Source organism: Agrilactobacillus yilanensis, from assembly GCF_003946725.1.
Classification (GTDB): domain Bacteria; phylum Bacillota; class Bacilli; order Lactobacillales; family Lactobacillaceae; genus Agrilactobacillus; species Agrilactobacillus yilanensis.
Map to the genome: position 1 here is coordinate 1 of NZ_RHOY01000020.1, position 57,671 is coordinate 57,671.

General features: G+C 40.1%; 55 protein-coding genes and 2 pseudogenes (1 of these 57 running past the window's edge). 21 read left to right on the forward strand and 36 right to left on the reverse strand.

What is annotated here, in order from left to right:
- The first annotated feature begins 270 nt into the window (after positions 1-270).
- Positions 271-1,674: an FAD-dependent oxidoreductase gene (locus EKM93_RS11535; RefSeq protein ID WP_125715727.1), complete on the forward strand. Its 1,404-nt coding sequence runs from the start codon at positions 271-273 to the stop codon at positions 1,672-1,674.
- Positions 1,675-1,771: 97 nt separating this feature from the next.
- Here EKM93_RS11535 and EKM93_RS11540 read toward each other — a convergent pair whose 3' ends face one another.
- Complete coding sequence (locus tag EKM93_RS11540) at positions 1,772-2,455, reverse strand: EAL domain-containing protein (protein ID WP_125715728.1); 684 nt, start codon at positions 2,453-2,455, stop codon at positions 1,772-1,774.
- Positions 2,456-2,573: 118 nt separating this feature from the next.
- On the opposite strand from EKM93_RS11540, the gene EKM93_RS11545 reads away from it, so the two are divergent.
- From EKM93_RS11545 to EKM93_RS11555, 3 genes are read left to right on the forward strand one after another with little or no spacing between them, the layout of a single operon-like run.
- A complete protein-coding gene (locus EKM93_RS11545) occupies positions 2,574-3,980 on the forward strand; it encodes an FAD-dependent oxidoreductase (RefSeq protein ID WP_125715729.1) in 1,407 nt (468 codons plus the stop codon).
- Positions 3,952-5,118, forward strand: a complete 1,167-nt coding sequence (locus EKM93_RS11550) for a glycosyl hydrolase family 8 (protein ID WP_225423711.1) — start codon at positions 3,952-3,954, stop codon at positions 5,116-5,118. The genes EKM93_RS11545 and EKM93_RS11550 overlap by 29 nt, the downstream gene beginning before the upstream one ends.
- Before the next feature lie 50 nt (positions 5,119-5,168).
- The gene (locus EKM93_RS11555; RefSeq protein ID WP_125715730.1) at positions 5,169-6,338 is read left to right on the forward strand and encodes a GGDEF domain-containing protein; all 1,170 of its coding nucleotides are present in this window, start codon (positions 5,169-5,171) and stop codon (positions 6,336-6,338) included.
- A 70-nt stretch (positions 6,339-6,408) separates the two neighbouring features.
- Here EKM93_RS11555 and EKM93_RS11560 read toward each other — a convergent pair whose 3' ends face one another.
- Entirely contained in the window at positions 6,409-6,711 is a 303-nt protein-coding gene (locus EKM93_RS11560; RefSeq protein WP_125715731.1) for a bacteriocin immunity protein, read from the reverse strand.
- 60 nt (positions 6,712-6,771) lie between these two features.
- Positions 6,772-7,326, reverse strand: a complete 555-nt coding sequence (locus EKM93_RS11565) for a TetR/AcrR family transcriptional regulator (protein WP_125715732.1) — start codon at positions 7,324-7,326, stop codon at positions 6,772-6,774.
- A gap of 150 nt (positions 7,327-7,476) precedes the next feature.
- Here EKM93_RS11565 and EKM93_RS11570 point away from each other — a divergent pair, with 150 nt between their 5' ends.
- Positions 7,477-8,916 (forward strand): MDR family MFS transporter, encoded by a 1,440-nt coding sequence (locus tag EKM93_RS11570; protein ID WP_125715733.1) that lies wholly within the window; start codon positions 7,477-7,479, stop codon positions 8,914-8,916.
- Between the two features lies 1 nt (position 8,917).
- Positions 8,918-9,562 carry a DUF4811 domain-containing protein gene (locus EKM93_RS11575; protein ID WP_164507080.1) on the forward strand — a complete coding sequence of 215 codons (645 nt, stop codon included), beginning with the start codon at positions 8,918-8,920 and terminating at the stop codon, positions 9,560-9,562.
- Positions 9,563-9,873: 311 nt separating this feature from the next.
- Here the strand turns inward: EKM93_RS11575 and EKM93_RS11580 are convergent, their stop codons facing one another.
- Complete coding sequence (locus EKM93_RS11580; protein WP_125715735.1) at positions 9,874-11,034, reverse strand: cation:proton antiporter; 1,161 nt, start codon at positions 11,032-11,034, stop codon at positions 9,874-9,876.
- Positions 11,035-11,188: 154 nt separating this feature from the next.
- Positions 11,189-11,944 carry a DeoR/GlpR family DNA-binding transcription regulator gene (locus tag EKM93_RS11585; RefSeq protein ID WP_125715736.1) on the reverse strand — a complete coding sequence of 252 codons (756 nt, stop codon included), beginning with the start codon at positions 11,942-11,944 and terminating at the stop codon, positions 11,189-11,191.
- Between the two features lie 226 nt (positions 11,945-12,170).
- On the opposite strand from EKM93_RS11585, the gene EKM93_RS11590 reads away from it, so the two are divergent.
- Positions 12,171-12,470 carry a hypothetical protein gene (locus tag EKM93_RS11590; protein WP_125715737.1) on the forward strand — a complete coding sequence of 100 codons (300 nt, stop codon included), beginning with the start codon at positions 12,171-12,173 and terminating at the stop codon, positions 12,468-12,470.
- A 65-nt stretch (positions 12,471-12,535) separates the two neighbouring features.
- On the opposite strand, the gene EKM93_RS11595 is transcribed toward EKM93_RS11590, so the two are convergent.
- The 20 genes and pseudogenes from EKM93_RS11595 to EKM93_RS11690 form a co-directional block, all read right to left on the reverse strand.
- The gene (locus EKM93_RS11595; protein WP_225423712.1) at positions 12,536-14,287 is read right to left on the reverse strand and encodes a 1-deoxy-D-xylulose-5-phosphate synthase; all 1,752 of its coding nucleotides are present in this window, start codon (positions 14,285-14,287) and stop codon (positions 12,536-12,538) included.
- Positions 14,288-14,661: 374 nt separating this feature from the next.
- On the reverse strand, positions 14,662-15,225 hold the full coding sequence (gene efp, locus EKM93_RS11600) for an elongation factor P (protein ID WP_125715738.1): 564 nt from the start codon (positions 15,223-15,225) through the stop codon (positions 14,662-14,664).
- A gap of 111 nt (positions 15,226-15,336) precedes the next feature.
- Positions 15,337-15,861, reverse strand: a complete 525-nt coding sequence (locus EKM93_RS11605; protein WP_125715739.1) for a hypothetical protein — start codon at positions 15,859-15,861, stop codon at positions 15,337-15,339.
- A 494-nt stretch (positions 15,862-16,355) separates the two neighbouring features.
- Positions 16,356-17,177: a glycosyltransferase family 8 protein gene (locus tag EKM93_RS11610; protein ID WP_125715740.1), complete on the reverse strand. Its 822-nt coding sequence runs from the start codon at positions 17,175-17,177 to the stop codon at positions 16,356-16,358.
- A gap of 27 nt (positions 17,178-17,204) precedes the next feature.
- Positions 17,205-17,762 carry a TetR/AcrR family transcriptional regulator gene (locus EKM93_RS11615; protein ID WP_164507081.1) on the reverse strand — a complete coding sequence of 186 codons (558 nt, stop codon included), beginning with the start codon at positions 17,760-17,762 and terminating at the stop codon, positions 17,205-17,207.
- Positions 17,725-19,092, reverse strand: a complete 1,368-nt coding sequence (locus EKM93_RS11620; protein ID WP_125715742.1) for an MATE family efflux transporter — start codon at positions 19,090-19,092, stop codon at positions 17,725-17,727. Before EKM93_RS11620 ends, EKM93_RS11615 begins: the two co-directional genes overlap by 38 nt.
- A 187-nt stretch (positions 19,093-19,279) precedes the next feature.
- The gene (locus EKM93_RS11625; RefSeq protein ID WP_125715743.1) at positions 19,280-21,055 is read right to left on the reverse strand and encodes an ABC transporter ATP-binding protein; all 1,776 of its coding nucleotides are present in this window, start codon (positions 21,053-21,055) and stop codon (positions 19,280-19,282) included.
- Between the two features lie 30 nt (positions 21,056-21,085).
- Complete coding sequence (locus EKM93_RS11630) at positions 21,086-21,685, reverse strand: MarR family winged helix-turn-helix transcriptional regulator (RefSeq protein ID WP_125715744.1); 600 nt, start codon at positions 21,683-21,685, stop codon at positions 21,086-21,088.
- A 164-nt stretch (positions 21,686-21,849) separates the two neighbouring features.
- Positions 21,850-22,122: pseudogene (locus tag EKM93_RS11635) on the reverse strand (cyclophilin-like fold protein); the annotation flags it as partial.
- 10 nt (positions 22,123-22,132) lie between these two features.
- Positions 22,133-23,416 carry an FAD-binding oxidoreductase gene (locus EKM93_RS11640; protein WP_125715746.1) on the reverse strand — a complete coding sequence of 428 codons (1,284 nt, stop codon included), beginning with the start codon at positions 23,414-23,416 and terminating at the stop codon, positions 22,133-22,135.
- Positions 23,417-23,430: 14 nt separating this feature from the next.
- On the reverse strand, positions 23,431-24,111 hold the full coding sequence (locus tag EKM93_RS11645) for a flavodoxin (protein WP_125715747.1): 681 nt from the start codon (positions 24,109-24,111) through the stop codon (positions 23,431-23,433).
- A 25-nt stretch (positions 24,112-24,136) separates the two neighbouring features.
- On the reverse strand, positions 24,137-24,673 hold the full coding sequence (locus EKM93_RS11650) for a cyclophilin-like fold protein (RefSeq protein ID WP_125715748.1): 537 nt from the start codon (positions 24,671-24,673) through the stop codon (positions 24,137-24,139).
- A 202-nt stretch (positions 24,674-24,875) separates the two neighbouring features.
- Positions 24,876-25,922 (reverse strand): NAD(P)-dependent alcohol dehydrogenase, encoded by a 1,047-nt coding sequence (locus tag EKM93_RS11655; RefSeq protein WP_125715749.1) that lies wholly within the window; start codon positions 25,920-25,922, stop codon positions 24,876-24,878.
- Positions 25,923-26,038: 116 nt separating this feature from the next.
- Positions 26,039-26,902: an alpha/beta hydrolase gene (locus tag EKM93_RS11660; protein ID WP_125715750.1), complete on the reverse strand. Its 864-nt coding sequence runs from the start codon at positions 26,900-26,902 to the stop codon at positions 26,039-26,041.
- A gap of 177 nt (positions 26,903-27,079) precedes the next feature.
- Positions 27,080-27,712, reverse strand: a complete 633-nt coding sequence (locus EKM93_RS11665) for a matrixin family metalloprotease (RefSeq protein WP_125715751.1) — start codon at positions 27,710-27,712, stop codon at positions 27,080-27,082.
- 138 nt (positions 27,713-27,850) lie between these two features.
- Positions 27,851-29,032 carry an alkaline phosphatase family protein gene (locus EKM93_RS11670; protein ID WP_125715752.1) on the reverse strand — a complete coding sequence of 394 codons (1,182 nt, stop codon included), beginning with the start codon at positions 29,030-29,032 and terminating at the stop codon, positions 27,851-27,853.
- Positions 29,033-29,053: 21 nt separating this feature from the next.
- On the reverse strand, positions 29,054-29,842 hold the full coding sequence (locus EKM93_RS11675; protein WP_164507082.1) for a cohesin domain-containing protein: 789 nt from the start codon (positions 29,840-29,842) through the stop codon (positions 29,054-29,056).
- Positions 29,843-29,941: 99 nt separating this feature from the next.
- On the reverse strand, positions 29,942-30,793 hold the full coding sequence (locus EKM93_RS11680) for an alpha/beta fold hydrolase (RefSeq protein ID WP_125715754.1): 852 nt from the start codon (positions 30,791-30,793) through the stop codon (positions 29,942-29,944).
- Positions 30,794-31,219: a MarR family winged helix-turn-helix transcriptional regulator gene (locus tag EKM93_RS11685; RefSeq protein WP_125715755.1), complete on the reverse strand. Its 426-nt coding sequence runs from the start codon at positions 31,217-31,219 to the stop codon at positions 30,794-30,796.
- Between the two features lie 70 nt (positions 31,220-31,289).
- Complete coding sequence (locus EKM93_RS11690) at positions 31,290-32,063, reverse strand: DUF4931 domain-containing protein (RefSeq protein ID WP_125715756.1); 774 nt, start codon at positions 32,061-32,063, stop codon at positions 31,290-31,292.
- A 136-nt stretch (positions 32,064-32,199) separates the two neighbouring features.
- On the opposite strand from EKM93_RS11690, the gene EKM93_RS11695 reads away from it, so the two are divergent.
- Together EKM93_RS11695 and EKM93_RS11700 are read left to right on the forward strand one after the other, a co-directional pair.
- On the forward strand, positions 32,200-32,937 hold the full coding sequence (locus EKM93_RS11695) for a MerR family transcriptional regulator (protein WP_125715757.1): 738 nt from the start codon (positions 32,200-32,202) through the stop codon (positions 32,935-32,937).
- Positions 32,934-33,515 (forward strand): GNAT family N-acetyltransferase, encoded by a 582-nt coding sequence (locus tag EKM93_RS11700; RefSeq protein ID WP_125715758.1) that lies wholly within the window; start codon positions 32,934-32,936, stop codon positions 33,513-33,515. Before EKM93_RS11695 ends, EKM93_RS11700 begins: the two co-directional genes overlap by 4 nt.
- 214 nt (positions 33,516-33,729) lie before the next feature.
- On the opposite strand, the gene EKM93_RS11705 is transcribed toward EKM93_RS11700, so the two are convergent.
- Both EKM93_RS11705 and EKM93_RS11710 read right to left on the reverse strand, forming a co-directional pair.
- Positions 33,730-34,380, reverse strand: coding sequence for an MIP/aquaporin family protein (locus tag EKM93_RS11705; protein WP_125715759.1), 651 nt, complete (start codon positions 34,378-34,380; stop codon positions 33,730-33,732).
- A 138-nt stretch (positions 34,381-34,518) separates the two neighbouring features.
- Positions 34,519-34,953, reverse strand: coding sequence for a MarR family winged helix-turn-helix transcriptional regulator (locus tag EKM93_RS11710; RefSeq protein ID WP_125715760.1), 435 nt, complete (start codon positions 34,951-34,953; stop codon positions 34,519-34,521).
- A 157-nt stretch (positions 34,954-35,110) separates the two neighbouring features.
- On the opposite strand from EKM93_RS11710, the gene EKM93_RS11715 reads away from it, so the two are divergent.
- The 3 genes from EKM93_RS11715 (at position 35,111) to EKM93_RS11725 (ending at position 40,295) form a co-directional block, all read left to right on the forward strand.
- The gene (locus tag EKM93_RS11715) at positions 35,111-36,499 is read left to right on the forward strand and encodes a DHA2 family efflux MFS transporter permease subunit (protein WP_125715761.1); all 1,389 of its coding nucleotides are present in this window, start codon (positions 35,111-35,113) and stop codon (positions 36,497-36,499) included.
- Positions 36,500-36,569: 70 nt separating this feature from the next.
- A complete protein-coding gene (locus EKM93_RS11720) occupies positions 36,570-37,304 on the forward strand; it encodes a DUF1003 domain-containing protein (protein WP_125715762.1) in 735 nt (244 codons plus the stop codon).
- Between the two features lie 390 nt (positions 37,305-37,694).
- Positions 37,695-40,295 carry a BspA family leucine-rich repeat surface protein gene (locus EKM93_RS11725; protein ID WP_125715763.1) on the forward strand — a complete coding sequence of 867 codons (2,601 nt, stop codon included), beginning with the start codon at positions 37,695-37,697 and terminating at the stop codon, positions 40,293-40,295.
- A gap of 54 nt (positions 40,296-40,349) precedes the next feature.
- On the opposite strand, the pseudogene EKM93_RS11730 reads toward EKM93_RS11725, so the two are convergent.
- Together EKM93_RS11730 and EKM93_RS11735 are read right to left on the reverse strand one after the other, a co-directional pair.
- A pseudogene (locus EKM93_RS11730) lies at positions 40,350-40,796 on the reverse strand (transposase); the annotation flags it as partial.
- A gap of 323 nt (positions 40,797-41,119) precedes the next feature.
- Positions 41,120-43,771, reverse strand: a complete 2,652-nt coding sequence (locus EKM93_RS11735; RefSeq protein WP_164507083.1) for a bacterial Ig-like domain-containing protein — start codon at positions 43,769-43,771, stop codon at positions 41,120-41,122.
- A gap of 459 nt (positions 43,772-44,230) precedes the next feature.
- Between EKM93_RS11735 and EKM93_RS11740 the strand changes: the two genes are divergently transcribed.
- The 4 genes from EKM93_RS11740 to EKM93_RS11755 are packed head-to-tail and all read left to right on the forward strand — an operon-like array spanning position 44,231 to position 45,747.
- The gene (locus EKM93_RS11740; RefSeq protein ID WP_125715765.1) at positions 44,231-44,563 is read left to right on the forward strand and encodes a DMT family transporter; all 333 of its coding nucleotides are present in this window, start codon (positions 44,231-44,233) and stop codon (positions 44,561-44,563) included.
- A complete protein-coding gene (locus EKM93_RS11745) occupies positions 44,563-44,880 on the forward strand; it encodes a DMT family transporter (protein ID WP_225423713.1) in 318 nt (105 codons plus the stop codon). Before EKM93_RS11740 ends, EKM93_RS11745 begins: the two co-directional genes overlap by 1 nt.
- Positions 44,881-44,926: 46 nt before the next feature.
- Positions 44,927-45,418 (forward strand): GNAT family N-acetyltransferase, encoded by a 492-nt coding sequence (locus EKM93_RS11750; RefSeq protein ID WP_125715766.1) that lies wholly within the window; start codon positions 44,927-44,929, stop codon positions 45,416-45,418.
- A 32-nt stretch (positions 45,419-45,450) separates the two neighbouring features.
- Complete coding sequence (locus tag EKM93_RS11755; RefSeq protein ID WP_125715767.1) at positions 45,451-45,747, forward strand: putative quinol monooxygenase; 297 nt, start codon at positions 45,451-45,453, stop codon at positions 45,745-45,747.
- Positions 45,748-46,046: 299 nt separating this feature from the next.
- Here the strand turns inward: EKM93_RS11755 and EKM93_RS11760 are convergent, their stop codons facing one another.
- Genes EKM93_RS11760 through EKM93_RS11770 form a run of 3 tightly spaced genes read right to left on the reverse strand, consistent with a single transcriptional unit; the run spans position 46,047 to position 48,905 of the window.
- Positions 46,047-46,382, reverse strand: a complete 336-nt coding sequence (locus tag EKM93_RS11760; protein WP_125715768.1) for a winged helix-turn-helix transcriptional regulator — start codon at positions 46,380-46,382, stop codon at positions 46,047-46,049.
- A gap of 18 nt (positions 46,383-46,400) precedes the next feature.
- Positions 46,401-47,378, reverse strand: a complete 978-nt coding sequence (locus EKM93_RS11765) for an ABC transporter ATP-binding protein (protein ID WP_125715769.1) — start codon at positions 47,376-47,378, stop codon at positions 46,401-46,403.
- A complete protein-coding gene (locus EKM93_RS11770; RefSeq protein ID WP_125715770.1) occupies positions 47,379-48,905 on the reverse strand; it encodes an ABC transporter permease/substrate-binding protein in 1,527 nt (508 codons plus the stop codon).
- Between the two features lie 328 nt (positions 48,906-49,233).
- Between EKM93_RS11770 and EKM93_RS11775 the strand changes: the two genes are divergently transcribed.
- Positions 49,234-49,959: an SDR family oxidoreductase gene (locus EKM93_RS11775; protein ID WP_125715771.1), complete on the forward strand. Its 726-nt coding sequence runs from the start codon at positions 49,234-49,236 to the stop codon at positions 49,957-49,959.
- A gap of 88 nt (positions 49,960-50,047) precedes the next feature.
- On the opposite strand, the gene EKM93_RS11780 is transcribed toward EKM93_RS11775, so the two are convergent.
- A complete protein-coding gene (locus tag EKM93_RS11780; protein ID WP_125715772.1) occupies positions 50,048-51,541 on the reverse strand; it encodes a hypothetical protein in 1,494 nt (497 codons plus the stop codon).
- Between the two features lie 271 nt (positions 51,542-51,812).
- Here EKM93_RS11780 and EKM93_RS11785 point away from each other — a divergent pair, with 271 nt between their 5' ends.
- From EKM93_RS11785 to EKM93_RS11795, 3 genes are all read left to right on the forward strand, one after another.
- Positions 51,813-52,127: a methylated-DNA--[protein]-cysteine S-methyltransferase gene (locus tag EKM93_RS11785; protein WP_125715773.1), complete on the forward strand. Its 315-nt coding sequence runs from the start codon at positions 51,813-51,815 to the stop codon at positions 52,125-52,127.
- Between the two features lie 161 nt (positions 52,128-52,288).
- On the forward strand, positions 52,289-52,783 hold the full coding sequence (locus tag EKM93_RS11790) for a methylated-DNA--[protein]-cysteine S-methyltransferase (protein WP_125715774.1): 495 nt from the start codon (positions 52,289-52,291) through the stop codon (positions 52,781-52,783).
- Complete coding sequence (locus EKM93_RS11795) at positions 52,776-53,321, forward strand: bifunctional transcriptional activator/DNA repair enzyme AdaA (RefSeq protein WP_125715775.1); 546 nt, start codon at positions 52,776-52,778, stop codon at positions 53,319-53,321. The genes EKM93_RS11790 and EKM93_RS11795 overlap by 8 nt, the downstream gene beginning before the upstream one ends.
- Positions 53,322-53,452: 131 nt before the next feature.
- Here EKM93_RS11795 and EKM93_RS11800 read toward each other — a convergent pair whose 3' ends face one another.
- Complete coding sequence (locus tag EKM93_RS11800) at positions 53,453-54,118, reverse strand: TetR/AcrR family transcriptional regulator (protein WP_125715776.1); 666 nt, start codon at positions 54,116-54,118, stop codon at positions 53,453-53,455.
- Between the two features lie 160 nt (positions 54,119-54,278).
- Between EKM93_RS11800 and EKM93_RS11805 the strand changes: the two genes are divergently transcribed.
- Positions 54,279-55,310, forward strand: a complete 1,032-nt coding sequence (locus EKM93_RS11805) for an NAD-dependent epimerase/dehydratase family protein (RefSeq protein ID WP_125715777.1) — start codon at positions 54,279-54,281, stop codon at positions 55,308-55,310.
- A gap of 75 nt (positions 55,311-55,385) precedes the next feature.
- Here the strand turns inward: EKM93_RS11805 and EKM93_RS11810 are convergent, their stop codons facing one another.
- Together EKM93_RS11810 and map are read right to left on the reverse strand one after the other, a co-directional pair.
- The gene (locus tag EKM93_RS11810) at positions 55,386-56,861 is read right to left on the reverse strand and encodes an MFS transporter (protein ID WP_125715778.1); all 1,476 of its coding nucleotides are present in this window, start codon (positions 56,859-56,861) and stop codon (positions 55,386-55,388) included.
- A 146-nt stretch (positions 56,862-57,007) separates the two neighbouring features.
- Positions 57,008-57,671: the 3' portion of a type I methionyl aminopeptidase gene (gene map / locus EKM93_RS11815; protein WP_125715779.1), read on the reverse strand. Its footprint extends 173 nt past the window's final position; only the last 664 of its 837 coding nucleotides appear in the window; its start codon lies off the right edge, out of view; its stop codon occupies positions 57,008-57,010.

Here is a 57,671-nt window from a genome sequence, read left to right on the forward strand (position 1 = left end):
ACTTGGCAGGTAGTCGCCTGCGACTAGCAACAAGGCGTAGTTATATGTAGAAATCAGTGTTGGTGAGCGCGTTTCAAAAAGCGAATATAGAATAAAACCGCCATAAGCCCACATTTCACCTACAACCTAGCCCAACCCAAGCACCAAAAATTACACTTAAAAACAGACATAGCCTAATATTTTTTAAAATAATCTACTCATCACAGTTTAAAGTGGCATAATAATACTATATGATAGAGATACAAACAAATATTCAGGAGGCCTGCCTAGATGAAAGTTGTGATCATTGGTGCCACTCATGCTGGCACATTGGCAGCACAAGAAATTTTAAAGTACCACCCAGAAACAGAAATCACCATCTACGAACGCTACGACAATTTCTCATTTTATTCTTGTGGCATTTCATTATATTTAGACGGCGAAGTCAATCAGCTTGAAGACTTTGTTTACGCCACACCTGGTGAACTCCGAGAAATGGGGGCAGATGTCAAAGATAAACATGACGTCATGCAAGTTGATGCAAAAGCTAAAACAGTTTTAGTCGCCAATATGAAAACCGGGGATGTCTTCACCGATCACTATGACAAACTCGTGATGGCAACCGGTTCTTCCATTGATATGCCCGCCATGTTTGATATTGACCGCTCACAAGTCCTGCTTTGTAAAAATTATCAAGAAGCCAAAGAAATTTATAATGCTTCAAAAAATAAAAAGCATATCGCCATTATTGGCGGTGGTTATGCCGGCACTGAATTTGCAGAAAGCTTTGCAAAGATCGGGCATGACGTCCACTTATTCCAAAGTCACGATCGTATTTTAAATAACTATTTAGATAAAGATGCCTCAGATCGAGCCACCGCTTTACTAGAAGAACATGGCATCCATGTCCACTTAAATCAAAAAGTAACCGCACTCATCGGTAACACTGACGGCTCGGTTACCTTACGCACACCTACAGATGAGTTCACTTTAGATATTGCGATTACCAGTACCGGTTTTATTCCAAATACAAACCTACTCAAAGATCAAGTAACCCTCAGCAGTAATGGTGCCTTAGTCATTAACGATCATATGCAGACCTCAGATCCCGACATTTATGCCGCCGGAGATTGCGCGATCGTCCGCTTTAATCCCACTGGACAACAAGATTACACGCCACTCGCTAGTAACGCTTTAAGACAAGGCTTTTTAGTCGCCCACAATATTTTCGGTGATAATTACCCTTACATGGGCACTCAAGCCACTTCCGCGATAAAACTCTTCGACCACTGTTTAGCCACCACCGGCCTAACTTTAGATCGGGCATTATCAAAGGGCCTAAATGCTAAAAAGGCTGTCTATGAAGGTACCTGGCGGCCGACCTATATGCCGACAACGGATGCGTTAACCATTAATTTAATTTACGACCAAGATTCTCGGCGCATTTTAGGCGCTCAATTTTGGAGCAAACATGAAATCACCCAATCGGCAAATGCCGTTTCCATCGCCATTCAAAATAATAATACAATTGACGACTTAGCTTTAGTGGACATGTTGTTCCAGCCAAACTTTGACTTTCCATTTAATTATTTGAATCTTGTGGCACAAAACGCCGTTGAACAAGAGCGACAAGCTGGCCACAAAACGCCCCGATTCACCGCCCTTGGCTACAAAGCTGACGAAGAAAATAACTAAATTCTCATCAAAAAAAGCGACGGCTGCAGTTTAATCTTCTGCAGCCGTCGCTAAACATCAAAAAATCAGTACGCCAAAGAAACTAGGGCCTACTGATCTAGTGTTTTTTTCGGTCTTCTTTTAGTTTAAATAAGTGCGGTTTGCCATAATAATACCCTTGGCGAAAAGGGATCTTCAAATTATCCAGCAAACGGTCTTCTTCTTCGCTTTCCATGCCTTCAATAATCAGCCGTAAATTATAATTTTTAGCAACTTGATTCCAAAAAACAACTTGTTCTGGAATTTCGTATTCTCGCTTTTCCTGACGGAAGTTTTGCATAGCTAACTTGATTTCGCTGGCACCATCTAACAACGGTTCAATATTAATGAAAGTATTTTCCCCAGTACCTACATCATCTAAGCTTAGTTGGATCCCGTGTTGCTGATAAAGATCAATTTGTTTTAACATCTGTTCTTCACTGATATCTTTATCGACAGATTCTTCTGTCACTTCAACAATTAAAGAAACCGGATAAATATGATGTTGTGCATCTAGCAGAGCCGCTGCCATCTCTTGATCCACAAATTGGGAACGATTTAAATTAATAGATACCGAGCCAATTTTTAATGATAATTCAACAGCCGTTTGTTTTAATAATTCGACTTGTGTATGAATTGGAATAGATGCAAAATTCTTCGGTAATTGCCAATGACCATCTTCAAATTTACGAATTAACATCTCATAACCAATGAGTGATTTTGTAAATTTGTTAAGTTGTGGTTGAATAAAGTATCGATACATTCAACGGTCCCCCAAATAAATCTTTCGTTATCAACAATTATATCATTAACTAGCGTAAAATATAGAGTATAATGTTCCACAAAAAAATTGGTATATATTTTAGGAGGCAATTTTAACTATGAAAATCATCGTTATTGGCGCAACACATGCAGGAACCCTTGCCGCTCAGGAAATTTTAAAAATACACCCTGAGGCAGAAGTTACGATCTATGAACGTCACAACAACTTTTCATTTTTATCTTGTGGTATTTCTTTATACTTAGATGGTCAAGTTAAAAGACTAGAAGACATGTTTTATGCCTCACCTGATGATTTGCGGGAATTGGGCGCTACTGTAAAAGATAGCCATGATGTTGTAAAAATTGATGCCAAACGTAAAACCGTTCAAGTTGCCAACATGACTAACGGGGAAGTCTTTACCGACCACTATGACAAACTTGTCATGACGACCGGTTCTTCCGTCATTGTACCACCAATGTATGGCATTGATGAATCTAAGGTCTTACTGTGCAAAAACTATCAACAGGCCATCGAAGTTTATGAAGCCGCTAAAGAAAATAAACGCATTGCCATTATTGGTGCGGGTTATGCAGGTACTGAATTTGCTGAAAGTTTTGCTAAAACCGGCCATGAAGTGCAAGTTTTCCAAGGTCGCGGTCAAATTCTAAATAACTACATGGGTAGAACCGCATCCACTTGGGCGGTTAATTTATTAACAGATTTTGGGATTGATGTGCACTTAAATCACCATGTTGAAGCCTTTGATGATGATTCAATCACTATCGAAACAAACCAGGGGGATTATACTGCAGATTTAGCTGTCATCAGCACTGGTTTTGTCCCTAACTCTGAATTATTAATGGGTCAAGTCAAAACAGCGCAAAATGGTGCCTTTTTGATTGACGATTATATGCAGACTTCCGATCCAGATATTTATGCTGGGGGGGACTGTGCGGTGGTACGCTTCAATCCAACGGGTAAGTCTGCTTATACCCCACTGGCCACTAATGCCATTCGTCAAGCCTTTTTAATTGCCCATAATATTTTTGATCATAACTATCCTTATATGGGCACTCAGGCTACTTCTGCCATGAAACTGTTCGGTTATTCTTTAGCTACAACTGGTTTAACGTTAGAACATGCTCAAGAAAAAGGCTTTAATGCCGATGAAGTCATCTATAGAGGGACTTGGCGACCAGAATATATGCCGGATACAGACGACTTATCCATTGTCCTGATCTACGATAAAGATAATCGTAAAATTTTAGGGGCGCAGTTGTGGAGCAAACATGAAATTACTCAGTCCGCCAATGCGTTATCTATTGCGATTCAAAATAACAACACTATTGACGACCTATCTCTTGTGGATATGCTCTTCCAGCCAAACTTTGATTTTCCATTTAACTACTTGAACTTAGTGGCACAAATGGCTGTTGAAAAAGAACGTCAAGCTGGCAATACTACCCCTCGATTCACGGCACTAGGACACAAAGTAGATGAAGATGATCCAGAAGTTAATGCCTAAGTCTATGCCTTTAAAATTTACCTGGTTAATGCTGAGTCTCTTAATTTTACTCAGCATTACCGGCTGTCAAAAAAAAGACGTTGCCCCTGTGACCCCTAAAGCCGCTGCCAGTGATGTCTTATCCACCAGTAAAATTAATCAAGATAACCGTTATGCCAGCCAACAAAAAGCATTGGTTTCTTTTTTGAATCGAAAAATGGTTCAAAAACAAGGGATTTATACAAACGTTCAAGCGACTGCCAATAGCAGCGAAGTGGCGACTGGCCATGAAATGCTCAGTGAATCTTCTGGTTTTTGGTTAGAGTATTTAGCGGTTAACGGTCGAAAAAAAGAATTTGCGGCTTTTTACAAAGCAACTAAAAAAACATTTGACCAAAACGGTCAGCAGTTCAGCTATCGCTATAATCCCAATACTCAAAAGAAGTATTCTGTAAATGCTACTTTAGATGATCTCCGAATTTTACGGGCATTAGTCATCTATGATGCGGTTAATCAGACGGATAAATATAAAAAAGAAGCCAACCAGCGCTTTGCTTATTTGCGTCAAAACTGCATCCTCGATGGCCATTTAATCGATTATTATGATGTCAAAGAAAAACAGGGTAACCACAGTGGTGCCTTAGCTTACTTTGATTTACGAACACTAAAATATTTTGAAAGTTCAAAAGTCTATCAAAGGCAGCTTAAAGTTGTCAAAGGCGGCTACTTAGGGGATGTTTTTCCCTTATATGCTGCCAGCTTCAACTGGAAAACCAATCAATACGCTCAAAAGAATTTAAACACTTCTGAAGCTTTAGAAACATTGTTACATCTATCTGAAGTGGGTGCATTGAAAAAAACCAGTCGTCACTGGCTGGCGCAGCAAATCCAGCATCAATCACTGACAAACGGCTATACAATCAATGGCGTTAGTGTTAATAACAATCAGTCCTCTGCCAACTATGCCTTAGCAGCTATGATTTTTGCCAACGTTAATGATGAAAAGCATTACCATCAAGCAATGAAAATTGTTTGGTCTAGTCAGATTAAAAATAATTCCTCTGGCTTCAACGGCGGTTTATCACAAGCCGCCAATAAAAGTTATTCATTTAATAACTTAACAGCTCTAACCGCGGCGCAATTCTCTGTCAGTCCTTAATTTAACGCTGTCAAATCCGATTGCCACTCAGAAAGGAAAATACGTTTAACATGACATGGCATTCATGGCTGATCCCCCCTCTAATCACAAGCATTTTTTTCGAACTCGGAATACTATTGCTCTACGAGTTAATTGTCAAAATTATTATTGATCATCAAGTCGACTACGATCATGCCAACCGTTTGATCGGTCGATTCACAGCTGGCTATCTTTTTATCCTCTATTTACTCTTGGACATTGCAGCGGTAACTGGTGGTGACCAAGTCGCTTTTGCAAATTTCAGATTAATTATTCTATTTACCATGGTCCTTTTTCTTGAGAGTTTACCAAGTCGTATCTCCATTGGTTTAGCTCTGATTTTAGAACTTTTGGTCTATCATCCGATTGCCAAAATGATCTCTCAAATAACGGCGATCTTCTTACTCCTCGGTTTATCCGCCTATATTCATCGGCGCCTACCTCGACGCAGTTTTTTAACACGGACGATTCTATCCATTATTGCCGGTGCTATCTTCTGGGGGGTTATCGAACGTTCCAGCAATTTGTCTTGGTCTCAGACGCTCACGCAATTTCTATTTTTTACCATCCAAGTTACGATTTTAATTTGGGCGATCGTCGTCTTAGAACGGACAAACAAGTTGGCCCTATTGAATTCCAGGTATGCCAAATACGACGCCCTAACTGGGGTACGAAACTTGCGCTTTTTCAGGGATGAGTTTGACAAAGAAATTATTCGTTCCCGACGCAGTGAAACACCTTTAGTTCTAATCGCGGTGGATATTGACCACTTTAAACATATCAATGACACCTATGGCCATTTGGCAGGGGATGCCGTCTTAAAGCAAGTCACCACCCGCCTAATTGAAATTACTTCAAAATTCAATCGAGACATTACGATTTATCGTGTTGGCGGCGAGGAATTTAATATCCTTGTACCAAATGCGGATACTTACCAAGGTGCTCAAATTGCCACGCAATGTCGACAAGAATTATCTGCGGCGCCAGTTCAATTTGGCGACAAAATTATCCCGGTAACGCTCTCATTAGGTGTGGCAGATTTAATAGATGAGGATACAAGTTTGACCCTTTATAATCGTGCCGACCAAAATCTTTATCTTTCCAAAGGCCGCGGCAGAAACTTAGTCACTGTGAATTTTAAAACTTTAACAAATGAAACCGATCCGGTTACACCTCCGGAAACACAGCATAAAACCAATTAACTTAAAAGAGGCCCAGTCAAAAAATAATTTTTGATCAGGCCTCTTTAATTTGTTTTAAAATTTACTTATTTTACTGTTTACTGAACCAATTATTAATCGTTTTGGGCATAAAACTCCCTTGTTGCCGACTAACTTGAACCAAAACTTTATATAGCGTATCTATCGCTCTTGGTGGTTGGAAATGATGTACTGCCCGATATTGGGCAATGGCGATGCTTAGCTTCGTTGCAATCTCTTGATAATCCGTTCCCGCTTCTAGCGCGTCAGAAAAGTGCTGCAACATTGTAGAAAGTTCATTATCTTTACGAACTGCTTTATCTTTAGCAGCTTTTTCAATCTGATCAAAGACAAAAATCGCTTTTTGATCCATCATTAATGCCCCCTACATAAATAATTTAGTTCTGCCTAAATATAACAAAGCTTGTAAACCCTGTCAAGGCGCCATCGTACTGATCGCCAGTTTAATCGTTGCTTCAAACCGCTCATCCACTTGTGCCGGGTTTAACCGGAAGAAGCCACCAATCTCTTGCATAATAAAACCGAATAGCGTAGAGCGATACAAAGTAGATTCAATCCGACCGTTAGAATCTTTTAAATGTAACGGTTCAAAAATTCCGTTATAAAGTTCTATTAATGCTTCATGGGTTCGGACACTATTTTGCTTATTTAAATTCAATAAAACTGGGGCAATATTTCGATGCTCTTGGCAGGCTTTTCGAAAAGCATTGGCAAAAGTCATCAAGGCGGCTTCCCCTGAAACACCGGTGAGTTCTTGATGCAAATGCTCTGACAAGTTATTAACAAATTGTAAACTGACTTGGTCAATTAAATCCCCTAGACTGTCTACATAATTATAAATGGACTGGGGCCGTACATCTAAGGCTTCTGCTAAATCTCGAATTGTTAAAGCTTCAATGCCTGCTGCTTCAATCATCTCATTAGCCGTTTCTAAAACTTTTTCTTTGGATAAGGTTCTTCTTTTTACCATCGTATGCCTCGCTTTATTTCGAATATAACTTCTATTATACGTGGCAAAAATTAAAAAACAAACTGATTATAATAGAACGTAAACTGTTGACAACAGTTTAGTGAAGAACTATGATAACCACAGTAAAAAAAGTTGGAGAGGTTCTTAAACATGACAGACAATAATGGCAAACCATTTAATCGTAATTTATTGATGGTCACTTTGCTTTTAGGTACATTCTGCACTGCTCTGACAACAAACATGTTGGTCACTGCCTATCCTACATTGATGAAAGAATTCGCCATTTCCAGTGCAACGGTGCAATGGTTAACTACTGGATTCTTACTCATCATGGGGATCATGATTCCCATTAGTGCTTGGCTAATTAATAACTTCAGTTTGCGAAAAATCTATCTTGCTGCACTGATTTTTTTCTTAGGTGGTTTATTAATTAGTTATACGGCACCAAATTTCAATTTAGTTTTGACTGGTCGGCTCATCCAAGCGATTGGGGTTGGGATTACTTTTCCGACAATCCAGACCGTCCTATTAGTTATTTTTCCACCTGAAAAACGCGGTACTATGATGGGCCTAGGGGGTATCGTTATTGGCTTAGCCCCTGCTTTAGGGCCAACTGTTTCTGGGTTAATTTTAGATCATCTTACTTGGCGTGATTTATTTGGTGTCATGGTCATTCCTGTGGCTGTCGTTTTATTGTTAAGTCTCTTTTGGATCCGGCCAGTACTGCCGCTGAAGAAATCTAAAATTGATATGGGGGCCATTATTTTATCCACCATCGGCTTTGGGGCGTTGCTTTTTGGCTTTTCTGAAGTAGGCGAAACGGGTTGGGGTTCTATCAATGTTATTGGTGGTATCTTAATTGGTCTACTTTTCATCGGCCTCTTTGTTCACCGGGAATGGCCGCAAAAAAATCCTTTTTTGAACGTCAAACTGCTGACCATCCCTTCTTTTACCATTGCCTCGTTGGTGACGGCTATTTCTAACATGACCATGATTGGGGTTCAAGTTGTTTTACCTATGTATTTACAAGACGTCCGGGGCATTACACCGTTACACTCCGGTTTAATTATTTTACCCGGCGCCTTAATTTATGGGGTTGTTAGTTTGATCAGCGGCAACTTATATGATCGTATGGGCGGTCGGCGTTTAGCGATGATGGGGACCTTTTTATTAACCTTAGGCATTTTACCCTTTGCCATGCTCACCCAATCTACACCCTTTGTTTATGTTATTTGTGAGTATATTATCCTAATGACCGGGGTGGCCTTAGTCACGATGCCCATTACTGCGGCCAGTTCCATTGATTTAACCGGTTTACAGTTAAGTCATGGTACCGCAGTCAACAGTACTATGCGCCAAGTGATGACTTCTATGGGGACTGCAATTTTAGGCAGTGTCCTAACCAATGTCACTAACAGCCATACGCCTGCACCCCATTTGCTGCAAAGTGCCCCACTGCTCTATCAAGCTAAAACTTATCAAGCTGGTATGGCTGGTTTCCACGCAGCGTTTTTAGTAGCCGTTGTTTTTGGCATTGTGGACTTCATCTGCGCCTGCTTCATTAAAGGCCATCGTCAGGAGGTGCGCTAAATTGATCTTAATTATTTTATTTATCGGCCTAATTGCCTTTATCGTTGGTCTCTTATTTTTGGATACGCCTAAGTCACAATGGACTGTGGGCGGTCTAGGTTTGCTCGTTTTATCAACCGCCGCGCTCTTAATGATCGGTAATGACAATTGGCATTGGGGCATGCATCAGACAACCACCACAACTACCACAAAAATCACTTCAGTTTCTGGGCAAACACAATTGCCGTTACTCGTCTACCAGCCTTTAAAAAAATCAACGACTGAACGGGTTTATATTTATCAAAATAGGACGTCCCAAAAACGGCAGCTTACCCAAGCGAATCTGAAAACAACAAATAAAGTCCTTTATCAATCTACTGCGACACAAGCAAAGCTAGTTACCACAACAAAAAAATGGCGCTATAATCAGGGACTTTGGCGTTGGTTATTTGAAAACACTGGCAAACATCACGAATTAATTGCCAGAACCAATACTTTTATTTTACCCACAACTTGGACCACACTAAGTTATGCCCAGAGTCAATGGCTCAAAACTCAAGTCACTTCAGCTTTAAAAGATCAAGCAACTACAACCTTAACGGCGCAACAACAAGCGGCAGCTTTAGCAACACTTGTGGCTAAGGCCAAAGCGGTTAAATCAGATTAAAAATAGGCTAGATCAAAAGAAAATTTTCTTTTGGTCTAGCCTATTTTGAAATGCGCTCTGTTCTAAACGCGCTCGAGCTTACTGACAATTTACATAACTACGGCTTACTCACAAGCCAAAAGCAGGCTTATGTCGTAAACCTAGGTTATGCGCATTGTCAACCCGTAAGCTCTCGCGCTCTGATTTTGAAACGCGCTCCAAAAGACTGATTTCTGTGCTTAGCTACGCCTAACTCATAAGCAAGCCCCTGCTTATGTCGTTAGGCTAGGCTATGCTCAAAATCAACCCGTCTTTTGTTGCGCTCTGTTCTTTTATCCTGTAATTTCTAGTTCTTTTGGGATTGCTGATTTGATTAAGAATGGGGCGATGAGTGTTGTCAAGATGATGGCGGTTACGATTGCGGAATAATAATCGGTTGATAATAGCTTTGCTTGATAACCGATTTGGGCGATGATCAGAGCCATTTCGCCTCGTGAGACCATACCAGCACCTACGAGATAAGAGGTTTTCAGATCGAACTTGGAGGCATAAGCACCTAGTCCGGCCCCAATTAGTTTGCTTAATGTTGCAACAACGGTGAGCACTACAATGAGTAACAAATCTTGTCGAATGCCTGATAATGTCATATTTAAGCCGATGCTGACGAAGAATACTGGAATAAAAATCGCATAGCCAATTGGTTCAATGTGCCGATCCACTTCCGTTTTAGCTGTTGTCTGTGAAACCGCAATGCCGGCAAAGAACGCACCCACAACGGAGCTCAAGCCGATTAAATCTGCCACATAGGCCATCCCAAAACATAAAATGACCGAAACAAGCGTCACCCCTACAGGCATAAAGAGCTTTTCACCAATTCTTGCTAAGTATGGTGCAATGAATCGAACGACAAAGTAGATGGCGATGAAGTAAATGATTTGTTCCACAAACGTTAAAACTAAATTGTTCGAAGCGCCACCGGTCGTTGTGCCCATGACACTCACCATAATACTTAAAATAATAACCGCCAGCACATCATCCACCATGGCAGCGCCTAAGATTGTAGCACCTGCTTTGCCTTTTAAGACATTCAGTTCTTTTAACACGGCCACTGAGATCGAAACTGAGGTTGCCGCAAAAATAACGGCAATGAAAATATTTTCTTTTCCTGAAATACCAAACGCTCTACCAACGAGCATCGTACTGGCAATCGGGACAATTACCCCTAAAATTGCCACAATGACACTAGGTTTCAAATATTTCTTTAACAGTTGTAAATCACTTTCAATGCCCGCCATGAACATCAAAATAATAACACCGATCTCTGAAAAAATATGAATAAAGTGACTTGGCTGAACCCAATTTAACACAGCGGGACCTAAAACAACCCCGATAACCAATTGTCCAATGACAGCTGGGATACCAATTCTAGCACTGAAATGCCCAACCAAAGTGGTCACAATCAGAATTAACGTTAATACACCCAAAAAACCCATAATCTGAACTCCTTTTTTTAAATTCCAACAAAAAAACGCAACCTCAAACCGCCCCCCTACACCCCTAGGAGGACCCCGTTACCTTGAGCTTACGTCAACCGAATCTGTTTATTAATATGATATAGTTCATCTTACCATAATTTTTTTCAATTGCCTAATATAACAGTTCCACATCATTTGCCTTTAATTGTGCTACCAAATCAGCACCCGGTTCCTTATCGGTAATCAATGCGGATATCCCGGACAACTCACATAATTTGTAGTAATTACGGTGGCCTACTTTGCTGGAATCACAGAGCAAAATAGTTTGTTTGGCAGAATTTTGCATCTTTTGCTTGATATTTGACTGTTCGGCACTGGACATATAAATCCCTTCACCATCCACACTACTGCATGAAATAAATGCAATATCCGCGGTAAATTTATTTAAATAATCCAGCGCAAAGCCCCCTAGAACTGAGCCTGAACCGGTTCTTAAACGGCCGCCTGTCAAAAAAGTTTTCACGTTGCTATATTGATTTAAAGCTACCGCGGTGAATAAGCCATTGGTCACCACGATAAGATTTCTTTTCTGTTCTAAATAAGGGATCAATTTGGAAACACTGCTGCTGGAATCTAAGAATAACGCCATGTTATCCCCAATAAAGTCAGTAGCCATATTCGCAATGGCGATCTTTTCAGTTTCGTGTTCTTGATTACGAAATTGATATGGAAATTCAACATTTTTAGATTTTACCAATTCAACTTGACCATATTTACGGATCACTTTATTATCTTGTTCTAAAGTGATCACATCTCGGCGTAAAGTTGAGTTACTGGAAAAAGTTAGCGCTTGTAGTTCTTGCATAGAAATTGTTTTCCGACGCTTTAAGATATCTAAAATCAAGTTTAATCGATCATTTTTATACATCCTTCACTGCTCCCATGCTTATTAAGACTTAAGTACCGTCTACATTATAGCATGGCCTTCCGTAGATATTTCAAACAGAATTGCAGCTACCCCTTAACAAGACTGGAAAAATCGGCTATAATCTAATTAGTTATTATTTTCACAATATAATTTTTAGGGGTTCTGCCATGGCCGTATTCGTTTTGACCAATGACACTAGCTCAGCTTATTATGAAAGGTGATTTTAATGGATGTACAAAAGCAAGCAATTAATGATGAATTCTTAGACACTATCCGCACCCGGGTACTCAAGTATTACAAAGTTAGCGACTTAACAACCAACTTAGTCGGCTGTATGGATGAAATCGCCAATTTGCCAACAGCCCATGTGAATATCCGTGGTGGTCTGTCCTTTAAGTTACAATGTCAAATTCTACGCAGCATTAACAGTCGTCAGTTGCCCTTTGTGATTCGTGGCGGTAAATTTGAAAGCGATACCAACGACAAAAATGCGGACTTAATTGCCTTGATTGTCACTCAAAAATAAACAATTATAAATGTTCAAAAAAGCACCCCCAAAATTCATTGGGCGGTGCTTTTTTGAGGGTCTATTTAGAGTTGTGCCAAAATATCTTTAACAATTAGTTCTGGTGTCAAATGATAACGTTGATAGATTTCGGTTAATGGTTCGTTATCCGTGAATTCTTTTTTAGCGCCGAAGTTCAAAACTTTCATGGCACTTGCGCTATAGAATCGGTCGATCTTTTCACCGAATCCACCTTCTAAACTGCCATCTTCCAAAGTCACGACTAAGGTGTGGTCTGCTTTTAAATCAGTGAGCGTCTCAGTATCATAATCTGTAATGAATCCAGGATTAATCAACGTTGCCGTAATACCTTGTGCTTGTAACTGAGCTTGTACTTTTTGACCAAGATTCAAAAAACCACCTAATGCTAAAATTGCAACTTTTTGGCCTTTTTCCAAAACTTGGTAATGACTGTCACTGTAGTCTGTGGCAATGGCTGTACCATGCGTCACGCCATGTTCTGGAATGCGGATGGCTACGGGATGTTCTTTTTGCGTCAAAGCCCAGTCTAGCATGGTAATAACATCTTCTTTAGTAGCCGGTGCAAGATATTTAAGGTTAGGAATCGTTGACAAATAGTCAATATCAAACGTGCCTTGATGGGTCCGATCACCATCAGAGATTCGACCGCTGCGCACTACGATGACTGCCGGTACGTCGTTAATTGCAATGTCATGCACTAATTGATCATAAGCCCGTTGTAAGAACGTGCTGGAGTGGAAGACAATCGGCCGAATACCTTGAGAGGCCAAAGCGGCGGTAAAGGTAATTGAAAATTGTTCCGCAATGCCTACATCAAAGTAACGATCTGGATGCTGTGCTTCAAAGGCTTTTAGTCCAAAGGCGCCAGGAATTGCAGCATTAATTGCCACAAGTGGGGCATCCGCCGTTTTATGATTCAAATAATCTGCGATGACATCCCCATAATCTTCACCTGTTTTAGGTGTTTTTGCGGCCCCCGTTGCTAAATCAAATGGTGTCCGCCAATGATAAGCCATCTTATGATCAATGGCTGGTTGATAACCCCGGCCTTTTTGCGTATGCACATGTAAAACAATGGGATGATCAATATCTTTGACTTCTTTAAAAGCCGCAATAACTGTTGCTAAATCATTACCCTTTGCAATATACCGATAATCAAAACCAAAGGACTTAAAAATATTATTCCGTGCTTTGCCTTCTGTGATCCGTAATTCTGCCAAATTAGTATAAAGACTGCCTTGATTCTCATCAATGGACATACCGTTATCATTGACTAAAACAATTAAATTGCTATTCATCCGACCGCCATTATTTAAAGCTTCAAAGGCTAAACCACCACTTAAGGCGCCATCACCAATAAAAGCCATGACATTGCCAGATTCATGTTTTAAATCTCGAGCTTGCGCTAACCCAACGGCTAATGCAATCGATGTTGACGTATGCCCCACCGTAAAGAAATCGTGTTTACTTTCATGCTGGTTAGAATAGCCAGAAATTTCATCATAATGTCCTGGCATAAAGCCAATTTTTCGACCCGTCAACATTTTGTGGGCGTAAGATTGATGGGAAACATCCCAAACAATTTTATCTTTAGGTGACTCAAAAACATCATGAAAGGCAATTGTTAATTCAACATCACCTAAATTGGGGCCAACGTGACCACCAACTGCACTATCTTTTCTAAGAATTAGCTGCCGCATTTCCTCAGCCATTATCGTTAATTGGTCTAAGTCTAATTTTTTCACATCTTCAGGGCCATTTACAGTGTCCAAAATGGGTGTTTTAATTTCTGTCACAGGTGAAAACCTCCTAAAACATCGTCTTAAGACGATTCAATCATTTGCTTACCGAAAGTAACTATACACTATTTTAATTTTAATTGCGAATGCTTTCTGTAAATTAGGTCTATACTTTAAAGGCATTATTTGTTCAAATTTTAAATCTAAGCTGTAATACACAAAAAAACCGCCACCAACTTGGAGGACGGTGAACGGTTAGAAAAACTGATTGCGTTAACTGTGATAAAACAGATCAACGTGGACACTCTGTATTATAGCACAGTTTTTAGTGATAAAAAAGCATTAGGTCAAAATTTATGTTCTGCCCTAATGCTTAATTCGTTGCCTTTAAAACGCGCTGTCAAGTTTATACAGCTGGTCGTTTTAATTAATTATTTGCCAGCACGTTTTTGGTAAGTACCTTCTTGAGTATTGATTACCAAAACGTCATCATTTGTAATAAAGTCAGGCACGTTTACAACTAAGCCTGTTTCTAAAGTAGCTGGTTTACCAGAACCAGTGACCGTAGCCCCTTTAATAGAAGGTTCTGTTTCAACAACTTTTAATTCAACGGTTGTTGGTAAAGTAACCCCAATAACTTCTGATTCGTAAAATTCAATTTTGATATTTGTATTTTCCAACAAATATTTTAATTCGTTTTCAATACTTTCAACAGGCAATTCATATTGTTCATAGGTACTTAAGTCCATGAAATAAGCTGTATCATCTTGTGTATAAAGATATTGCGCATCCTTTGTTTCAAGAATAGCTTGTTCCACTTTTTCGTTTGGCCGCATTGTTGTTTGAACTGTAGAACCAGAACGAATATCGTATAATTTCATTTGCATAACGGTATTGCCTTTACCAGGTTTATGGTGATTGCTTTCAACGACTTTGATTAACTTGCCATCTTTGACAAAAGCCATCCCGGGTTTTAAATTAATTGCTTCAAGCATAGGTAAAATTCTCCTTAAAATAGATTATTTAAAAAACATAATTAACCGCTACAAAAACGAGCGCTCGTATATAAATATATTGCTAAAAGTAGCGATCGTCAAGCTCAATCCTTATTTTCCTTGAAAGAACTGATCTAAAATACGATAAAGCATAAATGTCAGCCATAAACCGCCCCCAAAAGCCACCATCGTAATGATAAAAATCGTGAGTGTCGGCGCATCCCAACTTAACAAATAGAATTTCACCAGCAAGGCAATTAGGCCAACCGCAATTAAAATGCCACCCCACCCCAATAAATAATAAGATTTATCGAAATAAAAAGTCTCTGGATTGTCCGTTTGCAAGGTTTCTGTTTTAAACTGGGCAATCACTTTCTGAGTGGCTTTGGCTTCATCTACCTTTTGTTCGACTTGTGCCGCAACTTCTGCCGTTAAGGCGGCTTGTACCGTTTGCTTTTCTGTCTTGGAGACAGGTAAAGCCGCAACAAAAGCCGACAAAGTTTCATAGTGCTTGTATAACGGATTAACCTGCAAATGGGCAATATAATTTAAAATCGCCCAAAAGGCCACTAAAAAAATGGTAAAGGTGTACCCGCCGATAAATAAGCCCTCTAAGCGCTGGGGTTGTTTTACCAAGTCCCAATAATACACACCGTAAAAACAAATCATCGCCAGTATTAATAAGACTTTATAACGTATAGCTTTAAGAGAAAATAACTGCAAATTGTAGTGCCTCACTTTAAATTTATTTTTAGAGCGTGAGAAGTTACGGTTTGGCGATGCACATAACCTAGGCTTACGACATAAGCCCGGTTTTGGCTTGTGAGTAAGACGTAGTTATGTAAATCGACAGTAACTTCGAGCGCGTTTCAAAATCAGAGCGTGACCAAAGACGGTTGATTTTTAGCATAGCCTAGGCTAACGCCGTGAGCGTACTTCGCTTACAAGTTAGACGTAGCTAAGCGCAGAAATCAGTCTTTGGGAACGCGTTTATGAATCAGAGCGCGAACCAGAGCGGGAAAGCCTCGAGCACTAACCTAGAATTATGAAATAAGTGTACTTCACTTATGAATAATTCGTAGTTAGGTGAGAGCTTTGCTCTAGTAAGCGCGTTTAAAAACCACACGCTTTTACCCCTGTAACAATGCTGCTTGATGCGCATAATGTTTGTACAGCGCCGTATAACGATTAAAACGATCTGGCAGCCAAGGTTTTTCACGCCCACAGAAATGTAAAATAACCGTATTATTGATGACCCAATCCAAATTCCAGGTACCATTGCCTAGTGCAAAATAAACCGGCCCCATACGTGTATCATAATTATAAAGCTCATCAGGAATACGCTTAATTTGATGCCCATATAAGCCATTTAGCACATCTTGATCTGGTAAAAACAAAGCAATTTTATTAGCTTCGATATAGTTAAAAATTGCCGTTGCACGAACCGTTTGGCGAATAGCTGGTAAATTATACAAAATAACACCTGAATTATAATAACTTTCCGCCTCATAATTACCCAACCGTACTTTGTTAAAAGGTTGGCCTAAATCCCCCGTTAAATCAGTATGACTGGCTGCCGCATAAAGCTGCCCGCCAAAATTCAAATTATAAAGCGGTGATAAATCATTGATCACCAAAATATCAATATCTAAATATAAGATACGCTCTAACGTCTCCGGTAAATAATCTTGAGCCAGCAACCGATAATAAATCGTTGCGGGATAGCGGTCTGTCACTGGGGCATCCGCGAATTGATCAGCCCCAACAACAACCGGATGATAAGTAACCCTCAACTGATCACAAAAAGCCACAATATCTGCATTTCGCTTTAGCGGTTCTTTTTGCAATATATAAATATCAAAGGTTGTATCCGGTGTATTTTTATAAATGCTATAAATCGTTGTTAATAGTTGATCGACAACTTTATCATTAATCGCAAATAATAAATTCATTTTTTACCCCCAACTGATTGATATTATCTAAAGCAATTCTGGTCCAAAAATCAAGCGCAGATTTTTAAAAACTTTGACTTGCCGCTCCAATGAAAACGATTCATTCGTCCGGGCATAATAATTCAACGTTTTTAAAGTGATCCCAGTGATCACTTCTGCGGTTAGTGGATCTTTAATTTTCTGCTGAAGCGCAAGTTTATTCGCAATCAAATCCGTCATCCCGGCTTGAAAATCAAAGTCATCCGCATGAATACTGTCCAACGCAATATAGGTCTGTCGTAATTGCACATCACCAAAAAAAGCCGTCACTAAATTCTTTAACTGTTCATTAATAAAGCTGTGTGGCTCTTCAACGCTTAATGCCAATCGCAGATCAATCACATCCCCGTAATGTTTCAAAAAGCCGGTATTCACATGATTTAACAAGTCATATTTATCATCAAAATGATCGTAAAATGTTTTCCGGTTAATCATCGCATCAGCCGCAATTTGCTGAATGGTTACCTTCGAAAAACCTACCGCTAAAACTTGAGTCACAAAAGCTTGCTCAATGGCTGTTAAGGTCTTCTTTTTGCGTAAATCCATCGTTATCATAACCCTTCCGGTCAAAATCCAATCGATAAATTAAATACCCTATTAAACAAGTTACCACATCAGCGACAGGTTGTGCAAAGACAACCCCTAAGTAACCAAATAAATGATGGGCTAAAACAATCACCGCTAAGAAAATAACCCCTTGGCGCGAAATAGCCATAATTAAAGCACCTAATGCTTTGCCGGTTGCCTGGAAAACAGTGGTGAAAACTAAAACAGCGCCAATAAACGGTGTTGTCATCAATAAACTCCGTAACAACAACGTTCCAGCGGATACAATTGTCTTTTCAGTCATAAAGAGCCGGACAACCATTGGTGCGATAATTATTAAAACGCTAGCTAAAACGACCGAAAAAACCACTTGAACTAAAATATCAAAGCGGACAATTTTACGGAATCTTGGCATATTTTTGGCACCGTAGTTATACCCAATTAACGGTAACGCCCCAAAGGCAAAACCGATCATCACCAGCATCACAATCAAATAGATCTTTGAAGCGATACCAAAAGCAGCCACCTGTTTGGCCCCATAACTTGCCAAATAATTATTCAAAATCGCTGTTCCAAAGGCTTGCATGAAATTGGTGATTGACGCCGGAATACCAATCATCAAAACACCCCCAATTAGCCCTTTAGAAATCCGCATTAGATGCCAGTCCAAATTAATGACTTTGCACCGCTTAACGACCATATAACAAAGCACGATATCAGTAACTAAGTACCCGATTACCGTGGCTAATGCTGCCCCACCGGCACCCATGCCCATGGGAAAAATGAAAATTGGATCTAAAATAATCGTTACGATCAACCCGGCGACAGAACCGATCATTGATTCTTTGGCCAAACCTTCTGTTCGAATCAAGTTCAGCGGTACTAATGAAACAATGATGATCATTGCCCCTAACGACATGATGCGATAAAATTCTGCGGCATACGGATAGATGGCAGCTGTTGTCCCAAAAGCTAACAGAATTGGCCGTTGAAAAATAAGTAGAATCAGTGTCACAATCAGGCCTAACGCAATTGCCGCATAAAAGCAAAAGCTACTGACACGCCGCGCTATAGCGTGTTTGCGTTCACCGAGTAAGTTGGAAATTAAAGCACTGCCCCCTAGGCCAAAAATATCCCCTAAGGCCAGCATTATCGAGAATAATGGCGTACAAATGGCGACGCCGGCCACTAAATCTGCGTTTTGCGTATGGGATACAAAAAATGTATCGGCTAAGTTGTAAATCATACTGGCGACCATGCTGATGACCACTGGCATAGCGAGTTTGAAATACGCTTTGGGTATTGGTGCTTTACTAAATAATTCGTCCATGTTAACCTTCTTTTCTATGTTTCTAATTGCACATATCGGTTTATTATAACGTAAAAAAATCTATGGTTTAAGCGCGAATTTCACGTTACCATAGATTTCTTTAAATTATTTTAGCTGATGGTGTCTAACTTATAAGTCAAAACTGCTTACAACGTTAGCCTAGGCTATATTACGAAACCAACCCGTGTTAGTTTGCGCGCTCTTTAAACTGGATTTTTACGTAATCCCGGTACAATGGTAGGCTGTCCATGAGTTGGGTGTGGGTGCCGTGGCCGCTGATGTGGCCTTGTTCTACAAAGTAAATGTCATCGGCGTCAACGATGGTGCTCAGGCGATGGGCAATGATTAAGGTCGTTCGGCCCTTCATTAATTCATTTAAGGCTTTTTGAACCATTGCTTCAGACTCCGAGTCCAAACTGGCGGTGGCTTCATCCAGCATCAGAATTTTAGGATCCCGCAAGAAGGCTCGGGCAATAGCCAACCGCTGACGCTGACCACCACTGACTTTTACACCGCGCTCGCCAACTTCTGTGTCCAAACCGTCTGGCATGTCCTTAACAAATTGCGTCGCAAAAGCTAACGCCAATACGTGCCACAATTCATCATCTGTAAAGGTCTTATCAAAGCCATAGGTTAAATTATGACGAATTGTTCCCGCCATAATGGCAGAATCTTGGCTGACATAGCCAATTTGTGACCGCCAATCATTTAAATTGATGGTTTCAATATTTTGATCACCAATCGTAATTTGTCCAGCTTTTGGCTGGTAATACCGTTCCAATAAGCCAAAGATGGTGGATTTACCCCCACCGGATGGCCCAGCAAAGGCGACAACACTATTGGGCTCTGCTTTAAAGTTCACATCATGTAATACTTGTTGCCCATCATCATAAGCAAAATCCACATGATTCATTTCTAGTGTTTTGCGTGTCACTTGTGTTTGTGTGCCAACTTCAAAATCTTCTTCAGGTTCTTTAAGCAACTCCTGAATTCGCTGCGTAGAACCATTGGCTTTGGAAAGTTCCGTGAAGAAGCGGGCCATTGAACCAACTGGGCCGATAATTTGAAATAGATACATTAGAAATGAAAACATCGTACCCATACTCATTGTGCCGCTGGAAACTCGGGCAGCAGCATAAGCCAAAATACCCACAAACAAGGCCAGCATACTAGCTGTCATCACCGGTCCTGCAATGGAATCGTAAATTGCTTCCTTCAAACCAATTTGATAAAGCTCTTTAATTTGACCAAAACCCGTCTTTGTCTCATAACTTTCCGCATTGGAAGACTTCACTAAACGAATTTCACTTAATGTATCATTGGTTGCCCCGCTAAACGTCGCCAATGAATCTTGACGTTGCCGTCCAATCTTACTGGATTGACGCATAATTGGCAGCATCACCAACATCACTAACGGCACGGATACAAACATAATAGCCGTCATTTTCCAATCCATTAATGCCATAATAACTAAAGCACCAACTAACTGAAAAATAGCCGTCACTACTTGCGGAAACGAATTAGCCAGTAAATTCTTAATTTGAGTAGAATCATTCACTAAACGGGACGTCATTTCGCCCGTTTTTACATTATCGAAGTAGCTAACCCGCAACTTGACTAATTTCTGCCATAGAATTTCCCGTAGTTTAGCGACTACATTTTCACCAAAAAATCCTAAAAGTGCGCCAGATACCGCACTCACCGCGGCACTAACTACAAATAATACAATCACACCAATCAACAACGGTTGATTTAAAGTCTTACCTAACCCATTGATTAAGGTCTGTGCAAATTTAGGCACTGCCAACTGGGCCCCTGTCGCAATTAAGCCTAAGCTTAACCCCACCCATAGTTGCCAATATTTCGGCTTTGTTTGCCGCATCAAATTCAAAAAACCACGAAAATCAAATTTCCCTGCTGAATGTTTCCGCCCAGTTGTTGGGGTTGCTATAGAACGTTGCATATATCTACCTCCGATAATGTCTTACTTTTTTTAGAAGCGGTCCCAGCCGCCGAAATCTTTTGGCCAATCTGGTCTTTCACCACAGCCAGAGCCTTCATGCCGTTGACCGTGTCCATGACCGTATCCATAGCCCATTCCCATACCGTGATGACCATGATGGCCCATAAATGCCTGCCAGTCTAAATCAGCGGCACTTTGATCTAATTTCTTAATGAGCTTTTCTAATTCTACTTGTTCTTCGTCTGTTAAGCCACTAAATAATTGATCTGCCAAATCATCAACTTTTTCACTTTGATGATTTAGACGGTTCTTGCCTTCATCGGTCAACCGAATAATCATAGCCCGCTTGTCCACATCACTAGGAACCCGTTCCACAATGCCTTTGTCTTCTAAACGAGTGATCATGGCACTAACTGAACTTGGCCGAATATCTAATAGTTGGGAAATTTCTGCATTTGTTAGTCCGTCTGGTGATTGCTTAAACAACTGTATCAAGCGCATTGGACCGCGGCCACCATTTGGTGAACGTTTCCCCATAAAATTACCGTGTTGGGAAACCGCCAAGAAAAAACCTCTGTTTTGAAATAACTTACCAAAACTGTTTAATAAATCGCGACTTGTTTCTGTCATGAAAATAACCTCCTAAGATTTGATAGTCACTATCTTAGTTCAATAGTTAGTTTATGTCAATATAAACTAACTAATTATTTTAAAAAAATAGCTTTATTTTTCTTCAACATACGGCTTAAGCCCGTTCTATTGCGAAATCTAAAGCTATTATTCAGTGATCTTTTTTAATTCTTCACAGCAAGTGTGACTGTAATTTCACCTTTTTGTTGTCTAATAAATTTCTGATACCCTTTTGAAGTAATATGGCCAACATTATGCAACTCATCAAATTGACCGACTTCACCATAGTATAAGAATAGACTTTCGTTATTAGAATTATAGTCAATATCCCCATTTTTAGGATTATCACCGGACATCCCTGTACTATCTAATGCTTGTTCTAATTCAGAATATTTCTCAGGATAGCCTGCCGCAAACGTTTGGAATGTTAAAGTTTGTGGTAAACGACTAAAGGGTTAGCCGTTCATCTATGAGTTGTTTTTTTGCAATACCTAATTGTTGATGCAATTGTTTTTCCAAGCTTAAAACTGCCGCTGCAGGTCCAACCGTTATAAATAGTGCCTGCTGTCGTTCTTCATCAGTAATTAACGCTTTTAACTGTCCCGCCGTTAAACGACCAATTTGTTGATGAAATTTAAATTGATCACTTTTAACATTTTGAAAAACTGTGCCCAAATTCAAATCTGCTTCTGTTTTAACGGTCCATAACACTCGAATCGGCCGTTGATTTCGGTAAGTTTGAACAATACTTAGGAGTGGCGCAACCCCAGCGCCCATACCAATCAGTACTAGCGGCCTTGAGCCTGTCTCTTTCAAACTACTACCAAATCTGCCAAAGGGTCCTTCAGCTAAAACCGCACTTCCCGGTTCAAGCTGTGGCAATTGTTTTGTATAATCGCCTAGCGTACGCACCATCAACTCAATTTGCTGCTGCTTATTGGGAGTGTTGGTAATTGAAAATGGATGCGCCTCTTTAGAAATTTCTGGAAAAGTAAAGAAGAAATAATCCCCTACCATAATATTTTTCTTTGGTTGATTTAACTGAATACCTATTTTTTCAGTCGTTGCATTTATCGATTCCCGATATAAAACCTGACCTTTCATTGTAGCTTGAGGTTGCAGCCATTTCTGCCATAGATAAGCGCCCAAAATAACGACCGTATAGAGATCAAAAGTTATCATGAATCCAAGATGATTATTAATTCTGCCAATCAGATGAACATGGCTCCAAATCAGTAAAATCACGACTAGATTCAAACGATGGACCCATATAGAAAACTGATGTTTAAAGAAATGCTGCCAACGTTGTTTGATGCCAGCAACTACGGGTACCCGATCCACCAACCATCCTGATAAAAACACAGCCGCATAAATCAAACCAAAAATTGTTAAATACCAAGCCCAATCACCGGTTAATTGAATCGCCCGCCCCATTGTTACTAAGTAATGGCGGTGGAAAAACGCTAAGATTAAAGCCCCAAAGCCTAATAAGCTGTGCATGAAATAAGTTGCTGGTAAGCCGATTTTTCTATCTAACCACTGTGGCCGTGTTGCCAAAAACACTTCAAACAGCCACCAAGCATAAGCAATCACGCCTGCATCAATTAGACGTAACTGCGCTAAAGCAGAAGCACGCATCTCCGTGTTCAGTAGTATAACTAGTGGTAAAGGCCAAATCAGTAAGGCGATCAACCATAGTGCATAAAGTGCTACTGGGTATTTTTTTAACACTTACTTACCTCCTATTAGCGATAGCCTAACTGTCTTAACCAACGATCAATTTTCTTTTGGGCATGATCCGCTTGAGTACCCTCAATACTAAAACCTTTTTTAAAGGTTGCTTTAGGATATTGCTGTTTTAAGGTACTGAGTGTGTCGCCCCAGCCAGAACCAGCATTAGTCGAAAAAGGGATTACCGTTTTGCCATTCATATCTACGTTATCCATAAAGGTTCTGACTGGCATCGGTAGATCACTCCACCAGATAGGATAGCCAATAAAAATTGTGTCGTATTTTGAAATATCGGGTAAAGGCTGTTTAATTGCTGGCCGGGCATCTCGCTGCTGTTCTTTTTCGGCACGATCTACGGTTGCTTGATAATTCTTGGGATACGCTTTAGCGGCAACAATTTCATATTTTGTGCCGCCGGTAACTCGTGCAATTTCATTTGCTATCCGCTGTGTATGGCCAATTTTTAACGTTGTATCCGGATAATTTGTCCCTGATCTTGAAAAGAAAACTATCAAAATCCGACCGGCGTTGTTTTTTTTAGCCGGCGTTTTTGAGGAACGTGCGCTATGTTTTACTTTTGTAGTGGTCTGTGCTGTAGCTTGCTTTAAGGCTGGTTGACTTCTACTAATATCCAAATGTGCCAAGCCAGCAAACACTATTAAAAGACCAAGTACAAGTCCAATTTTTTTCTTCAAAAACTTACCGTCCTTTCTTTAATGCTCACTGTTTTGTCACTTTGGCGTTGAACGCACCATCTTGCGCTTTAATAATTTTTGCAGCTTGCTTCGTGTCAAAATGCCCAATGACATGAATACCTTCGTAATAACCCACATTACCCCAGTAAAAAACGATTCTTTGCTGCGGTGACCAATAACCAATGTCTCCAGGTTTAGGATTCTCACCAGCTGACATCCCTTTTATACTCAAAGGTGCTTTTAAATCACTGGTCCGTTCTTTAATATTAGAATCTGCTGTTTGAAATTTTAAAGTTGTTGGTAACTGGCTGTATAACTGATTTGCTGCAGCATTATGATACAAATGCGCTTTTAGTACATGGCCCTTAATTACTACTTTAATTGGCCGTTTACTGGCCTGGTTTGTGACCGTTACTTGGGCCGTTTGAACTTGATTTTTAATTTCAGCAGCCTGACTGACTGTGGTGTGGCTTGTCGGTTGCTCTGTATTGTAACACCACAATAAACCGACTAAAAAGATACTTGCAATTATACTGAATACTATGCTTGTTTTATGCATCATTTTCCACCTTCCTCAACCAACTTGCGATTTAACATTTTCTATGTTAAGGCCAGTTTCAGAAAATGTCTAATACCTATTTAAATTTATATCCATACCTTTTAGTTATTGTTTAATTGCTCAAAAAAGTACAATTTATTTAGGGAACATTGACCAAAAAAATAGCTTTACCCTCGCTATAAAAGCGTTAAGGTAAAGCTATTTTTTAATCTAAAGTACTCATATCAATTACAAAGCGATAATGAACATCACTATCAATCACGCGCTGATAAGCGTTAGGAACATCATCAATACCAATCATTTCGATTTGGGGATGTACTTCATTTGCCGCCGCAAAGTCTAACATTTCCTGCGTCATGGCAATGCCGCCCACATTCGAAATGGTTAATGTACCTTGTTTATTGAACATACTGAACAAATTGAATTTTTGTTCATCCATCGTTAAACCAACAAAGCAGAAAATTCCATCTACTGTCAGTAATTTCAAGTATTCATCTAAATCTAAGGCTACAGCAACTGTATTCAAAATAAAATCATATTGTCCGTTCAGCTTATCAAAGTCCGCCGACGTCCTCAAAACTTCATAGCTTGTAGCGCCAAATTGAGCAGCTTCAGCTCTTTTTTTATCAGAATGCCCTAAGACTGTGACTTCGGCACCCATTTTATGTGCAAATTGAACAGCAATATGGCCTAAGCCCCCTAAACCAATAACTGCCACTTTAGAACCTGGGCCAATGCCATAACGTTTTAAAGGATTGTAAGTTGTAATCCCAGCACACAATAAAGGACTAGCTTCAGCTAAATCTAACTTATCCGGAATATGCAATACAAAATGATCTTTAACGACTAACGATTGCGAGTAACCGCCTTGGGTAATTTGACCTTCGTAGTCAGGCGTATTAAAAACAGAAACAAATCCTTTTTCACAAAACTGTTCTTGACCAGCCTTACAATACTTACATTCACCACAGGAGTCTACAAAACAACCAACACCCACACGATCTCCAACCTTAAAATCAGTTACTTCTGAACCAATAGCGCTGACAATTCCTGAAATTTCATGACCTGGGACAATCGCATGATGAAAAACAGCATCAATACCTTCTACTTGTGCAATATCCGAATGACAAATACCACAATATTTGATATCAATTGCCACATCGTCTGCCCGTAGTGCTCGGCGTGTAATTACAGTGTGATGAAATGAATGAAAATCTGAACTCGTTGCTTCTAGCGCTTTTATTTCGACCATCTTAAATCCTCCATTATTCTGTTTGTTTTAAATGTTAACTACATTATATAATTTTAGTTCTCTTTTTACCCAATCCTTATTTTATAGAACTTCTATAGCTAAAAAGCAGGTTTAATCTATTTTGTATTTGTTGCCATATAACCCAACATATACTTAGTCGCTTGTCTTTCATCAGCACCATAAAAACCGTGCCCTGCCCCTTCAATTATCTTTAAAGTGCTATGCTTGAATACCTTTTGTGCCCGCTTAGAATAACGAATCGGTACCACATCATCTGCACTGCCGTGAATAAGCAAAACATTGCCTTCAAAATTTTGAATATGCGTCCACATATTATAGTTTAAAAGATGTGTGTAATATGCACGCCCTACAGTCATATAATTATCTACTGTTTTTGGAATTTCTTTTACACTGCTAAATCTTTGCCGTGCTTCGTCTGGAATACTAAAAGCTGGATACAATAAAAGTAGGCCCTTAATCTGTTTTGTTTTTTGTGCGCCCGCGATCGCAGATACCGCACCGCCTTGACTTTCACCTGCTAAAAACAGATTCTGTTTGTCCACTTCAGCTCTTTTTCTAATTTGTGAAATAACGGCCTTTAAATCAGAAGCTTCTGTAAAAATAGACATATCTGTCGTTTTACCGGAACTACGGCTACTATCACTGCCACCACTAAAATCAAAAACATAAGCAACATAGCCTTGTTTTGCTAAAGCCCGCGCATAGGGTATCGTATCCTCATAAGTTCCAGTTAACCCATGAGATAAAATAACCGTCGGCCGTGGTTGTCTCGCGGCTTGTTTTGGTACATATAATTTACCGTATAGATTTTTTTTATTATATTTTACAGGCAACGTTTCTACCGAATAAGTTCGATTTACAGTCGTTGCAGTTACTTTCTCAGTTGGTCTAACCATTATTATTGCAATACTCAATAAACCAATCAACACAATACTTAAACCTAATATTCTTTGACGCATATTCTACCCCTTTCAATCAACATCTCTCAACAGTAATTAAGTCTAGGCTGTTTTTTAGTGAATGTCTAATGCCTATTATTAATCTATAATTATGCTTTTTAGTTATTATTCAAATATAAAAAATCGGATCCATTTTAACCGGATCCGATTTTTTATATTTAATCCATACTTGTCGGTCTACGTTTTGTATATCAACTTTAATGTCTGGATATCCTCTGCCGAAATATGTACCTTTCCTTGCGCCCAAGGATACATGATGGATTTAGGATTTTTACTATGATCCAAACCTAAAACATGGCCTAATTCATGAATAGCAGCCGCTTCCGAAACAGCTTCTGTATAGGCATAATTTAAACTTGCCCAACCGTGATTAACCGTCCCCCAGCTGCTTTCTAGTAATTTAGGCCCCCCCAACCCTAATTGAATTTCAGGACTGTGATCCATTTTTTTATAGTACATTGAAAAAGTAATTTTATTTTGAGTTGCCAAACCGACCCCTGGCAAAAGTTGAACCACACCAGTTTGATTGTAACGCACCACTGCAGCTTCAAAAGCTTTTTTAACGGGTTTTGAAACCGAAGACTCAAACTGATAATAATAGACCGAAGCCAACTGACCTTGTTTTACAATTGTTTCCATCGGTGTTTTAGCCTCAAACGCCCGGTGATGTTGTGTTAACAAACCTTGTACGCCTGCAGACACTTGGGTTTCAATATTGTGTACATTAGCTGACACGGTATGGTGCATCATTAGACTATAGCCCATACCTAAAATTAGCCCTAAGCCTAATAACCCTTTTCGCCATTTCATTAAAAGACCTCATTTTTTTAATTTATCTGAATGTTAAGCCTAAAAAAATAGCATCCCGGACCAAGGGTTGTTTGGTTTAGGTAGCTATTTCGAATCATATTAGGTTTGTTGTTAATGGATTACGCTTCTAGTTGTGTTTTATTTTTTAGTTGTTGCGATAGAATTTGTTAGATCCGGTAAAATTTCTTCACCGCTATCCGTACCCAACATTGCTTGTTGAATCGTTGCTTTTGTTGGGGCATTGCCATTACGTTTTAACGTTACTTGCGCTAAGTTTTCGGTTGGTGCCGTTTCAAAACTTAATGTTAATTTCAAAATACCGTCTTGAATGTCTTGGCGTAAAATCGTTGTGCCCTTTGGTACTTTGATCTTTTCAATAGACTGACCGGCCAAATCAATCCGGGCATCTAAAGCTTTGACAGTACGATGGCTTTGGGCAACAAATTTTAAGGCAAATTTGTTTCTACCCTGTTCCAAATTAACGGCTTCAACATGCCGGTGTTTTTGAGCAAGTTCTGTTTGTGGTAAAAAGGCGGATGGATCAAACACACGACCGGTCATTGATGCCGGTTGTTTGATTTGTAAAGCGTGCAAAATCAAAGCACTAATATCCGCATTACTACCACCTTGTAGACGATGACCGCTATTAACCGTTTCGCCGCCAATACCAATGAAAATATTTTCATTAGAAGCATCTTTAGTATGTTCTGCAGAACCATGGTTGGTCAAACTGCCGCCATGATCGGAATTGGCAATCACTAATGTATCGTGACTATGCCCCGTTGCTTCCAATTTATCCATTACTTTCTTGAATAAGGCATCATATTTCGTGTATTGATCCCAATAGTTATCGTTATACCAGCCTTTGCCATGACCTTGCCCATCCATATAATCACTTTGCATATAAACCAAAGCGGTATCCTTAAATTGCACACTGCCAATATAATTTGCCACATCATCAAAAGATTTTAAAGAAGCTGAAGGTTGGGTATTCACCGCCGCATCCGCTTCAGTAATACCATTTAGAATTTGGCGCCATTCTGAAAAGGCGGCTAATCCAAAATTAGGATTGGCTTGCTGAATCACTTTAAATACAGAAGGATACTTTGGCTGTGCTTTTCCAAAATCACCAAAATAGTTTTGTGCAGCAGTACCATTAGTCATTTGATAATCTTTTGCCATCTGATCCCAAGGTAACCCATGGAGCATTGAAGAATAGTTCTGTGCCGAAATAGCCGGTTGAACAGACTTTGCTGTCGTGCTCATGGCAAAGCGATTATTAAACAAATTCATCGTATACGTATTTTTACGCTTCGCCAAAGTTTGAGCATCGGTATGCCATTACGGTAATTCTTCTTTAGAAGCCGCATAGTATAACCCTTCTGGATCCCAAGGATTGCCGCCGCCATCTGTTGTTAAAACGATAACATGCTTATAAGGTCGGATTTCAGAATTTTGAGCAGCGGCCATTTTAGCTGCCATATCGCTCGCTTTTGCCACGTCCCCAATTCCTACAAGACCGTCTTGATTCAAATCAGCGGTGTCCTTAGCATGGATCAGTACCTTTTGTTGCCCAACAATTGCCGCTTCAAGCGGTGCTGCCTGAGCATCATTGACCGTGGCCTGAGCCGCTTTAATTGTCACAGTTGCCGCTGTATCTGCAGTGACTGCCTTTGCTTTTAGCTGTACACGGGCTAAACGAGTCTTACCGTAAGCGCTAACTTCGCCGGCTTCTACACTCGTTGAAGTCACCTGCAATACATTGTTGGTACCTGCTTTTAAGGTAACTTTTGTATCACCTTTAGTTTGATCTGCACTGATAAATTCAAATTTATCCGCATCAAATTCAATCTCATAATTCAATGTATAGGCCGTTTCATCGTTATTTACTTTGCGACCGTGTACATTCAAACTATAAATGTGGTTCGCAACCACATCACTGGCTCCAACTAACTGGGTGCTAATAGTTGGTACTGCCTGGTTTAAATCACTAACTGTTGATACAGCCGGCATTCGGGTGGTTGCTACTGGGTTGGCAGAATCCGTTGCTGCTTCAACGACTGCTGGTGCTATTGCGACCCATAAGGTTGCTGAACACAGCGCGATAGTTGTCAACTTCTTGGGGTTCAATCAAAATCACTCCACGATTTCATTTTATAGACATCGGTCTACACCAATCATATTAGCGAATGAATGTAAACTTATGAAACGGGTCGTGTAAATGTTTTGTTAATTTTCAGAAAAATGTGTTTTGATCAAATCTGCAATCACTGCGCTATCTGTTTCTAAAGCAAAATGTCCACTATCCAGCAAGACAACCGTTGCCTTAGGGACATCTTGCTTAAAGGCTTGTGCCCCAGGATAAATAAACGAAGGATCATTTTTGCCCCAGACTGCTAACAGTGGTGGCTGGTAGGTTCGTAAGTATTTCTGAAACATTGGATATTGTTTAATATTATTTTGGTAATCATAAATCAAATCTAACTGCCGCTGGGCATAAGCTTCCCCTTCAGAAGCATAGGCAATATCTAACGTATACCCATCTGGGCCAACAGAACCTGGCTGCGTACCGAAAGTATATTGTTTTTTGATCGTCTCTGGTGCAAAAGCTGCCCGGTAACGATTGCGTTTTTCTTCAGTAGGCTTATTCCAGAAGTCAGCCCGTTGCGCCCATTTTTCACCAAGACCAACTTGATAAATATTGCCGTTTTGGCTAATAATCCCTTGAATCCAATCGGGATGCGCAACAGCGATCTGAAAGCCAATCGGTGCCCCATAATCAAATACATACATAAAGAATTTGTTGATTTTTAACTTCTGTAAAAATTCGGTCATAATTTGACTGAGATGTGCAAACGTATAAGCAAAATGCTGATGATCCGGCGCTGATGACTGACCAAAACCGGGATAATCCGGTGCAATCAAGTGAAAATCTTGAGCCAACTTTGGCATAAGTTCCCGAAACATGTGACTGGCCGTTGGAAATCCATGGTATAAAACTAAAGTTGGTTTAGACTTCGCCCCCGCTTCTCGGTAAAAAATATCTAAGCCTGCAACTTTGATCGTTTGGTAGCGTATCATCTAAAGTACCTTCTTTATTTTTTGATTATTTTCAGTCAATAAGGCAGTCATTGGCTTTTTTGTAGTTGTCAAAATCGTGTCGGTTAACGTTGCAAAATCTTTTAGACAGCGATTGGCGATTTTTAAAAAATCTGCACTTTGTTCCGTTAAATCAATTTTTGTCGCCCGTTGATCATGATTTAAAATTATTAGTTTTTTAGCGACAAGCGTCTTTAACATTCTGGATACGGTTGAACGTTCATAGCCTAGGCGCTCTGAAATTTGTCGAATTGTCGCTGGATGTTCGTCTTCTAAAGCCATCATAATATAGGCATAGGCTGGATTTAATCCCGTGGGCGCAAATGTTTTATTGGCAAGCTGCTCTACACTTCGCAAATAGCGTGCTGCCGTAAAATAAGCGCAGGTTTCATCAAAATGATGGACCATTCTGTCATCCCCCTTAATGTGTATATACACACTTTAAGGCTGACTTTTCACTTTGTCAAGTAAGTTATTTTTATTTCATCAATCGTTGCAAAATTTCTTGTTTAAGTTGGACGGTTCGTGCTTCATCATTGACTTGTGAAATTCGATAGCCGACAAAATAAGGCGAATCTACAAATCGCGGTAGTGCTTTAGCCACAGTTTGTCCTTGGCTGTTTTGATAGAAAAATAAATTATAGGAATTACAGCGACCACCAAAATAATCGTTTAAAATGTACTGCACAATTTTTTGGATCGTATCCGCAAATTTATTTAACCCGGCTTTTATCTTCAAAATCACATTGATCTCCACAAAACCCATAACCGGCTGATCTGAAAGCGTTACAGCCACTGTTTCATTTTCCCAGATCATTGGCCCTGAAAAATTCGTATCAGTGATATTTTTGTAGCCATCTATTTTTTCAAAGCCAACAATTTGCATGTGCGGATGTGTTAAAGTCCCGCCAGAATAAGGGCCAAAATTCTTATAGAGCACCACACTTTTATATTTTGGATCCGCCATTGTTTTAGCCCAGGCGTTGAGGGCAAACTTGATAACCTTTCGATTTTGACTGACATCATAGTTTGAAATATCGCCATTATGATTGCTGGACTCAATCAAAACCGTCTGCCAAGTATCTATCAACGTCCGATATTTATTAACAAGCCAAATTCGATCATCTTCTTGTGCCAAAATATCCGTCAAATGGGGCACATCGCAAAATGGACACGCATTATTTTTATGAATGATCGTTTCCGGCTTATTTTTAGCAACTTGCGGCTGAAACACCAAAACTTCTTTAACCATCTATCTATCCCTCTATCAGAAATTTTATTTTAAGTTATATCATGCAATTATTTAATTTAAAAATCAATCTAAATTTTACTTGACTATGTGGTAACAACACAGTTTATGATAGACAACACAAGGAGGTTTGCAGACCATGAAATATATTACTAGCGGCATGTTAGCCTATCTAGTGGGTGTTCCTAAAACCACCGTCCGCCATTACATTAATCTGGATCTATTAACACCCGCTAAAATTGATGACAACGGCTACCAACTATTTGACGAAATGCAAGTTTATCGGCTTTATTATATTCGCTTTTTGCGTGGTATTGGCTATAGCTTGACTGAAATTGCCACGTTATTAACCCAAGATGATCTCCATCAAGCGCTACAAACTGCCAATCAGCAATTGACAGAAAAAATTAGCGCTTTACAGAAAACACAGCAGACAATCACGGCGATCTTAACCGCCCAAGCCCAACAACCTTTGAATATAACGCAATCCATCAAACAACCTCGCCGTTATTTTGAAATTCTAAATGAAGATATTGCCCAGTCCTTAGAGCTAAAAATGGCCCAACAAATGGCCCAAGCAGACCTAAATCTCCACCAATTAAAACCGATTACTTATCTCAAACGGCCAACAGACACGACCCCACTTTTTGTGCAAATAACCTCAACCCCTGAAACGGCCATTACCGTGCCCGCGGGTACTTATCTTACCGTTCACTTGCCTGTCATTAATGAACATCAAATAGACGAAGCCTTGGATAAACTTTTAGCTGATAACGATTTTAAAACGGCACCGACGATTCTGATTTATGAAAATATTCCGTTATCTTTAGTCTACGGTCAAACTATTATTTATACATTGGAGGTGCATAAACCATGACGCTCACCATACATTGGGCCACTGAGCTACCTACTTTAAGTGCAAATGCCATTGGTCAATTATTTTATAATAGTTTTTCAGATATGTTTCTAGCGAGTGGTTTTACAGCAAACGAAGCACAAATCAGCGCCTTAGGTTTAGGGGCTTATTTACTAAAATACTACCGTCGAGACCTACTTGTCGCCCAAATGGACGGGCACTTAGCTGGCGTTGTTTTATTAAAACAACCTAGATCCCCTAAAACAACTCGGCTGCCTAGAGCTGCGCTCACCTTATCTCGACGTTTGCGCTGGTATGCTTTTATTTTATTGCTGGACAGCACGCCTAATACTGATGAAACGTACATTGATTTTTTAGCAGTAGCCCCTAATTACCGCCAGCAAGGGATTGCTAGCCAGCTTTTAAATTTCTGCCAACGCCATTTTAACTGCTTAAACCTTTCTGTTGTTACAACTAACCAAAATGCTTATCAATTATATAAAAAATTCAATTTCAACCCAGTTAATACTAAAAAAAGCTGGTTAGCTCAACGTTACTTGGGTTTCCAGCAATGGACTGAGATGCATTGGCAACAATAATAGTTACTTTTTATCTCCGTAAAATCTTGTTCGCCACCAATCAGTTAGTAACTCGAGAAATTATAGACATTGACCTCACGCAAAAAAATTCAGTTTGTTCAAAACTGCGAGACGCCTTTATCTAAATGATGCAATCTTATTCAAAAATTATGTCCAAGGGTATTAAAAAAACGCCAACTGATTTTTATCAGCTGACGTCTTTTAATCTAATCTTTTAACCTTCGCTCCCCATAATGCGGGCTACAAAGGCAGCTAGAACAGCCCCTAATTCTGGTGCTAAAATATATAACCACAGATGGGATAAGGCGCTACCACCGGCAAAAATGGCGGGGCCAAATGACCGTGCGGGATTTAATGAACCACCGGTTAAATTCAAAGCGACGATAATTAGAAAACCTAATGTCACCCCAATCGCTACTCCGGCAAAATCACTGTTCCCATGATAACGGCTGGTCACATTCAAAATGACTAATAAGAATAAGAAAGTTATTAGAGTTTCTGTTAAGAAAGCCAAGCCAACAGAAATTTTTGGAAAATCTGTTTGTCCTAATTGATTTGTTGCCAGTCCTAAACCGCTTACAAAAATTTTAATCATTAACGAAGCCGCCGTGGCACCCAAAACTTGGGCCACCACATAGCCAATGGCCGTTTTCCCATCAAGTCGTCGATTAATCACCATTGCTGTCGTTACCGCCGGATTAAAGTGCCCACCGGAAATACCGCCAAAAGCGTAGGCGGATACGGTAATCGCTAAACCGAAGGCTAAGCCAATCGTTAGTGTACTTCCGGCTGCCACCGTCACTGCCCCAGTTCCCAAAAACACGAACATAAATGTACCAAAAAATTCTGCAATATATTTTTGCATCCTACACACCTCCAATGTGTTCTTTTATGAAAACGCTACCCTATCATATTATTATAGTTAATAATATCAATTTTTGATACCAATTTTTCTATAAAATAACACTTTTTTTGGTAGTGGCTGTTGCATTATTTATTCTTATTATTGTGTATCTTGTTGCTCAAAGTTCCGACTGATTGTTGTTAAACTCTGATAAGTCTGCTGTTTTTGGGCCCCTAGCAATGTGTAGAGCCGCTGTTCACTCATTTCAAAAAAGGCTTCAATTTTTGTGGCTAACTGTCGGGCTTTAGGCGTTAATAATAACCGTTTGTAGCGGGCATCCTCTAAAGCCGGCACTCGCAATAGCAAATCATTAGCCACCATGTTGGTGACAAGGCTAGAAGCCGTTGCTTTACGGATATTAAATTCTAATTCTAGATCTCGCTGGAAAATATCTTGATCATTCTCGTGATCGTTAATATAGTTAATGACACTAATTTGAACCCCAGTTAAACCGAGTTTTTTAGCAAAATGATCCGCATCCCGGGCCAAAGCATTATTGGCGCTTTTGATTGCAACACCTAAAGAATATTTCATATTATGCTGAGCCTCCATAAATAGTTCGCAATTTGACTAGCTCGTATTATAACGAATCATCCCCTGCAAATCAATATTGTTATCCCTTATGTTCTATGCTAGAATAAGCAACTAGTTCGTATTAGAACTAATTATTTTTTTGGAGGCTTACTAACCCATGGCAAAACGTGTGGATGCAAAATTAATTTTAGCGATCATCGCCACTGGCTTATTATCTTTTTGCGGTGTTATCGTTGAGACCGCAATGAACATCACCTTTCCAACGTTAATGCGTGAATTTGCAATTAATACAGCCACTGTCCAATGGATGACCACCGCTTATTTACTAGTTGTTTCAATTATCGTACCTATTTCAGCCTTTTTAAAACGACGCTTTAAAACAAAACATCTATTTATTTGTGCCAACTTACTATTTATTACCGGATTATTAATTGACGCCGCCGCCACCAGCTTTTTTATGTTGGTCTTAGGCCGGATTATCCAAGGTTTAGGCACAGGGATTGCCTTGCCCCTCATGTTTAACATTATTTTGGACTGGGTTCCGTTACAACAACGGGGTACTTTGATGGGCGTTGGCACTTTAATTACAGCAATTGCCCCAGCTTTAGGCCCGACTTTTGGCGGCTTAGTAGTGGCTAGATTAGGCTGGCATTGGATTTTTATTTTATTATTACCGTTTCTAGTTCTATCCTTATTGCTTGGCCTTTTGGCTATTCGTCAAGCCCAGCCTACACACAAAACGAGCTTTGACGTTCCCGCTTGGCTGGCCGTCATTTTAATTTTTGTTGGCTTCACCTTTGCCTTTAGTAACTTACAAACGATTAATCGGCAACCTTGGCCTTTTATTATCTATTTGTGCCTAGGCTTTGTCGGGCTGATTGGCTTTATCTTCCGGACAAAACATTCTAAAAATCCATTAATTAATTTAGTTATCTTTAAAAATCATGCTTTTGATTGGCACTTATTAGGGTTTTTCTTAATCCAAATTATTGCCCTAGGTTTAGCTTTTATTTTGCCTAACTATTTACAATTAGTTGACGGTTACAGTGCTTTAACCGCTGGATTGTTGATTTTACCGGCGGCCGCTATTGGCGCTATTTTTGCCCCATTTGGCGGTCGAATCTTAGACCGTTTTGGTGCCCGTAAGCCCATCTTAATCGGGGCAAGTGCCATTACTTTATCAATTCTTCTGTTCACTTTGTTAGGTCAGCAGCTCAGTGGTCGTTTATTAGCCAGTATTTATATTTTCACTATGGTCGGTTTTGGTTTAACTATGGGCAATACAATGACCAGTGGTTTAAATCAGTTATCGAATGTTCAGCATGCAGACGGCAACGCCACTTTTAATACCTTACAGCAATTTGCTGGCGCTATCGGTACCGCAATTGTTTCTTCGGTCATTGCCCTGATTCAGGCGCAAAGTACTGGTAGTTTAAGCCGCCGGACAGCCTTAGGTTCAGTGGCGGCCTGGGGGTTACTGCTGATTTGTATTTTATTAGGCTTAGGCGCATTAATCCAAGCCACTAAAAATCATAAAACTCAATAATTTGACCACCCTTTAATTTCAGTGTACTATCATGTTGCCAATTAGATAATTTATTAAAGGGGCGATAAACATGACTAAGAAAATGAACCTTCAAGAAACAATTTGCCTTGTCGATCATGAAAAACATAATTTCGAAGATGGGGTATCGTTGCGAGATTTGGACAGTCAGCTACGTCAGTTAATTCAGCATGATTTTCCTAAAGCTACCGGTAATGATTTTATCTGTAGTACCCACTTAGTCCATTATCGTCTTTTAGAAATGGATCAGATTTTTGATAAAGATCAAGTTCAAAGTCGTAAGCTGGGTGAACGGATGACCCGATTAATGCAACGGGATGATTATCAAATTGTGGATATCCATCAGCAACTTGAAGCTTCTTTAACCGTGGGCCAGAAAGTGGCAGATGCCGTTGCCCGCTTTGGTGGCAGTTGGCCTTTTATTATTTCGTTTATCAGTATTATGATTGTTTGGATTATAATTAATGTCTGCCACTTATTTGGTTTTAATTTTGATCCTTATCCATTTATTTTATTAAATTTATTTCTAAGTATGATTGCCGCTATTCAGGCCCCTTTGATTATGATGAGTCAAAATCGAGCCGCTGAATATGATCGGCTGCAAGCCCGCAATGATTTTAAAGTAAATTCTAAATCTGAAGAAGAAATCCGCGTATTACATGCCAAAGTAGATCACTTAATTCAACAAGATTCCATTAACTTGTTAAGCATTCAAAAATCTCAAACGCAGATGTTAGGCGAAATTCAACGCCAATTAAACGCCTTAAAGCATAAGCCTTTACGCTAGTTTTGCCAGATAAAAAAGAATCCTTGAGAAAGTCTCGAGGATTCTTTTTTAGAGCCAGTTATTTCTGTCACTTAATTAATGAGGTAGCTTAACTACCCCCTACTCGATATATAATTAAAAATATTCACATAAAATATTTTTAATACAAAATAATTGTATGATAGAAAAATTTAATTTATAATCACTAGTGTATTAAGACTGAAATAGGTGTCATGACCTCAATTTGATAGCTTCTAATGATCAAACATCGGCCGTGTTCGCAGAGCAAAAACTGAAAAGCATTTACGAAAATCTTCAAGAAAATGAAAACATTAAGTTTATGGGTAATTACAATTAAGTAAATTTATACACTATTGATTTAAATACATACATTGGCAAAGGAGGATTGTCATGTTTACGCGCAAGCGCTATTTATCTGACACTGATCAACGAGTTAACTATATCAAATTTCTGCTTTTTTATATTTTCATAGGTATCTTTATAGTAGGTTTTAGCAGTACCACTGTTAAAGCCGCGTCCTTAGCTGATGTTTCCGAGCTAACTGATCCGTTGGCTCAGGTTGCTCCTTCAAGCAATCTGTTGTTGACCAATGAAATTATTTCTAATGGATCTATCGTTAATAGCGGCGTCAATGGGACAGCAACATGGGATATTGATAGTGCTGGAACCTTGACCGTGCATGCAGGTAAGTTGGCATACGGCAAAGGGAATTGGAGTGCGTATGCTAGTTCCATTAAAAATGTTTACGTAGAACCAGGTGTGCTCCCATTTTCTTCCATAATGACTACTGATTATAATAATGGCGTCTTTTCCGAGTTACCAAATGTCGTAACCATTGATGTGACAAATTTAGATGTTTCAAAAGTTCTCTCACTGGGATATATGTTTTCGGAAGATCCTAAGTTGACTCAAATTATAGGTTTGGATACTTGGGATACCTCTAACACTGTTTCTATGAACTCAATGTTTTATAAGGACACTGCTTTAACGGCACTTGATTTGTCTGCATGGGATACTAGCGAACTTAGTAGAACCCGGTCGATGTTTTATTTGTGCAGCGGATTACAATCATTGAATATATCAGGATTTGATACTTCTCATGTCTCTGATCCTAGGTATATGTTTTCAGGAGTTGGCGGGAAAATAACTGGGCTTGCTGACCTGGATTTTCAAAATACGCCCGTCTTGGACGGAGTACTTCAGGGTGTAGATTTCACAAAGACTGACCCTAATGACATCAAGGATTGGAATGTTTCGAATTGTACTTCAATGGCCTATCTATTTGCATCTACAAAATTTACCGCACTTGATTTAAGTAAATGGGATATGCAAAAAGTGACAGATATGTCTGGCATGTTCTCAGGCTCTAGTGGTAACCTTAGTCAGGTCAAAGACATTGCAAACTGGGATACGTCTAAGGTGACAAACATGTCAAACATGTTTCAAAATACCCAAGCCACGGACCTATCCTTTATCAATAACTGGAATGTTGAACAAGTTGTCTCTATGGGTTTTATGTTTAACGGTTGTTCTAAGCTAGCTGCTTTAGATCTTTCAAATTGGACAACAAACAGCTTAAAGATTACTAATTCCATGTTTAATGGTGCTAAGTTACTTAATGAAACGACGCTTAAGGGTTACCAAACCTTGGTCACTAATAAGACTACCAACACAAGTGCGATGTTTGCCTCCACTAGCTTTGAAACCATTGATCTATCCAAATACGACACTTCTAATGTAACCGATTTCTCATTTATGTTTTCAGGTGATTCTAAATTAACGAAGATCATTGGGAATTTTGATACACATTCATTGACCAATATGCAGTCTATGTTTACTAATACCGGTGTAATTGACTTTAGTGAAATAAATATTGCGGATTGGGATACCTCTAAAGTCACAACGATGCAGGGTACTTTTAGTGGTTCTAAAATTACAGACTACGGTTTCCTAGAAAACTGGAAGACGCCTTCCTTGACAAATTTAGCTTCTACTTTTTGGAAGACCGTGGGTACGTCGCTCCCCATTTCTAAATGGGACGTCTCCAACGTAACGACCCTCCAAGACACTTTTTACTTTACAGCTACGCTGACTGATTTACCAATCGATGATTGGGATATATCCAAGGTAACCACTATGTCCGGCACCTTTTGGGGGGCGGGTCTGAAAAAACTTGATCTCTCTAAATGGGATACTTCTAAAGTCACTACTTTTTATTGTGTATTTAATAGTATGGCTAGTTTAGAGACTTTGGATTTATCCAATCTCGATACCACAAACGCCACGAACCTAACTTTTATGTTTGGTGGTACGAAAAAATTATGGAAATTAAAGTTAGGGCCAAAATCACTCTTGTTCAATAATGGCGCTGGTTCTTACCCGCCTTCTCCTCAAGCGGGTGCGGAGATTAATGATGATGGCAATACCTATTTTGCGATCAGCACTAAATGGCAAGAAGTTCGTGCCGATCTTGGCGGTACCGATCACCAACCGTTGGGTGATCTGTTTTCTAATACTCAAATTCAAGATAAGTTTTCAACCGCTGGTAACCCAGTGACAACTTTTGTTTGGCAGCAACAGGTACAAACAAATATTGGTTTGGATGTTTCTAATATTGACTTTGGTACTACCCATAGTGCGGCCGGTATTGTTCAACGCAAAGGGGACTTTTCTATTTCCATCAATAACGAAAGCTATCCAGAAATACCCCTGAATACGACTTTGAATGTAAGAATGTTGTCGCCTTTAACCAATACAAGCGATCCTACGAAGACAGTTAATAATGTCTTGATTTTCAAAAACACGGATGATCAGGAAGAAACTTTGTCTACCTCCGCAACTGAAGTTTATTCAGGTGCAATTGATAGCGGTGCCCAGGTTTTAAATTGGAATGATCGCCAAGGAATATTGTTAAATATGGAAAACGCTGAAAGTGTGAGTGATGGTCGTTATTCAACGACACTTGAGTGGGAATTAATAAGTAGTTTGTAATCAAACTGCCCTGCTGAAACACTTTGTCCGTTTAGACTATTTAAGAAATTAAGCCCCTGTTGAGGCTAATTTTAAGATATTTAGGGCAATCATTACGATACCCGCTTCTTTTGTTACCTTATCCAGGCCTCTCACCGAAAATCGATTGAACCGTAAAGAAGCCTTCATTTTTCCGAAGACCGATTCAACATCAATTTTACGACGAGCATAAAATTGACCCGTTTCTGGAGCTGAAAGTAACTCACGTTCCTTTGCCTTATAGTAAGACCAGGACTCATTTACAGTGATTCATTTAAGATTACCTTTGGGTGTCAAAGCATCGGGGATCAACTCATGATTCTCATCATATTTTTCAGCTACATATTCTTTGAAATCTCGTTGGAAACCATACTTATCAGTTCTTTTACGGTAAGCCTTAAAATTAAATCGAATACCTTTGGGATTAATGTAACAGTCATCTTCCACATGGTAGTCCCAGTTCATAACCTTACGGTCATCACTTTATAAAAAAGAATCCTTGAGAAAGTCTCGAGGATTCTTTTTTAGAGCCAGTTATTTCTATCACTTAATTAATCTGGATAATAAGCCCCTGTACTGGCGTAAATCCATTGCTTCTCATTACCTAAGCGAATGGCTTGTCGCCCATTGATATAACTGACCGCAAATGTTTTATAAGCCATCGTTTGTTCAATTATCCCAGTCTTTACGCCCTGACGATTATACAGCGGTGTTTGTTTCAGTAAACTTATCAGATCAATTTATACCTCGCATAAAAATACGCCTAAAAGCTATGAGCCTCTGAGCGTATTTTGAGTTACCCTAAATTAAATTTTACGTGTCTTTTTTTGCTGTTTTTTATAACCGATCCAGCCTAAAAGACCACTCAACACAACTAAAACGGCCCCTAAAATTGTTAACTGATTAGATTGTTTTTCCCCAGTTTGTGGAAAAGTCTTTGCATCTGTGGCTTGCGTGTTTGTGTCAACGGTTGCTGCTTGAACAATGTTGCTTTGATTTGAGGCAGTTGCTGTTGGCGCTTGCGTAATCATTTCTTGACCACTATTAGTGCCGAAATTAGAATTATCAGTTACCACGTCATTCGTTTCACTTTGATCGTTATCTGCACTTGTATCCAGATTAGGCTTTGAGGTTGTATCACTATCTGTATTATCCTCAGTAGCCTCATCCCCAGTATTATCTAGATCATGGTCAGCATCTGGATTTTCAGCGGTAGCCTCATCCCCGGTATTGTCCGTCGTGTCGTCTGAATCATCTATGTCTGTATCCGGATCCGTATCTGGATTTTCGGGCTCTGTCGGTGTCGTGACACCACCGTCATCACCACTATTATGGTTGCCATTGTTATTATTGTTGTTACCGTTATTGTTATTACTGTTACCATTATCGTTGTCGTTGTCGTCGCCATTACCGGTATTATCGTCTGTATCTGTATCTTTAGCTGTAACCGTAATGGTAGCTACTTGACTAACACTGCCGTCTGGTAATGTATAAGTCACCGTATAAGTGCCCGGTTCAGCTGTGTTCACTTGATCCACAGTTGCACCAGTGGCATCCGTAATTGTCACTGTCAAATCTGCCAAATCCACATTTTGGCCATCTTTATCGATTGCCTGGGTAAAATTATCACTAGGCGTCCACTGATCGCCTTGCGTAACCGTTGTTTCTGTCTGGCTTAAGGCAATACCGCTAACGACCACGGTAGCTGTTTTACCAGCGTTCGTTCCGTCAGTGAGCTGATAAGTCACCGCATAAACGCCCGGTTGACTGGTATCCACATTATTAACACTTTGACCGTCTTTAGTTATCGAAACGACTAGCGCATCGCTGCCTACCGTTATCCCGCTGCCATCAATAGCCTTCACCAAATTATCGTCTTGTGCCCAAGTGCCACCCTGGGTCAAATTGCTATCTTGAACTTGAATACCGCTGACGGTAACCGTTGCGGTACTGCTGCCAGCACTGCTGCTGTAAGTGACTTTATAAGTGCCGGGCTGTGTCGTATCGACACGATCCACAGTGGTCCCATCTTTTGTAATCGTCACGGCCATTTGAGAAGCGTCCGTAACCGGCGCCGTGACGATTCTGTCTTTAGCGCCAGTCGCACTAACAAAATTATCGCCGGCCTGCCAATCCGTATCTTGTGTGACCACACTATCTTGGGTATGAACCCCAGTATATCCGATAAACCGATTGATCCCTGAGTAAGCGATACCCGTAATATATTGATCAGGCGCATCGGTAATCCCCACATCTGTTGCTAAAATAGGGGTATAGCTTTTGTTTGTATTCGTTGCCATGTCATTAACCCCGGCAAACAAAACATCGTTAGTGGTAACTTCATCATTTGTATTTGCATTTAACTGATAATAACTTGGCGTGTCAGCCGCATCTGAGCCAGTTGTAACCGAAAGTGTTAATATCGGTTTGACTTTGTTACTTTCAGCAACCACTGCCCCATCATTAGGTCTGAAATAATAAACTTCACGGCCATCCGTCGTATTGCTGAGCTGGCTCACTGTCAAACTCGTAATATTTAAATTGGTATAAGTGGCATTGTCCCCATTAAATGAGGCTACAAAATCATCCGCGCTTGTTTGAAAACTTGTCGTATTCCCAGTAATTGTTGTGGGTAAAACAATATAAAAACCATACAATTGATTGCCAAGTTGTGCACTCATCATATTTGTATTATAAGGCATCACTTTTAACGTGATCGTTTGGCCATAACCAACCGCATTTTGGGAAGGCTCCACATAAAGGTTAGCTAGCGTTGGAAACTTGTCATCTAAAACTGGTGCCGTTACGGTACTATCTGTCGTCGCTGTTTCATCAGCGGTCGTTTCGGTCGTTTCTTCTGCAGTTGATGTTATCGTCGCATCAGCAGGCGTAGCGCTTTCTGTAATACCTGTATCAGTTGTCCCACCAGCAGTTGTATTTGCGGTATCTCCCGTGTTACTAGTATCGGTGCCCGCCGTTAAGTTAGCACTTGTTGCTGCAATGCCTGTCGTACCAGCATCCATACCCGTAGTGTCTGTGTTATTCTCGGTTGAACCATCACTTGTATTTTCTAGATTGTTGTCTGTCCCCGTCGTATCGGTGGTACTCTTTGTCGTTGTTTCTGTTGTTCCAGTCGTTTCTGTTGTGTTAATGTCCTCTGTAACAGATGTCGGATTTATCTCTGACGAACTGGAAGCCCCTTCGCCAGTCGTCGTTGTCGACTGCTGTCCCGCCACAGTCGTCCCGGAGCTTGTGCCGCTATTCGGATCAACCGTCTCTTCTGTTTCAGCTGAAGTACTTGTTGCAGCCGTTGTTGTCTGTTCCGTTTGAGTTGTTGTGGCAGCGTGAACATTGGTTGTTGCATAATTGTTGAGTAAAAAGCCTGTCAAGATTGCACTAGAAATTAAGACAACGTTTCGATGCTTATCGTCTTGTTTCGAAATTGTGCTATTTTTCATAATAATCATTCCTACTTTTGTAATAGATTATTAGTAATTAAGATAAAGTTTCCCTACCCACCATTATGACATGTTATTTTAAAAAAAGATTTCAATTTTTAATAGATTTATTTATTCAAAGTTGAATCATTTTCAGTGTTGACTTTTAAGTCTTTTGGGTACACATATTTTAAATTAATCACAATCGAAAAATGAGAATATGAATTTTTTGATGTTATTTATTTATTTTTTTGTGAACTTACTTCTAGGCGGCCTTTTTCTGAACCCTTACTTCAAAAAAATACCTTAACAGCGTGCCGAACGATTAGCTAATTTTAAAATTTAAAAATTGTTGCCATTCTTCAAAGCTTTTGCTACAATACTGTCTATGTAATTCGGAGGGTCTTTGCGGACTGGATAAGGTTATTCTTATCCAGCCCGCTTTTTTTGTTCCTCAACATTAGAAAGGTGTATTCATTTATGAACAAAGCTTGGTTTTACGTTATTTCAGGTGGTTTTTTAGAAATATTTTGGGTATTGAGCTTAAAAGCTTCTCAAAATTTTACAGTTCTGCCTTTTGCGCTTTTAACAATTGTTTTAGTTAGTTTGAGTTTTTATTTGTTTGCCAAAGGGATGACCAGCCTACCTTCCGGCGTTGCTTACACTGTTTTTACAGGTATTGGCGCTATTGGCACTATTTTATTAGGCATCCTTTTATTACACGAAAGCGTATCCCCAGCTAAATTTATTTTTGCGACAACATTGCTGGTTGGTATCATCGGTTTAAAATTTAGTTCGGAGGTGGCTGAATAATGATGGGCTTAATCGCATTAATTTTGGCCGGTGGGTTTGAAGTCATGATGGTTTACAGTCTCAATCGCACCCAAGGGTTTAAAAATAAACTTTGGTGTTTCGTCGTTTTTGTTTTTGCTGGCTTAAGTTTAGCCAGTTTATCCTTTGCAATGAAAACCTACGAAGCCGGTGTTGCTTACAGTATCTGGGTCGCTTTTGGCTCAATTGGCGCTATTTTACTAGGTATTTTTTGTTTTAAAGAAAAAATTAATTTAAGACAAATCGCTTGGATGATCGTCATTATTATTTCTGTAATTGGTCTGAAGCTTTTTGCTTAATTTCGGTGTATGATAATAATCGTAAATTACAATTAAGGAGTTTTTTATGTCTTATAACTTTGCCCCTGCAACCGCAGACGAATTAACCCAAATTATGGCCATTGAACACAGTGGTTTTTCAAACGCTGAAGCGGCCAGTACGGATAGCATGGCCCAACGCATTGCTGTGATTTCAGATACTTTTATCGTCGCCCACACAGCCACCGGTGCTGTTGCCGGCTACATCGTTGGTCCCGCTTCCAAGGAACGTTACATTACCGATGATCTATTTGAAACAACCACCCCCAATCAACCCAATGCGCCTTATCAGACCGTTTTAAGTCTGGCAGTAGCCCCAAACCACCAAGGACAAGGCATTGCCGGCGCCTTATTAACCGAATTGGCCAAGGTTGCCAAAGCGCAAAACCGCCAGGCGATCACCTTAACTTGTTTGAAAAAACTAGTACCTTTTTACGAAGCCCATGGGTATCAAAATGAAGGCGTTGCTGCTTCTGATCATGCCGGTGAGACGTGGTATAACTTAGTTTTAGCGTTATAATATAATTAATTAATAAAAAAGGAAGTCTCACGATGACAAATAATGAAGAAGTTCGCCTCATTGTGCATCAAGTTGCTTATCCAGATCAAATTGACGCTGTCAAAGCTTTGATGACCAGCTTAATCGAACCCACCCGGCGCAACCCAGCTTGCCTTGATTTTCAAGTCTTACAAAATCAAAAAGAACCTGAAAAATTCACCTTATTAGAGCACTGGCAAAACGCAGCAGCCATTCAAGCCAACGGCGCCAGCCCAGCCATGGCCCCCTTTAGAGCACAGAAAGATAAACTATTTAAATCTTTAGATGCTGAGTTTGTAACAGCATTGTAAACCAGAGCGCGACAAGCTACGGTTTGACAATGCACATAACCTAGACTTACGACATAAGCCCGCTTTTGGCTTGTGAGTAAGACGTAGTTATGTAAATTGGCAGTAGCTTGGAGCGCGTTTTAGATCAGAGCGGGAAAGCCTCGAGCACTAACCTAGAATCTCGCAGTGTGTCGTCAGACACGCAAGAGAGTCGTAGTTATGTGAGAGCTTTGCTCTAGTGAGCGCGTTTACAAAACAAAAAAACAGAGGTTACTCCAAAATTAACATTTTGGCGGTAACCTCTATTTTTATCAAAATACTTATTCATCGCACAATAATTTCACCATCTTATCCGGTGCCACATGAGCCACACCCCAATCACAAATCGCATCTAACAACGGCACTAATGACTGTCCCATCGGCGTTAGATGATATTCTACATGTGGCGGATTCTCATCAAAATCTTGCCGAGTGATCAGACCATCATCTAGCAGCTGTTGTAATTGTTCAGCTAAAATTTTATGCGTGACCGGTTTTAACGTGCGCTGTAAATCATTAAAGCGTCGATGGTCATCTTCATCTAAAGCATATAAAATCAAAATTTTCCATTTGCCCCGAATCATTTGCATGGTGGCATCAAATTCATTTGCATACATTATTTTTTCACCTAAATTCTAAGATTCAGCCGTATAGCGACTTAAATAATCTAAAATTTTCTGTCGATCCAAATAGCCCTGCAGAACCCCTTCTTTTGTGACCGCTAAATAATTTTGTTTCGCCAAAATTTCAAAAGCTGCCCGTAACGTGGCCTGTCCATCAATTTCAGGAATTTGACTTAGTTCAGCAGTAACGTTCGTTGTATCTAAATAACCCAAAACTAAGCCAATCCGGCCCACATAAACATCATAAACATTTTTAGCCCGATTTGCCCCAAAAAATTCTTTAACAAAATCATTCACTGGATGCTGGGCAATAGCCGTTGGGGTATCTACTTGCAATAACTGCCCTTGCCGCATAATCCCAATTCGATCGCCTAATTTCAATGCTTCTGTCATATCATGGGTCACAAAAACAATCGTGTTATTAAATCGATGATGGAGCCGTAAAACGAGATCTTGTAATTGTTGGCGCGAAATAGGGTCCAACGCACTAAATGGTTCGTCCATCAAAACTAATTTAGGCTGGGCCGCCACCGCCCGTAAAATACCAATCCGTTGCTGTTCACCGCCGGACAATTCACTCGGCTTACGATCCCGATAAACTGCCGGATCCAGACCAACTTCCGTCAATAACTCATCAGTCAGTTTATTAATCTGCGCTTTGGGCATTTGTTTCATTTCCGGAATAACCGCAATATTTTGAGCCACAGTCATTGTTGGAAATAGTGCAATCTGCTGTAAAACATAGCCAATTTCCAGTCGCAGCTGGCGAACGGGGAGTGTCGTAATATCTTGATCATTAATCGTAATTTGTCCAGAAGTCATTGGCTCCAAACGATTAATCATCTTCAAAGACGTGGTTTTGCCACTGCCTGAAGCCCCTACTAAAACAAATAATTCGCCTTGGTTAATCGTCAAATTCAAATCTGATACGGCCGTTTGCTGATTAAATACTTTATCCACATGTTGAAATTCAATTAAAGGTGTGGTCATTTATTTCACCCCCTTTAATAAATCATGACTAACCAAATATTGCCGAGCCACCGAAGCAGCCGACTTATGCTGGACGTTTACTTTATAATTCATTTCCTGCATATCCGTCTCTGAAATTTTTCCGGCTAACTGATTTAATGCGGTGACAACTTTAGGATGCGCCTTGGCAAAACTAGCCTTCATCAAAGGCGCCCCTTGATAAGTTGGGAAAAAGTGCTGATCATCTTTTAAAATTGCTAACTGATACTGCCGTAGTTCACTATCTGTAGAATAGGCATCCACCAAATTCACCCGATCTTTATGAATCGCTTCATAACGCAACGCTGGTTCCATGGACTTGGCGGTCACATCCAAATCATAAGCTTTCTTCAGGCCCCTTAAACCGTCTTCTCGATCAATGAATTCCAACGTCATACCTGGATTCAATTCCGTTTCAATTTGGCGCAAATCACTGATCGTTTTTAAATGATGGGTCTGCTGGAAAGTTTTTGTTACGGCTAACGCATAAGTATTATTATAGGCCATTGGTTTTAACAGCTGTAAATCAGCTTGCGTCGCCAAGCGTTTTTTAGCCAAGGCATAAGTTTGGTCGGCGGTTAACCCCTTTGGATTTTTACCCTTCACTAAAGTTTCTAAAACCGAGCCTGTGAATTCTGGATAAATATCAATCTGATCGTGCTTTAAAGCATTAAACAAAAAAGTTGTTTTCCCAAAGTTTGGTTTTAAAGTGACTTTAACGTGGTCATCGTTGGCCTCAATTAAATCTTTGTACATATTAATCAAAATATCCGGTTCCGAGCCTAATTTACCGGCAATGGTGATGGTTTCCGTACGGTTGGCATAAACACTATAAGCCCCACTACCGCCTAGCGCGACCAAAATAACGCCTAAAGCGATCAACGCTTGTTTTGGCTTGGCTGTCTGGAACCAGCGAATAATCAAACTCAAAATAATTGCTAACAACGCTGATGAAATCGCTCCCAGCAGCAATAACCCGGTATTGTTACGATCAATCCCTAACAAAATAAAGGTCCCTAAGCCGCCAGCACCAATCAAGGCAGCCAAAGTGGCCGTGCCCACAATCAAGACTAAAGCTGTTCGAATACCTGAAATAATTTGCGGCAATGCAATGGGCAGTTCCACTTTAAATAACTTGCGCATCCGCGACATCCCAAACGCATCCGCCGCTTCTTCAATGGAGCTATCAATTTCAGAAATACCTAAATAAGTATTTTGGAAAATTGGCAATAGTGCATAAATAATTAAGGCGATAATCGCCGGAACCGTCCCAATACCTACTAAAGGAATCAATAACCCCAATAAGGCCAAGGATGGGATGGTCTGCAAAACACTGGTAACTTGTAGAAAAAATTCCGCAACTTTGGGCCGGCGAACGACCCAAATCGCTAACGGTACCGCAATGATGATTGCGATGACCAATGCTGTAATTGAAATTACTAAATGCTGCCATAAAGCCACTGATAAGTCGCCACGGCGTTCTATAAATACTTGGATTAAGTTAGTCATAATAACTCTGAATTAACCCCCAAAATTTTAATTTCAGTACGTGTTCCTATCATACCCTAAGTTAAACAAATACATCGACTTTACTGCTTACCAAAAGAAACGATATCATTAATTACTTTACAGGTTTTGAGCGAGTCTGTTAACATTTAAAATAAAGTATTTGTACTAAAAAATTACACGGTCGTTGATATCTATCAGCTGTCGACTTAGACTAGCCGCTATCTCTTTGCCAAAGTACCAGGTTACTAAAAAGTGCGTACTAGTTAAAAAATATTCTAAGTTTATAATTGTTTTTGTTAACAATTACAAATTTAAGGAGTATTAACTTATGAAACCACTAGTCGTTATTACAGGAGCCAGTTCTGGATTTGGCGCCGCAATGGCACGGCTGTTTAATGCCAACCAATATCCTTTGTTGTTATTAGGCCGGCGCGTTGAAAAGATTCAAGCTTTAGAGTTATCCGGTGAGGTGATGATTAAGCAAGCCGACGTCACAGATCGAGCAGCGTTAGAAAATGCCATTACCCAGGCCGAAGCCATCTATGGCCCCACCGATTTGCTGTTAAACAATGCTGGTTTGATGCTGTTAGGTAATATTTGGCAACAAAATCCTAAAGAATGGCAGACCATGCTGGATACCAATGTATTAGGTGTCCTCAACGGGATGCAGCTAGTTTTACCGCAAATGATGGCCCGTGAACATGGCACAATTATCAACACTTCTTCAATTGCCGGTTTTAAAGCGTTTGAAAATCACGCAGCTTACGTTGCCAGTAAATTCGGGGTCCACGGTCTAAGTGAAACCGTTCGCCAAGAAGTAGCAGCTAAAAACGTCCGGGTAATGCTCATTGCCCCAGGTGCTGCAGAAACTGAATTATTAGCCCATGTCACTGATGATCACGCTTTAACTGAATATCAAGCTTGGAAAGAAAGTATGGGCGGCCTGACATTAGATCCAAAACATGTGGCTGAAACCGTGAAGTTTATGTACGAAATGCCTCAAGAAGTTAATATTCGGGAAGTTGATATCGCAGCAACCCGTCAAGATAGTTAAAGCGATAATTTCTAAAAAAAAGCTGCTGAAAATTAATATTTTCTAACAGCTTATTTTTATATGCCAATTCCGACACGAATCTTAGTTTTTAGGCTTTAGATAGGGCATTAATGCTTGTGATAAAGTAAGTTTCCATAGCTGCCCTTACACCGCCCAATAAAATATCTCCGTTATGAATAATGCCGTTTTCTTCTAAGTTCGCTAAATAACTCTGTAAAAATCTGAAGAATGCAGGACGTTGATCCAATTGGCGGTTCTCCTTGAACCATTGCATTAAACAGGCTCGAAAACTATCTACCGTCCATCGTGACAAACGTCGATTATAATCCGTCACCATTTTGGTATGCAATTCTAGTAAAACCGCTTCATAGCATGCATAGTCTACCTCAGGAACATCCCCAATTACCGTTAGTTTAAAATCTGCCAAATGCTGCTTTGCCTGTTTTAATTCTAATTCTAACTGATGGGCGTCCAACTTTTTCTTTAATTTAGGCGCATATTGATTTTTCACTTTAGGCATAACCGGTGTCATGTTTAGTTTTGCCAAAATAACCCTTGCTTTTGCAGTGTCAATTGTATAATTAGGCCGTGTGAAAACGGTATCTGCTAATTGACTAAGTTCTTCAAAATCATCATCCCTATTTTTACCAGAAATCGCCGCCATTTGTAAAATCATGCGATTTCCTGTTTTTAGGAATCGCTGATACTGCCCAGAAGTTAAATGCTTATAATTTAGACAAAATTTCAAAAACATATGCCACGTTTTAGATACATTGATCAAACTTTGCGGGGTTAGCCCTTTGATAAAATCATTAAACCCTAAAAAGAATTGCTGGCAAGCTTCTTCTACCACATTAGGTTGTTCAGGGTAAGCTTCATAAATACGCTTAAGGTTAAAAACCTGCACATAAGTCGGATTGATGCCATTAAAAAAAGTCAAAGCAAGCTGTAATTTGGCAGGACTATTCTTGGTAGCCATTTGCTGAATAAATTCATTAAAATCTGTCGTAATCTTATCACTCTGTGCAAAAAAAGACGTTATGTCATCTGAAACTAACTTAATTGGCTCATTGGCAAAAAAATCAGAGCCCTCTTGTACTTCATCTGCCACCGGCCCCTCAGCCATTTCAAAGGCCGTCATTAAGTCTGGGCGATTTTCCTGGATCAATGCCAAAAAATTATTCGGCATTTCCGAATCTGAAGTCACAATCCCTTTATTTAATAAAAAGATACACAATTCATACCCCACCGTAACAGCCTGTTTCAAAGTTTGTTGCGCCATCCCAGCTGCTGTAAAACCAACTAATATCCCATCGGCCAGTGATGCTGCCGTTATTTGCCCTAATGTCCGATTAAAAAATACTTGCTGCATCGTGACAGCCTGCCCGGTAAGTTGTAATAACTGTTCTAAATCTTGATCAGTTGCTGATAAAGCCCCACGATCTGAAAAAAAAGGCCGCAACTGTTTTTGATCCCGACGGACAGCCACCTCATCTACAATAGTAGGCAAAGGTTTGCGCACCGTTGCTAAATTCTGAGTTGCTTTTGCAATTTCTTGAAACATTTGTTGATCTTTAGCCATTGAATCCTCCAGAAATAAATTTTATTAAATTGTACAAACTGTTTTAATTTTACCATTCTTTAACTATCTGACCTATAACAATCTTCAGAACAACGATTGTCTTACAATTTCTTTAATTAAAGACTTTTAACTTGCATTATAATATGATTAATTACTATTATAACTATAATTATAAATTGAAACCGGTGATACCCTTATAAAAGTTGTTAATCGCAAAAACCAACCCTATTTATGATTCGACAAATTGATTTATTTGAGAGAGGTCCATACTATGTTATTCAAATCCACTTACGATTCACCCTTTGGCGAAATTACCTTACTCAGCGATGAAGACACCCTACTTGGCTTAAAATTCTTTAACCAAAAAACCATCGGCCGCACCGATAATCTCGACCAAGCACAACCTACCGACACCACCCCCATCGCCGCAGTAAAATTCTGGTTAGATCGCTATTTTGCAGGCGAAAAACCAGCCATCAACGAACTACCCTTAAACACCGAAGTTCAAAACATGAACCACCAAATCTTAAAAAACCTGAGAAAAATTAAAGAGCGTGAACTAGAGCGGGAAAGCCTCGAATACTAACCCAATAAAAGCAGTTAGGCCAAAATTAACTTTTACCTAACTGCTTTTTATTGCCCTGTTTTAAAACCACACCGCCTCAGATTAAAAAGCCATTATGTGATATTTTTTTAGCTGCAATCCTGCTATACTTAGGTCACTTCTTACAAAGCGAGGTCTTCCTTATGTTTTATCGCAGTACGTATCAAACCCCTTTAGGCACCGTTATTTTATTAAGTGATGCCACAGCTCTACGGGGCTTATGGTTTGCGGATCAAAAATATTGTGGCGCCCAATATGATCTAGAAAAAACTGAAGTTCAAGACGCACCACCAATCACCGCAGCTAAAACTTGGTTGACACAATATTTTGCAGGGGAAAAACCAGCCCCGACCCAATTAACATTAGCCCCAGAAGTCACGCCCTTTCGACAACGGGTACTAAACGTTTTGCAGACCATCCCTTACGGCACAACCACCACCTATCAAGCCATCGCCCAGCAGCTTTCAGGAACAAACTTATCCCGGGCCGTGGGGGGTGCTGTGGGCCACAACCCAATCTCCATCATCATCCCTTGCCACCGCGTCCTTGGCAGTGACGGCGCATTAACCGGCTATGCAGGCGGTGTAGACCGTAAAATCGAATTATTACGTTTAGAAGGACTGAACAACTATGCTTAAAACCCAATGGCAGGCTATTGAACAAAACGATGCCCAGTATGACGGCACTTTTTGGTACGCTGTCCAAACAACTAAAATCTTTTGCCGACCGTCTTGTCCCTCACGGCTGCCAAAGCCAGAGCATATTTTAATTTATCAAACCCCTGAAGCAGCAATGGCCGCGGGTTATCGCCCCTGCAAACGCTGTCGACCATTAAATCAGCCAGTGGATAATCAAACCTGGGTGGCCGAAATCAATACTATCTTAGCGCAAAATTATGCGCAGCCTTTTTCTTTAGAGCAACTGGCACAAACCGTTCACGGCTCCAAGTCTTATTTATGGCATGTCTATAAAGCCATTACCGGCTTAACCCCTCAGCAAAAGCTTATGGCCATCCGACTTACGCAAGCCAAACAGCGCTTAGCCACTTCTTCTGAAAGTATTACCACCATTGGCCAGCAGGTTGGTTTAACCAATACAGCTTACTTCATCAAAAAATTTCGTGAAGCCTATGGTTTAACCCCTAAACAATATCAACTACAACAAAAAAAGCTGTGAACTACTCAACCTTATTTGAATACAAGCTTTTTTCAGAAAAAAGGTCGAAGCCTCAAATCAATTTTGAAGCCTCGACCTTTTAAATTGTCATTACATTTAGTTTATTCTAAGCCATATGACAGTCCCTAATTTTATAAAAGTCCGCCTAATAAGGCTTGTTGATATTTTGCAGTAAGCTGCTGTAATTGATTCGCAACGGCCGTTAACTGAACTTGTCCTTGATATTCTGGTGCCACAACTTGAGATACCATCATCTTCAGATAGTCTGGTAAAACTTCATTTAAAAATAGACGCTGCTGTTCTAAACGATTCCGATCCATCAATGCGGGTACCGTAGCTTCAATTTGGATTAAAAATAAGGCAGGAACGACGGTAGTCTGAAATGCCTGATTTTTTTGTCCAGCGGCTAAAAAGTCCGCCACAGCTTTTAACCAGGCGGTGTAGCGAGTGGTAAATTCCTGAGCAAGTTCTGGCATTGTTTGTAAGTCCTGGCGAAAAGCTGCCGAACTAGATGCCACTAAAGTGACTAACTCCAAAAAGACCTGTGGAAAAGCCGTCGCATATTCAGCCGGTGTCTGTACTTCTGGTATTGTCTGCTGGGTCATGAATTTAAAATAACGGGTAACCACCGCTTTAATCACCGCTTCTTTAGAAGGGAAATATTGATAAAGTTTCCCCCGACTAACGCCCATAATTTTGGCAATTTGGTCCATTGTCAGCGTCACAAATCCCGATTCAACAATAGTTTGATTTATTTTAACAATCATTTGTGTCCGTCGCTCTTCTTCTGTTGGCATACAATGCGCCTCCTTTAGTAAACAAATCTATTGTACTGGTTTTAACAAAAAAGTCAAATTGAACAAAATTGATATTTTTTGTTGATTTTGTTTTTTACAGCGTGTTATGCTCTTTTCAGCAAATAAAGCTTAAAAAAATTTCTGAGGAGCTCTTTAAATAATGCAAAATAAAAATGAAACAATTTTAGTCACTGGTGGCACTGGTTTTGTGGGAAGTTGGGCAATTGTTGCCTTATTGCAACAAGGTTATCGTGTAAAAACAACTTTACGGAATCTAGAAAAAATACCAATGGTTCAGGCAGCTATTGCCACAAAAGTAGATGCAGGTGATCGCCTATCCTTTGTTAAAGCTGATTTAATCAGTGATGCTGGCTGGGTTGAAGCCATGGCTGGGGTAGATCGTGTGCTGCACGTTGCTTCACCAATGCATACAGCAGATTCGGCAGATATTCAAACATTTTTAGGCCCACAACGGGATGGGGATGAACGGGTATTGCGTTTTGCAGCAGCAGCCAATGTCAAACACGTTGTCATCACCTCTGCTGCCGCCGCTGCTAAACCCGACGACAACAGTACAAATCAGCATTCTGACGAAACAGTTTGGACCAAGCCCAATGATCCTGTTCAAAATCCCTATCAACGTTCTAAGGCACTGGCAGAAAAAGCAGCCTGGGCTTGGATGAAAGATTATGATGGGCCCATGCAATTAAGCACCGTTTTGCCCACTGCCGTTTTTGGACCAGTTTTAATGCCACAAAACAACAGCTCTCAACAACTGATTACCCGAATGATTAAGGGCCAAGTTCCTGGTGTCTTTAATCTCGGTTTTGATATTGTTGATGTCCGAGACCTAGTTGCCTTAGAAATATTAGCAATGCAAAGTGATCAAGCTGCTAATCAGCGTTATTTAGCGGTTGGCGACCACATGAGCATGAAAGCTATCGCCCAAACCCTTAAAAATCAGCTGCCTGACCTAACCCCTAAATTGCATATTCGAACAATTCCTAATTGGGTATTACGCTTAATCAGCCGTTTCAACGCCAATGTGGCCGTTTTTATCGGTCTATTAAACCGGACTTTCCGTTACACCTCGGCCAAAGCCAAAAATCAACTGAACTGGCAACCGCGTCCGGCTGAAACAACTATTATTGATGCTGCCAAACAAATGTCTGCTTTGGGCTTACTCGATTAAATTCAAAAATACCGTCAAAATTGAAGTTCCGTAATGCCTTCAATTTTGACGGTATTTTTATAAAATTAATTAACTTTAAGCATCTTGAACCTTTTGCTGTTCAAAGTGTTTAGACCACAAGTTCAGGCCTAAAGCGAGCAACATTAAAATTAAGGCCATGATCATAATATTGCGTAATCCCGTATGTAGAATTTGGCGCATCTGCGGAATTAAGGCTTGCGGTAACGACTTTAAGTTCGTTGCATCCGTTAATTTATTCATCATGTTCATCGTAATTTTGCCATGACTGGCCTGAACCCCTTGCCGTAAAGCATGATTCATAATTAAGCCAAAAACAGACGCAGTGAACGTCTGACTCAGCATCCGAATTAAGAAACTAAAAGACGTTGCCACGGGGATATCTTCACGTAACGCATCGGTTTGTACCTTAACTTGTAATTCATTAAAGCACATCCCGTTACCAAAACCTTCAAAGGCCGCTGCTACTAATAAAATCCAATAAGGTGTTTTGATGCCAAAAACCACCAACAATACAAACGAAACCGTTAACGTTAAAATACCCACTGTGATCACCCGCTGCGGGGACAAATAACGCCGTAACGGTGCCACCGAACCGGAACCCATAAAGTTAGTGAACGACCCTGGAATCTGTGTTGCCCCACCGACTAAAGCGCTGGTGGCTAATAACCCCTGGGCCCACATTGGCGTGTAAATCAAAAAACCGACAAACGCCCCCCAGATCAATGTAAACAAGGTAAAATCAACAACCAAAGCTCGATTTTTAAACAGCCGATTTGGAATAATTGGATCCGCTGCCTGTTTTTCAAAGTGCAATAAACTGCCTAAGCAAGCTACCGCTACGATCATCAGAGCTAAAACTAAAAAGCCATTGGCACTGCCGATCATTTCAATGCCAGATAATAACGCAATTAAGCCGATCACCATTAAAATAATCCCGCGGTAATCAATAACTTTTTCCTGACTGTGACTTTCTTCAAGCTGATAATAAATCTGAACAAGTATTGCGGACAATAAGCCAATGGGGACATTGATATAAAAAACCCAGTGCCAACTGAATGTATCAACAATATAGCCCCCGATTAACGGTCCAATGATTGTGGCCATACTATAACTGGCAGACACAAAGCCCAGTACCTGCATTCGTTTTCTCGGATTTTTGAACAAGCGGGCATAAATAATATAGGGCAACGACACCACTCCGCCATTCCCAATACCGGCAATTGCCCGGGCAATAATCAAAAAAGTCATATTCGGTGCTAAACCTTCCAATAATGAGCCAACAACAAAAAAGCCGGCCGCTAATTGATAACTGCGCTTATTTCCCACATGCTCATCGAATTTACTCCATAACGGCGTGCTGACCGCCGTGCCTAACAAAAATATCGCCACAATCCAGCCCATCATTTCAATCCCATGTAGATCTGAAATAATGGCCGGCAAAGCTGTATTAATAATTGTATTGTCGATACCACTCATCGCATTAGAGAGCAGTAAGGCACAGGTCACAATAATAACGTTGCGTCTTGACAAAAAGTCCACTTCTTTCTGAAAATAATCATACTTTTCTATTTTACACTAACTGTCAATAGCTACGACCTAAAATTAATGAGGAAACCGTTTTCATTTAAACCGCACAAAAAAAGCCAGCTTAAATCGCTGACTTTTCTAAAGAATCGTTAATCTTTAATGCCCCGTGCTAAAATTTCTCGAGCCAATTGTAAATAATGGGCATCTTCTTCAGGATCTTGGGATGTTAAAATTTGTGGCCCGTTTTCAGTAATTGCAATCGTATGCTCATATTGTGACGACCAGCGGCCATCTGCCGTAACGTAATAAACCCATGAATCATCGGGATCTGTCACTTCTTTTGGCATTAGTTCATAGGTGCCTTCATTAATCATCGGTTCAATGGTTAAGGTCATCCCTTTTTTCAAACGAATGCCCTTGCCGGCCACACCATAAGCCGGTACATCTGGATCTTCATGCATCGTTGGTTGGATGCCATGCCCAATCAAATCCCGGACATCGCCATAACCGTGAACGACTTCGGTGTATTGTTGAATGGGATAGCCGATATCCCCTAGACGGTTGCCGATCACCGACTGCGCAATGCCTAAATAAAGCGCCTGCTTTGTCACCGTCATTAATTTCTGGGTGGCTTCACTGATCTGGCCCACACCATAACTCCAGCAAGAATCACTCTCATAACCATCCAAATTAATCGTCATATCCACCTTGACCAAATCGCCCTCTTTTAAATAAAGATCTTTTCTAGGCGTTCCATGGGCAACTTCATCGTTGACATCGACGCAAGTGGCATACTTATAACCTTCAAAACCC

Coding starts and splice junctions, on each gene's coding strand:
- EKM93_RS11765 (WP_125715769.1), bottom strand. CDS start 47,378: ATGACCACACCTTTAATTGAATTTCAACATGTGGATAAAGTATTTAAT.
- EKM93_RS11690 (WP_125715756.1), bottom strand. CDS start 32,063: ATGGTTAAAGAAGTTTTGGTGTTTCAGCCGCAAGTTGCTAAAAATAAG.
- EKM93_RS11565 (WP_125715732.1), bottom strand. CDS start 7,326: ATGGTAAAAAGAAGAACCTTATCCAAAGAAAAAGTTTTAGAAACGGCT.
- EKM93_RS11735 (WP_164507083.1), bottom strand. CDS start 43,771: ATGAAAAATAGCACAATTTCGAAACAAGACGATAAGCATCGAAACGTT.
- EKM93_RS11610 (WP_125715740.1), bottom strand. CDS start 17,177: ATGAATTTATTATTTGCGATTAATGATAAAGTTGTCGATCAACTATTA.
- EKM93_RS11775 (WP_125715771.1), top strand. CDS start 49,234: ATGAAACCACTAGTCGTTATTACAGGAGCCAGTTCTGGATTTGGCGCC.
- EKM93_RS11770 (WP_125715770.1), bottom strand. CDS start 48,905: ATGACTAACTTAATCCAAGTATTTATAGAACGCCGTGGCGACTTATCA.
- EKM93_RS11780 (WP_125715772.1), bottom strand. CDS start 51,541: ATGGCTAAAGATCAACAAATGTTTCAAGAAATTGCAAAAGCAACTCAG.
- EKM93_RS11760 (WP_125715768.1), bottom strand. CDS start 46,382: ATGTATGCAAATGAATTTGATGCCACCATGCAAATGATTCGGGGCAAA.
- EKM93_RS11795 (WP_125715775.1), top strand. CDS start 52,776: ATGCTTAAAACCCAATGGCAGGCTATTGAACAAAACGATGCCCAGTAT.
- EKM93_RS11620 (WP_125715742.1), bottom strand. CDS start 19,092: ATGGACGAATTATTTAGTAAAGCACCAATACCCAAAGCGTATTTCAAA.
- EKM93_RS11630 (WP_125715744.1), bottom strand. CDS start 21,685: ATGACAGAAACAAGTCGCGATTTATTAAACAGTTTTGGTAAGTTATTT.
- EKM93_RS11725 (WP_125715763.1), top strand. CDS start 37,695: ATGTTTACGCGCAAGCGCTATTTATCTGACACTGATCAACGAGTTAAC.
- EKM93_RS11625 (WP_125715743.1), bottom strand. CDS start 21,055: ATGCAACGTTCTATAGCAACCCCAACAACTGGGCGGAAACATTCAGCA.
- EKM93_RS11705 (WP_125715759.1), bottom strand. CDS start 34,380: ATGCAAAAATATATTGCAGAATTTTTTGGTACATTTATGTTCGTGTTT.
- EKM93_RS11715 (WP_125715761.1), top strand. CDS start 35,111: ATGGCAAAACGTGTGGATGCAAAATTAATTTTAGCGATCATCGCCACT.
- EKM93_RS11800 (WP_125715776.1), bottom strand. CDS start 54,118: ATGCCAACAGAAGAAGAGCGACGGACACAAATGATTGTTAAAATAAAT.
- EKM93_RS11590 (WP_125715737.1), top strand. CDS start 12,171: ATGGATGTACAAAAGCAAGCAATTAATGATGAATTCTTAGACACTATC.
- EKM93_RS11790 (WP_125715774.1), top strand. CDS start 52,289: ATGTTTTATCGCAGTACGTATCAAACCCCTTTAGGCACCGTTATTTTA.
- EKM93_RS11615 (WP_164507081.1), bottom strand. CDS start 17,762: ATGGATTTACGCAAAAAGAAGACCTTAACAGCCATTGAGCAAGCTTTT.
- EKM93_RS11680 (WP_125715754.1), bottom strand. CDS start 30,793: ATGATACGCTACCAAACGATCAAAGTTGCAGGCTTAGATATTTTTTAC.
- EKM93_RS11750 (WP_125715766.1), top strand. CDS start 44,927: ATGTCTTATAACTTTGCCCCTGCAACCGCAGACGAATTAACCCAAATT.
- EKM93_RS11785 (WP_125715773.1), top strand. CDS start 51,813: ATGTTATTCAAATCCACTTACGATTCACCCTTTGGCGAAATTACCTTA.
- EKM93_RS11655 (WP_125715749.1), bottom strand. CDS start 25,922: ATGGTCGAAATAAAAGCGCTAGAAGCAACGAGTTCAGATTTTCATTCA.
- EKM93_RS11720 (WP_125715762.1), top strand. CDS start 36,570: ATGACTAAGAAAATGAACCTTCAAGAAACAATTTGCCTTGTCGATCAT.
- EKM93_RS11665 (WP_125715751.1), bottom strand. CDS start 27,712: ATGAAATGGCGAAAAGGGTTATTAGGCTTAGGGCTAATTTTAGGTATG.
- EKM93_RS11550 (WP_225423711.1), top strand. CDS start 3,952: ATGAAGATGATCCAGAAGTTAATGCCTAAGTCTATGCCTTTAAAATTT.
- EKM93_RS11585 (WP_125715736.1), bottom strand. CDS start 11,944: ATGTATAAAAATGATCGATTAAACTTGATTTTAGATATCTTAAAGCGT.
- EKM93_RS11570 (WP_125715733.1), top strand. CDS start 7,477: ATGACAGACAATAATGGCAAACCATTTAATCGTAATTTATTGATGGTC.
- EKM93_RS11545 (WP_125715729.1), top strand. CDS start 2,574: ATGAAAATCATCGTTATTGGCGCAACACATGCAGGAACCCTTGCCGCT.
- EKM93_RS11555 (WP_125715730.1), top strand. CDS start 5,169: ATGACATGGCATTCATGGCTGATCCCCCCTCTAATCACAAGCATTTTT.
- EKM93_RS11805 (WP_125715777.1), top strand. CDS start 54,279: ATGCAAAATAAAAATGAAACAATTTTAGTCACTGGTGGCACTGGTTTT.
- EKM93_RS11700 (WP_125715758.1), top strand. CDS start 32,934: ATGACGCTCACCATACATTGGGCCACTGAGCTACCTACTTTAAGTGCA.
- EKM93_RS11745 (WP_225423713.1), top strand. CDS start 44,563: ATGATGGGCTTAATCGCATTAATTTTGGCCGGTGGGTTTGAAGTCATG.
- EKM93_RS11710 (WP_125715760.1), bottom strand. CDS start 34,953: ATGAAATATTCTTTAGGTGTTGCAATCAAAAGCGCCAATAATGCTTTG.
- EKM93_RS11755 (WP_125715767.1), top strand. CDS start 45,451: ATGACAAATAATGAAGAAGTTCGCCTCATTGTGCATCAAGTTGCTTAT.
- EKM93_RS11540 (WP_125715728.1), bottom strand. CDS start 2,455: ATGTATCGATACTTTATTCAACCACAACTTAACAAATTTACAAAATCA.
- EKM93_RS11695 (WP_125715757.1), top strand. CDS start 32,200: ATGAAATATATTACTAGCGGCATGTTAGCCTATCTAGTGGGTGTTCCT.
- EKM93_RS11685 (WP_125715755.1), bottom strand. CDS start 31,219: ATGGTCCATCATTTTGATGAAACCTGCGCTTATTTTACGGCAGCACGC.
- EKM93_RS11660 (WP_125715750.1), bottom strand. CDS start 26,902: ATGCGTCAAAGAATATTAGGTTTAAGTATTGTGTTGATTGGTTTATTG.
- efp (WP_125715738.1), bottom strand. CDS start 15,225: ATGCTTGAAGCAATTAATTTAAAACCCGGGATGGCTTTTGTCAAAGAT.
- EKM93_RS11650 (WP_125715748.1), bottom strand. CDS start 24,673: ATGATGCATAAAACAAGCATAGTATTCAGTATAATTGCAAGTATCTTT.
- EKM93_RS11740 (WP_125715765.1), top strand. CDS start 44,231: ATGAACAAAGCTTGGTTTTACGTTATTTCAGGTGGTTTTTTAGAAATA.
- EKM93_RS11560 (WP_125715731.1), bottom strand. CDS start 6,711: ATGATGGATCAAAAAGCGATTTTTGTCTTTGATCAGATTGAAAAAGCT.
- EKM93_RS11535 (WP_125715727.1), top strand. CDS start 271: ATGAAAGTTGTGATCATTGGTGCCACTCATGCTGGCACATTGGCAGCA.
- EKM93_RS11580 (WP_125715735.1), bottom strand. CDS start 11,034: ATGGGTTTTTTGGGTGTATTAACGTTAATTCTGATTGTGACCACTTTG.